General features: G+C 60.9%; 53 protein-coding genes (1 of these 53 cut by a window edge). 25 read left to right on the top strand and 28 right to left on the bottom strand.

The genetic code is table 11. From position 1 onward, the window contains the following. The 5 genes from BLX89_RS12065 to BLX89_RS12045 all read right to left on the bottom strand — a co-directional run. Positions 1-1,642 carry the 5' portion of a bifunctional sugar phosphate isomerase/epimerase/4-hydroxyphenylpyruvate dioxygenase family protein gene (locus BLX89_RS12065; protein WP_075291171.1) on the bottom strand. The gene continues 260 nt to the left of window position 1, outside the view, so only the first 1,642 of its 1,902 coding nucleotides appear in the window; it begins with the start codon at positions 1,640-1,642; the stop codon falls past the left edge of the window. Positions 1,643-1,663: 21 nt separating this feature from the next. Beyond that, positions 1,664-2,524 carry a shikimate dehydrogenase gene (locus tag BLX89_RS12060; RefSeq protein ID WP_075291170.1) on the bottom strand — a complete coding sequence of 287 codons (861 nt, stop codon included), beginning with the start codon at positions 2,522-2,524 and terminating at the stop codon, positions 1,664-1,666. Between the two features lie 62 nt (positions 2,525-2,586). Next, positions 2,587-3,603, bottom strand: coding sequence for a TRAP transporter substrate-binding protein (locus BLX89_RS12055; RefSeq protein WP_075291169.1), 1,017 nt, complete (start codon positions 3,601-3,603; stop codon positions 2,587-2,589). A gap of 75 nt (positions 3,604-3,678) precedes the next feature. Next, positions 3,679-4,959 (bottom strand): TRAP transporter large permease subunit, encoded by a 1,281-nt coding sequence (locus BLX89_RS12050; protein ID WP_075291168.1) that lies wholly within the window; start codon positions 4,957-4,959, stop codon positions 3,679-3,681. Positions 4,960-4,969: 10 nt separating this feature from the next. Further along, positions 4,970-5,527 carry a TRAP transporter small permease gene (locus BLX89_RS12045; RefSeq protein ID WP_075291167.1) on the bottom strand — a complete coding sequence of 186 codons (558 nt, stop codon included), beginning with the start codon at positions 5,525-5,527 and terminating at the stop codon, positions 4,970-4,972. A gap of 272 nt (positions 5,528-5,799) precedes the next feature. Between BLX89_RS12045 and BLX89_RS12040 the strand changes: the two genes are divergently transcribed. The 5 genes from BLX89_RS12040 to BLX89_RS12020 all read left to right on the top strand — a co-directional run bounded on the left by BLX89_RS12040 (position 5,800) and on the right by BLX89_RS12020 (position 11,874). Next, entirely contained in the window at positions 5,800-6,444 is a 645-nt protein-coding gene (locus BLX89_RS12040; RefSeq protein WP_075291166.1) for a TetR/AcrR family transcriptional regulator, read from the top strand. A 211-nt stretch (positions 6,445-6,655) separates the two neighbouring features. Next, positions 6,656-9,217: a GcvT family protein gene (locus tag BLX89_RS12035; RefSeq protein WP_075291165.1), complete on the top strand. Its 2,562-nt coding sequence runs from the start codon at positions 6,656-6,658 to the stop codon at positions 9,215-9,217. Positions 9,218-9,653: 436 nt separating this feature from the next. Continuing rightward, positions 9,654-9,863, top strand: a complete 210-nt coding sequence (locus BLX89_RS12030) for a hypothetical protein (protein WP_075291164.1) — start codon at positions 9,654-9,656, stop codon at positions 9,861-9,863. 230 nt (positions 9,864-10,093) lie between these two features. Next, positions 10,094-10,561 (top strand): hypothetical protein, encoded by a 468-nt coding sequence (locus BLX89_RS12025; protein ID WP_075291163.1) that lies wholly within the window; start codon positions 10,094-10,096, stop codon positions 10,559-10,561. Positions 10,562-10,749: 188 nt separating this feature from the next. Continuing rightward, positions 10,750-11,874, top strand: a complete 1,125-nt coding sequence (locus tag BLX89_RS12020) for an AI-2E family transporter (protein ID WP_075291519.1) — start codon at positions 10,750-10,752, stop codon at positions 11,872-11,874. Positions 11,875-11,961: 87 nt separating this feature from the next. Here the strand turns inward: BLX89_RS12020 and ppk2 are convergent, their stop codons facing one another. The 4 genes from ppk2 to BLX89_RS12000 form a co-directional block, all read right to left on the bottom strand. After that, a complete protein-coding gene (gene ppk2, locus BLX89_RS12015) occupies positions 11,962-12,780 on the bottom strand; it encodes a polyphosphate kinase 2 (protein ID WP_075291162.1) in 819 nt (272 codons plus the stop codon). 13 nt (positions 12,781-12,793) lie between these two features. Then, on the bottom strand, positions 12,794-14,509 hold the full coding sequence (locus BLX89_RS12010; RefSeq protein ID WP_075291161.1) for a SulP family inorganic anion transporter: 1,716 nt from the start codon (positions 14,507-14,509) through the stop codon (positions 12,794-12,796). An 80-nt stretch (positions 14,510-14,589) separates the two neighbouring features. Further along, a complete protein-coding gene (locus BLX89_RS12005) occupies positions 14,590-15,747 on the bottom strand; it encodes an HlyD family secretion protein (RefSeq protein WP_075291160.1) in 1,158 nt (385 codons plus the stop codon). Then, positions 15,747-16,094, bottom strand: coding sequence for a DUF3302 domain-containing protein (locus BLX89_RS12000; RefSeq protein ID WP_075291518.1), 348 nt, complete (start codon positions 16,092-16,094; stop codon positions 15,747-15,749). The genes BLX89_RS12005 and BLX89_RS12000 overlap by 1 nt, the downstream gene beginning before the upstream one ends. Before the next feature lie 298 nt (positions 16,095-16,392). Between BLX89_RS12000 and BLX89_RS11995 the strand changes: the two genes are divergently transcribed. Together BLX89_RS11995 and BLX89_RS11990 are read left to right on the top strand one after the other, a co-directional pair. Further along, complete coding sequence (locus tag BLX89_RS11995; protein ID WP_075291159.1) at positions 16,393-16,698, top strand: hypothetical protein; 306 nt, start codon at positions 16,393-16,395, stop codon at positions 16,696-16,698. Positions 16,699-16,867: 169 nt separating this feature from the next. Then, positions 16,868-17,308 (top strand): Fur family transcriptional regulator, encoded by a 441-nt coding sequence (locus BLX89_RS11990; protein WP_075291517.1) that lies wholly within the window; start codon positions 16,868-16,870, stop codon positions 17,306-17,308. Positions 17,309-17,324: 16 nt separating this feature from the next. On the opposite strand, the gene BLX89_RS11985 is transcribed toward BLX89_RS11990, so the two are convergent. From BLX89_RS11985 to BLX89_RS11970, 4 genes are all read right to left on the bottom strand, one after another. Next, on the bottom strand, positions 17,325-18,170 hold the full coding sequence (locus BLX89_RS11985) for a metal ABC transporter permease (RefSeq protein ID WP_075291158.1): 846 nt from the start codon (positions 18,168-18,170) through the stop codon (positions 17,325-17,327). Beyond that, positions 18,167-19,024: a metal ABC transporter permease gene (locus tag BLX89_RS11980; protein WP_075291157.1), complete on the bottom strand. Its 858-nt coding sequence runs from the start codon at positions 19,022-19,024 to the stop codon at positions 18,167-18,169. The genes BLX89_RS11985 and BLX89_RS11980 overlap by 4 nt, the downstream gene beginning before the upstream one ends. After that, positions 19,021-19,929 carry a manganese/iron ABC transporter ATP-binding protein gene (locus BLX89_RS11975; RefSeq protein ID WP_075291156.1) on the bottom strand — a complete coding sequence of 303 codons (909 nt, stop codon included), beginning with the start codon at positions 19,927-19,929 and terminating at the stop codon, positions 19,021-19,023. Before BLX89_RS11975 ends, BLX89_RS11980 begins: the two co-directional genes overlap by 4 nt. Before the next feature lie 70 nt (positions 19,930-19,999). Then, complete coding sequence (locus BLX89_RS11970; RefSeq protein ID WP_075291155.1) at positions 20,000-20,911, bottom strand: metal ABC transporter substrate-binding protein; 912 nt, start codon at positions 20,909-20,911, stop codon at positions 20,000-20,002. Positions 20,912-21,267: 356 nt separating this feature from the next. On the opposite strand from BLX89_RS11970, the gene BLX89_RS11965 reads away from it, so the two are divergent. The 12 genes from BLX89_RS11965 to BLX89_RS11915 all read left to right on the top strand — a co-directional run bounded on the left by BLX89_RS11965 (position 21,268) and on the right by BLX89_RS11915 (position 31,170). Continuing rightward, on the top strand, positions 21,268-21,666 hold the full coding sequence (locus BLX89_RS11965; RefSeq protein ID WP_075291154.1) for a hypothetical protein: 399 nt from the start codon (positions 21,268-21,270) through the stop codon (positions 21,664-21,666). Between the two features lie 167 nt (positions 21,667-21,833). Next, the gene (locus tag BLX89_RS24650) at positions 21,834-21,983 is read left to right on the top strand and encodes a hypothetical protein (RefSeq protein ID WP_158025954.1); all 150 of its coding nucleotides are present in this window, start codon (positions 21,834-21,836) and stop codon (positions 21,981-21,983) included. Next, positions 21,967-23,379: a PepSY-associated TM helix domain-containing protein gene (locus BLX89_RS11960; protein ID WP_075291153.1), complete on the top strand. Its 1,413-nt coding sequence runs from the start codon at positions 21,967-21,969 to the stop codon at positions 23,377-23,379. Before BLX89_RS24650 ends, BLX89_RS11960 begins: the two co-directional genes overlap by 17 nt. Before the next feature lie 40 nt (positions 23,380-23,419). Continuing rightward, positions 23,420-23,902 (top strand): copper chaperone PCu(A)C, encoded by a 483-nt coding sequence (locus BLX89_RS11955; protein WP_075291152.1) that lies wholly within the window; start codon positions 23,420-23,422, stop codon positions 23,900-23,902. Further along, positions 23,899-24,486 carry an SCO family protein gene (locus BLX89_RS11950; protein WP_075291151.1) on the top strand — a complete coding sequence of 196 codons (588 nt, stop codon included), beginning with the start codon at positions 23,899-23,901 and terminating at the stop codon, positions 24,484-24,486. Before BLX89_RS11955 ends, BLX89_RS11950 begins: the two co-directional genes overlap by 4 nt. Before the next feature lie 449 nt (positions 24,487-24,935). Beyond that, positions 24,936-25,139, top strand: a complete 204-nt coding sequence (locus BLX89_RS24260; RefSeq protein WP_143523598.1) for a hypothetical protein — start codon at positions 24,936-24,938, stop codon at positions 25,137-25,139. A gap of 17 nt (positions 25,140-25,156) precedes the next feature. Continuing rightward, positions 25,157-26,146: an ABC transporter substrate-binding protein gene (locus BLX89_RS11940; protein WP_075291149.1), complete on the top strand. Its 990-nt coding sequence runs from the start codon at positions 25,157-25,159 to the stop codon at positions 26,144-26,146. Between the two features lie 5 nt (positions 26,147-26,151). Continuing rightward, positions 26,152-26,925, top strand: a complete 774-nt coding sequence (locus BLX89_RS11935; RefSeq protein ID WP_075291148.1) for an ABC transporter ATP-binding protein — start codon at positions 26,152-26,154, stop codon at positions 26,923-26,925. After that, on the top strand, positions 26,915-27,724 hold the full coding sequence (locus BLX89_RS11930) for an ABC transporter permease (RefSeq protein ID WP_075291147.1): 810 nt from the start codon (positions 26,915-26,917) through the stop codon (positions 27,722-27,724). The genes BLX89_RS11935 and BLX89_RS11930 overlap by 11 nt, the downstream gene beginning before the upstream one ends. 91 nt (positions 27,725-27,815) lie before the next feature. After that, positions 27,816-28,811: an isopenicillin N synthase family dioxygenase gene (locus tag BLX89_RS11925; protein WP_075291146.1), complete on the top strand. Its 996-nt coding sequence runs from the start codon at positions 27,816-27,818 to the stop codon at positions 28,809-28,811. A gap of 2 nt (positions 28,812-28,813) precedes the next feature. Further along, positions 28,814-29,785, top strand: a complete 972-nt coding sequence (locus BLX89_RS11920) for a LysR family transcriptional regulator (protein ID WP_083637458.1) — start codon at positions 28,814-28,816, stop codon at positions 29,783-29,785. 32 nt (positions 29,786-29,817) lie between these two features. Next, a complete protein-coding gene (locus BLX89_RS11915; RefSeq protein ID WP_075291144.1) occupies positions 29,818-31,170 on the top strand; it encodes a cytosine deaminase in 1,353 nt (450 codons plus the stop codon). 70 nt (positions 31,171-31,240) lie between these two features. On the opposite strand, the gene BLX89_RS11910 is transcribed toward BLX89_RS11915, so the two are convergent. From BLX89_RS11910 to BLX89_RS11885, 6 genes are all read right to left on the bottom strand, one after another. Next, on the bottom strand, positions 31,241-31,984 hold the full coding sequence (locus tag BLX89_RS11910; RefSeq protein ID WP_075291143.1) for an ATP-binding cassette domain-containing protein: 744 nt from the start codon (positions 31,982-31,984) through the stop codon (positions 31,241-31,243). A 112-nt stretch (positions 31,985-32,096) separates the two neighbouring features. After that, the gene (locus tag BLX89_RS11905; protein ID WP_075291142.1) at positions 32,097-33,296 is read right to left on the bottom strand and encodes an alanine racemase; all 1,200 of its coding nucleotides are present in this window, start codon (positions 33,294-33,296) and stop codon (positions 32,097-32,099) included. A 10-nt stretch (positions 33,297-33,306) separates the two neighbouring features. Continuing rightward, the gene (locus tag BLX89_RS11900; RefSeq protein ID WP_075291141.1) at positions 33,307-34,305 is read right to left on the bottom strand and encodes an ABC transporter permease; all 999 of its coding nucleotides are present in this window, start codon (positions 34,303-34,305) and stop codon (positions 33,307-33,309) included. A 64-nt stretch (positions 34,306-34,369) separates the two neighbouring features. Further along, the gene (locus tag BLX89_RS11895; RefSeq protein WP_425348610.1) at positions 34,370-35,365 is read right to left on the bottom strand and encodes a substrate-binding domain-containing protein; all 996 of its coding nucleotides are present in this window, start codon (positions 35,363-35,365) and stop codon (positions 34,370-34,372) included. Between the two features lie 97 nt (positions 35,366-35,462). Beyond that, positions 35,463-36,719, bottom strand: coding sequence for a M20 family metallopeptidase (locus tag BLX89_RS11890; protein ID WP_075291139.1), 1,257 nt, complete (start codon positions 36,717-36,719; stop codon positions 35,463-35,465). Further along, on the bottom strand, positions 36,716-37,882 hold the full coding sequence (locus BLX89_RS11885) for an ROK family transcriptional regulator (protein WP_245292816.1): 1,167 nt from the start codon (positions 37,880-37,882) through the stop codon (positions 36,716-36,718). The genes BLX89_RS11890 and BLX89_RS11885 overlap by 4 nt, the downstream gene beginning before the upstream one ends. Before the next feature lie 458 nt (positions 37,883-38,340). Between BLX89_RS11885 and paoA the strand changes: the two genes are divergently transcribed. The 3 genes from paoA to paoC are packed head-to-tail and all read left to right on the top strand — an operon-like array spanning position 38,341 to position 42,129. Next, positions 38,341-38,979: an aldehyde dehydrogenase iron-sulfur subunit PaoA gene (paoA, locus tag BLX89_RS11880; RefSeq protein ID WP_075291137.1), complete on the top strand. Its 639-nt coding sequence runs from the start codon at positions 38,341-38,343 to the stop codon at positions 38,977-38,979. Beyond that, the gene (locus BLX89_RS11875; RefSeq protein ID WP_075291136.1) at positions 38,976-39,926 is read left to right on the top strand and encodes an FAD binding domain-containing protein; all 951 of its coding nucleotides are present in this window, start codon (positions 38,976-38,978) and stop codon (positions 39,924-39,926) included. Before paoA ends, BLX89_RS11875 begins: the two co-directional genes overlap by 4 nt. 4 nt (positions 39,927-39,930) lie before the next feature. Further along, complete coding sequence (gene paoC / locus BLX89_RS11870) at positions 39,931-42,129, top strand: aldehyde oxidoreductase molybdenum-binding subunit PaoC (protein ID WP_075291135.1); 2,199 nt, start codon at positions 39,931-39,933, stop codon at positions 42,127-42,129. Positions 42,130-42,292: 163 nt separating this feature from the next. Here the strand turns inward: paoC and BLX89_RS11865 are convergent, their stop codons facing one another. Genes BLX89_RS11865 through BLX89_RS11855 form a run of 3 tightly spaced genes read right to left on the bottom strand, consistent with a single transcriptional unit; the run spans position 42,293 to position 44,858 of the window. After that, positions 42,293-43,654, bottom strand: a complete 1,362-nt coding sequence (locus BLX89_RS11865; protein ID WP_083637456.1) for a sensor domain-containing phosphodiesterase — start codon at positions 43,652-43,654, stop codon at positions 42,293-42,295. 15 nt (positions 43,655-43,669) lie between these two features. Beyond that, positions 43,670-44,314, bottom strand: coding sequence for a response regulator transcription factor (locus tag BLX89_RS11860; RefSeq protein WP_075291133.1), 645 nt, complete (start codon positions 44,312-44,314; stop codon positions 43,670-43,672). 52 nt (positions 44,315-44,366) lie between these two features. After that, positions 44,367-44,858 carry a hypothetical protein gene (locus tag BLX89_RS11855; RefSeq protein WP_143523596.1) on the bottom strand — a complete coding sequence of 164 codons (492 nt, stop codon included), beginning with the start codon at positions 44,856-44,858 and terminating at the stop codon, positions 44,367-44,369. A gap of 207 nt (positions 44,859-45,065) precedes the next feature. Between BLX89_RS11855 and BLX89_RS11850 the strand changes: the two genes are divergently transcribed. Next, positions 45,066-47,876, top strand: a complete 2,811-nt coding sequence (locus tag BLX89_RS11850; protein ID WP_075291131.1) for a hybrid sensor histidine kinase/response regulator — start codon at positions 45,066-45,068, stop codon at positions 47,874-47,876. A 147-nt stretch (positions 47,877-48,023) separates the two neighbouring features. Here BLX89_RS11850 and BLX89_RS11845 read toward each other — a convergent pair whose 3' ends face one another. The 6 genes from BLX89_RS11845 to BLX89_RS11820 all read right to left on the bottom strand — a co-directional run bounded on the left by BLX89_RS11845 (position 48,024) and on the right by BLX89_RS11820 (position 54,072). After that, positions 48,024-48,311, bottom strand: a complete 288-nt coding sequence (locus tag BLX89_RS11845) for a putative quinol monooxygenase (protein ID WP_075291130.1) — start codon at positions 48,309-48,311, stop codon at positions 48,024-48,026. A gap of 4 nt (positions 48,312-48,315) precedes the next feature. Then, entirely contained in the window at positions 48,316-49,251 is a 936-nt protein-coding gene (locus BLX89_RS11840) for an ABC transporter permease (RefSeq protein WP_075291129.1), read from the bottom strand. Continuing rightward, positions 49,244-50,818: a sugar ABC transporter ATP-binding protein gene (locus BLX89_RS11835; RefSeq protein WP_075291128.1), complete on the bottom strand. Its 1,575-nt coding sequence runs from the start codon at positions 50,816-50,818 to the stop codon at positions 49,244-49,246. Before BLX89_RS11835 ends, BLX89_RS11840 begins: the two co-directional genes overlap by 8 nt. Then, positions 50,815-51,981: a levoglucosan dehydrogenase gene (locus BLX89_RS11830; protein WP_075291127.1), complete on the bottom strand. Its 1,167-nt coding sequence runs from the start codon at positions 51,979-51,981 to the stop codon at positions 50,815-50,817. Before BLX89_RS11830 ends, BLX89_RS11835 begins: the two co-directional genes overlap by 4 nt. A gap of 111 nt (positions 51,982-52,092) precedes the next feature. Then, positions 52,093-53,214 (bottom strand): substrate-binding domain-containing protein, encoded by a 1,122-nt coding sequence (locus BLX89_RS11825; protein WP_083637453.1) that lies wholly within the window; start codon positions 53,212-53,214, stop codon positions 52,093-52,095. A gap of 45 nt (positions 53,215-53,259) precedes the next feature. Beyond that, on the bottom strand, positions 53,260-54,072 hold the full coding sequence (locus BLX89_RS11820; protein ID WP_075291125.1) for a sugar phosphate isomerase/epimerase family protein: 813 nt from the start codon (positions 54,070-54,072) through the stop codon (positions 53,260-53,262). Positions 54,073-54,258: 186 nt separating this feature from the next. Here BLX89_RS11820 and BLX89_RS11815 point away from each other — a divergent pair, with 186 nt between their 5' ends. Together BLX89_RS11815 and BLX89_RS11810 are read left to right on the top strand one after the other, a co-directional pair. Further along, positions 54,259-55,611, top strand: a complete 1,353-nt coding sequence (locus tag BLX89_RS11815; RefSeq protein WP_075291124.1) for an ROK family protein — start codon at positions 54,259-54,261, stop codon at positions 55,609-55,611. A 10-nt stretch (positions 55,612-55,621) separates the two neighbouring features. Next, a complete protein-coding gene (locus tag BLX89_RS11810; protein WP_075291123.1) occupies positions 55,622-56,635 on the top strand; it encodes a substrate-binding domain-containing protein in 1,014 nt (337 codons plus the stop codon). Positions 56,636-57,031: the final 396 nt, after the last annotated feature.

The raw sequence follows: 57,031 nt of genomic DNA, 5'->3' as shown, positions 1-57,031 counted from the left end.
CGTAATAGTTCGGCGAGATCGCCAGCGGCACGAAGCCGCTTTGCGCCAGCTTCTCGGCAGTGGCAAAGATGTCGTCGGTCTTGAAGGCGATATGCTGGATGCCGGAACCGAAAGTTTCGGCGATAAAGTGGCCGGCGAGCGTGTTGCGGTTCTCCGCCCCGTTCATCGTGATGCGCAACGTACCCTCGGCATTTTCCACCACCTGACTGCGCACGATGCCGGAGGGATCGATGATATCGACCAGTGGCGTTTTATGGGCCGCGAAGATCGAGGTGTAGAACAAAAGCCAGGTCAGCAGTTCGTCATAGCGCATGGTCTGGGCGAGATGGTCGATCGCCGTCAGCCCGGCGTCCGACGGAATACCGTCTTCGATGGGATCGAACTCGATATCCCAGATCTTGCCGAGGGCACTCCTGCGATCGAGGAAATAGACAAGACCGCCGCCGACGCCGCGCACCGCCGGCATTTCGATTTCGCCCGGATCAAGTGGCTGCTCGAAGCGCTCCGCCCCAAGCGCCACGGCCCGCGCCAGCGCGGCCTCGGCATCGTTCACCATCAGCCCCATGGCATAAGCGGATGCGCCATGCACGAGATAGGATGCGTTGGCAAAACCGCCCTCGTCCATATTGACGACGAGATTGATCGCACCCTGGCGGAACACGACCACATTCTTGCTCTTGTGTTTTGCCGCCTTGCGAAAACCCAGCGTGCGGAACAGCGCTTCAAGCTGCGGTGCCTCTGCTTCGTCAATCGTGAACTCGACAAAGGAGACGCCTTCGACGGCACTGCGCGCCGGCATCTCCGGCACATCCATCGCCACATCCGGCAACGCGCGCTTCACCTGATCGCCGAGATAAAACAGCGATCGATGCCCGTCATTGGCGATTGCGCGGGGCAGCCCGCCACGAAACTGGTCGTTGAAGATTTCGAGCGAGAGATAGCCGTCGTAACCCGTCTCCGCTACAGCCTTCATGAACTCGAGCACCGGCAGGTCGCCCTCGCCCGGCATGTTGCGGAAGTGGCGGCTCCAGTAGAGCAGGTCCATGTCGAACAGCGGCGCATCGGCGAGCTGGATGATGAAGATCTTTTCCTTTGGAATGGAGCGGATCGAATTGACGTCGATCTTGCGCGACAGCGTGTGGAAGCTGTCGAGAATCAGGCCGATATTGGGATGATCGGCACGGCGCACGATTTCCCAGGCATCCCGGTGATCGTTGATATGCCGCCCCCAGGCCAGCGCCTCGTAGCCAACGCGCAACCCGCGTTTCGCTGCGCGTTCGCCAAGTTCTTGAAAATCCGCCGCCGCCCGATCGATGCCGCCAAGGGCCGCCGAAGAAACATTGGAGCAGACAAGCACGAGGTCCGTGCCCATCTCCTGCATGACATCGAACTTGCGCTCGGCCCGGTCAAAGGTGCGGCTGCGCAAAGGCTCCGGCATGCCCTCGAAATCGCGGAAGGGTTGGAAAAGCGTGATCTCCAGCCCATGATCGCGCACGATATTGCCCACCTGACGCGGGCTTTCGTCGAAAACCAGAAAATCGTTCTCGAAGATTTCGACGCCATCGAAACCCGCTTTGGCGATGGCTTCCAGCTTTTGCCTGAGATCGCCGCTCAGCGATACGGTCGCAATGGAGGTCTTCATCGGCGTCTCCTTGTTTCGAGATCAGGAGGTCAGGGATTTGAAGTGCGCCAGCATGCGGTCGACATCCGGATCGCGGCCGGTGAAAAGGCGAAACGCCCCAACCGCCTGGAAAACCGCCATGCCACCGCCATCGAGCGTGCGGCAACCAAGCTCGCGCGCAGCCTTCAGAAGTGCGGTTTCCAGCGGGAAATAAACGATCTCGGCCACCCAATGGCGTTGATCGAGCAGCTCTGCTGGCAAGGGCAGGCCAGGATGTTTTGCCATGCCGGTCGGCGTTGCGTGGATGAGGCCGGAGGCCGAGCGCATTGAAGCCGCAAGGTCTCTGCCGGTTGCGATGCTTGCATCCGGAAAGAGCGCAGAAAGCGCCTCGACGAGATCAACGGCCCGCTCCGGCTCACGGTCGAAGATTGCCAGTTTCCGCACGCCGAGCGACAGGATTGCATAGGCGGTGGCAGCACCGGCTCCACCGGCACCCAGTTGCACGACGGAATCCAACTCCGCATCCGGCAGTCCGCGGCGAAAGCTTTCGGCAAAACCCCACCAGTCGGTGTTGTGACCATAGCGGCGACCGTTCTTCAGAACGACCGTGTTGACGGCGCGCAGATCGCGCGCTTCTCCGGAAAGTTCGTCCAGAAACGGGATGATGGCCTGCTTACAGGGATGAGTGATGTTGAGACCGCTCAGGCCACGCGCTTCGGCATCCGCCAGAAGCTTCGGCAGATCGTCCGGTGTCGCGCCGAGCTGAGACAGGTCCAGCAACTCGTAATCGTAGGAGAACCCTTGTGCCGCGCCCTCGCGCATATGCATCGCGGGTGTGAGCGAGGCCTGGATACCGGAGCCGATCAATGCGGCCTTGATCGGCTTGAGGAGTGTCTCGGTCATATCGGCAGCTTTCGTTTCGAGGAAAAGCCGGCCCGCCCTCAGGCGGCGGGCCGGCGATTGTTTTACTGGCCGCGCGCGGCGTCGAGTTCCTTGAACAGCGCCGCAACGGTATCGGCACCGATCTCAGCAGAGAACTTGTCGATCAGCGGCTTCACCGCATCGCGCAGCTTCTGGGTTTCCTCCGGCGAAAGCTCGCTGACTTCCATGCCGGTCGCCTTGATGTCCTCGATCGCCTTGGCATCGAATTCGCGGGAAACCTGGCGCTGGTAGTCGCGTGCTTCGGTGGCGGCGGACTGGATGACAGCCTTCTCCTCGTCGTTCAGCGTATCCCAGAACTTCTTGCTGATGAGCACGATCTGCGGGTTGTACTGATGACGGGTGACCGTCATGTACTTCTGCACTTCGTAGAACTTGGCGTTCAGGATGTTGGCGGCGGGATTTTCCTGGCCGTCGACCGTGCCGGTTTCGAGCGCGGTGTAGAGTTCCGTGTAAGGCAGCGGCACGGCATTGGCGCCGAGGCTGTTGAACAGCTCGATCGGGATCGGCGACTGGATGGTGCGGATCTTCAGGCCCTTGATGTCTTCCAGCGTGGTCACCGGACGACGGTTGTTGGTGAGGTTGCGGAAGCCAAGCTCCCAATAGGCGAGACCAACAAGGCCGGTATCCGGCAAAAGATTGATAAGGCTGGTGCCAAAGGCGCCATCCATGATCTTGTCGGCTTCTGCCCCATCATTGAACAGGAACGGCAGATCGACCGCACCGAAAGCCTTGGCGTTGCTCGCCAGAATGCCGGCGTTCAGAACGGTCATTTCAATGACACCGCCCTGCAGCGCCGAAACGGTCTGGACGTCGCCGCCAAGCACGCCGCCCGGAAACAGCTTGATCTCGATCTTGCCGCCGCTCTTTTCCTTCACAAGCTCGGCAAACTTCTCCATGCCGGTGACCTGCGGATGGCCCTTGTTGTTGGCCGAGGCGAACTTGATCGTGTGTTCGTTGATTTCGGCAGCCGAAGGGCCTGCCATCAAAAGAGCGATCGGAAACGCAAGTCCGAGCGCAAGGCGTGTCATTTTGGTCAGCATGTTAGTCCTCCCGTTTTGGCCGGTTTCTCCCTCCGGCCGGTTGCAGATTGCCTTCTTGAAAAGGCGCTTTCAGGCTCAATGTCCGAACCATGCGACCGGCGCGGTCACCAGTTGCGGGAACAGGACGAGCAGGAAAAGAACGATGAGTTCGGCGATGAGGAAGGGCATGACACCCTTCATCAGGTCTTCCATCGATAGCTTGGATACGCCGCAGATCACGTTGAGCACGGTGCCGACAGGCGGCGTGATCAAGCCGATGGAATTGTTGATAATGAACAGCACCCCGAAATAGACGGGATCGATGCCGGCTTCTTTGATGATCGGCATCAGCACCGGCGTCATGATCAGGATGGTCGGGGTCATGTCCATGGCGGTCCCCACCACGACGACCAAGGCCATGATCGCAAGCAGGAGCAGCGTCTGGTTGCCCATCAGCGGCTCGATCATCCTGGCGAGATCGCCGGGAACATCGGCGACGGTGATCAGCCAGGCCGAGACCGAAGCGCAGGCAACCAGGAACATGACGATTGCGGTGATCTTGGCTGCTGCTACAAAGACATGGAACAGCTTCGACGGCGGCAGCTCGCGATACACCACCATAGCAACGAAGAGCGAATAGACGGCGGCAACGACGCCGGCCTCTGTCGGGGTGAACACGCCGAACTTCAAACCGACAATGATGATCAGCGGCAGCAGCAGTGCCCAGACGCTCTCACCAAGCGCCTTCCAGCGGACGGCAGCCGGCTGGCGGGGCGGAAGCTGGAACTGCTCCTTGCGCGCGACCAGAAGCCAGGTGATGCAGAGCGCTGCACCAATCATCAGGCCCGGGAAGATACCCGCCAGAAAGAGCTTGGTGATCGAAACACCACCAACCACACCATAAAGAATGAAACCGATCGACGGCGGAATGATCGGACCGATGATCGAAGCCGATGCGATGAGACCGCCGGCACGGGCCGGATTGTGGCCCGATTTCAGCATCATCGGCAGCAGCAGCGCGCCAAGCGCGGCAGCATCGGCAACCGCCGAACCGGAGAGGCTCGCCATGATGCAGGCGGCGAAGATCGCCACGAAGCCGAGACCGCCGCGGATATGCCCGACCATGACCATGGCAAGATTGATGATGCGCTTGGAAAGGCCGCCGACATTCATAACTTCGCCAGCCAGCATGAAAAACGGCACGGCCATCAGCGGAAAGCTGTCCGCGCCGTTCAGCACGTTCTGCGCGACGATCTGCGCATCGAACAGGTCCATATACATCATCAGCGCAACGCCGCTGATAATCAGGGCAAAGGCGATGGGAACGCCCAGCGCCATGGGGCCGAGAAGTGCACCGAGAAAGATGGTTACGGTCATCGTCGCGCCCTCAATGCTTTAGGATGGGGTTGGCAAGTGTGGCAGGCTCTTCCAGAGCCGCCTGCTCCTCGCTGTCACGAACGAATTCCGCGGTCTTCACATCGACGCGGCCTGTGGCGATCGAAAAGGTATCCCAGAGCAAAAGCAGCAATGCGGGAACACCGAAGGCGAGACCGGCGCCATAGAACCACGCCATGGAGATGCCGGTGGCCGGTGCCGAAACGTTGAGATTGATGATCGTCTGGGTCCAGCTGCCGCTGATCAGAAGCCACGTCGCCCAGATCATCAACGCATGACCGAGAAGAGCCGCAAATTTTGCGGCTGCTGGAGGAAGCCGGCGCAGCACCATGTCCATGCCGAGATGCCCGTGTTCGCGCATCGCAACCAAGGCGCCGAGGAAGGTGAGCCAGATGAAGAACATCCGCGACAGTTCCTCGGAATAAGTGATGCCGGTGTCAAACGCATAACGCAGCACGACATTGCCGAAGACCAGAACAACCATGCCTGCCAGCAGCAGGGCAATGGTGATCTTCACCAGCAGAAAACAGAAATCGATTGCCTTGGTCATGATGCCTCCCGGTTTTCGTTTGTTGAAACGGGGAGCATATCAGACCTCACGGCCGGCTCCTCCCAACGAACGGTCGCGGTCCCTCCTCCAAGTTCCCATCGACGCCTCCAAAATGTACTAACTAGTTCGGATGTCAAGTACTCTCTCTTGAAAGCACGCTCCAAGCTCACTAAGACTTATGAGGAAATGCGAGGAGAGGATTCGTCCCAGCGACGGTCAAGGCGAGAAATTCGTTTTGAAAAGCAAAGGGATGACGGGGGATGCCTGAGACGATGGCGAAGCGTGCCGAAAACGGCCGGAAAAATGATCCACAAAGGACACGGGACGATATTCTGGTCGTGGCGACCGAAGAATTTGCGACCCATGGCCTCGCCGGAGGCCGCGTCGATGCCATCGCCGAACGCACCCGCACCTCGAAGCGGATGATCTATTACTACTTCGAGAGCAAGGAAGGCCTCTACCTTGCCGTGCTCGAACGCTCCTACCGGAAAATCCGCACGCTGGAAGAAGACCTGAAGCTCTCCAGCATCGAGCCGGAGGCGGCCCTTCGCACGTTGATATCGACCACCTTTGAGCATGACGAAGCCAACCCCGATTTCGTCCGCCTCGTCAGCATCGAGAACATTCACCACGCCGCCCACATGCTGCGCTCCGAGGCCATCCGAGACCTCAACGTCTCGGTCATCGAAACCATCGCCGGCATTCTGGAACGCGGCTACTCGGCAGGCGTATTTCGCCGCAAGGCCGACCCGATCGACGTGCACATGCTGATCAGCGCCTTCTGCTTTTTTCGGGTTTCGAACCGCTACACCTTCGGCACCATCTTCCGCCGCGACCTTTCGGAGGCAGAGACCATGCAGCGTCACAAGGGCATGATTGCCGACGCCGTCGTCGCCTACCTGAAAGACCCTAACTGAGGACGAAACATCGGGTAAATGTGAATGACTGCAGCGGCATTCGCGGCCCCACCAATGACGCAGTCAGTCGTGCTATATGCGGTTTATGTCGTATACAGGCTCTGGTCACGGCGCGGCAAACTCTAAAATCCGGCAAGATTTCCGTTTGGCCACACACCCAACCGGGCCAAACTCCTAAATCAGGCCAAACTTCCAATCAGGATTGCACGCAATGGCAGAGTTCCCGCAAAAGGCAAAGGTTGTCATCATAGGTCTCGGAGGCATTGTCGGCGCCTCGATTGCCCATCACCTGATCGAGCGCGGCTGGGACGATATCGTCGGCATCGACAAGTCCGGCATCCCGACCGACATCGGCTCGACGGCCCACGCCTCCGACTTCTGCTACACGACCAGCCACGATTATCTTTCGGTCTGGACGACGCAATATTCGATCGATTTCTACGAGAAGATGGGCCACTACGCCCGCATCGGCGGCCTCGAAGTCGTGCGCACCGGCGACGACACGTGGATGGAAGAAGTCAAGCGCAAGCTCTCCTCCGCCAAGGCTTTCGGCACCCGCGCGCACTACGTCTCGCCGTCTGAGATCAAGCAGATGTTCCCGCTGATCGAGGAAGATCAGGTCATGGGCGGCATGTTCGATCCGGATGCCGGCTTGGTCATTCCGCGCTCGCAGACCGTCGCAGGCAAGCTGGTCGATGCTGCCGAAAAGTCCGGCAAGCTTCAGATCTTCGGCAACACACCGGCGAAATCGCTGATCGTTGAGGGTGGCCGCATCAAGGGCGTCGTCACTCATCGCGGCACGATCATGGCCGATCACGTCATCGTCTGCGCCGGTATCTGGGGCCGCCTGATCGCCGAAATGGTCGGCGAGGACCTGCCGGTCATGCCGGTCGATCATCCGCTGACCTTCTTCGGCCCGTACAACGAGTTCGAAGGAACCGGCAAGGAAATCGGCTATCCTCTGCTGCGCGACCAGGGCAACTCCGCCTATATGCGCGACACCGGCGACCCGAAAACCACCGAAGGCGGTCAGATCGAGTGGGGCTATTACGAAACCACAAATCCCCGCCTCTGCCACCCGCGCGACATTCTCGAAAAGCATGAGGCACGCCTGTCGCCGTCGCAGCGCGACCTCGATATGGAACAGATCCTTGAGCCGCTCGAGCGTGCCATGGAACTGACGCCGATCCTCGGCGAACTCGGCTACAACGAAAGCCATTCCTTCAACGGCCTCTTGCAGGTTTCCGCCGCCGGCGGCCCTTCCTGCGGCGAAAGCCAGAAGGTACGCGGCCTCTGGTACTGCGTCGCCATCTGGGTCAAGGACGGCCCCGGCTACGGCAAGCTGATCGCCGACTGGATGACCGACGGCCGCACCGAAATCGACCACAACTCGATCGACTACGCCCGCTTCTATCCGCACCAGCTGGAAGAGAAGTTCATCGAAGGTCGCACCTTCGAGGCAGCCCAGAAAATCTACTTCCCCGCTGTCCACACCCGCGAGCCCTATGCCACTGGCCGCGGCGTCAAGCGCTCGCCCTTCTACGAGCGCGAAGTCGAGCTTGGCGGTTACTTCATGGAGCTTGGCGGCTGGGAGCGCGCCCACGGCTATGCCGCCAACGAGCACCTGCTCGAAAAATACGGCGACCGCGTTCCGGTGCGTGAAAACGAATGGGACAGCCGCCATTTCTGGCGCGTGTCCAACGCCGAGCATCTGGCAATGAGCGAGGATTGCGGCATCGTCAACCTCTCGCATTTCCACATGGTCGATATCGAAGGGCCAGACCACGTCGAACTCTTGGAGTGGCTGTGCGCCGCCAAGATCGGTGGCGACGGCAATATCGGCAAGGGCATCTACACCCACTTCCTCGATGACGAGGGCATGGTGCGCGCCGACTTCACCGTCTTCCGCATGGCCGACCGCGGCCGCCTTGTGAACGGCGCCGATGCCGGCCCGCGCGACTTCCACTACATGAAGCGCGTGGCGGAAGATCGCGGCCTCGACGTCACCATCACCGATGTCTCGGAAAAGTTCATCACCATCGGCATATGGGGTCCGAACGCCCGCGAAAACCTGAAAAAGGTGGTCGCCGATCCGGCCGGCCTCGATATCGAGAACTTCGCCTTCGCCGCGATCAAACCGATCGAGATTGCCGGCAAGTCGGTCACCGCTTTCCGCATCTCCTATGTTGGCGAGCAGGGCTGGGAACTGCACATGAAGTATGAAGACGGCCTTGCCGTCTGGGATGCCGTGCGCGCCACCGGCGTCATGGCCTTCGGCGTCGAGACCTATGCCAACTCCCGCCGCATGGAAAAGAGCCTGCGCCTGCAGAACGCCGATCTCTTGACTCAGTACAACCTGATCGAAGCCGACCTTGCCCGCCCGAAGGTCAAGGAAGCCGATTTCCGCGGAAAGGCCAAGCATCTGGAATACAAGGCAAGGCCTCATCAGCCCGCCATGCTCTGCACGCTCGTCATGACAGAAAATACGGATAAGAACGGCGTGAAGCGCTACCCGGTCGGCACCCTGCCGGTCATGGACCCGGAGACCGGCGAGGTGCTGATCGACGAACTCGGCCGTCGCTCCTATACTACCTCCATCGCCTTCGGCCCGACCATCGGCAAGAACATCGCACTCGCTTACCTGCCGCATGCCTATGCCCAGGAAGGTCGCAAACTCAACGTCGAGTATTTCGCCGAAACCTATCCGGTCGAGGTCGTCGGCGTCGGCTACAAGCCGCTGTATGACCCGGAAAACCTCAAACCACGCAGCTGATCAGTTAAGAATTCTCTTGAGAAGCAAAAAAAACGGCGCCCCTCGACGGGCGCCGTTTTTGCTGGAGACGACCCATTTAAGGGGCGTCTGCTTTTCCTGCCAGCACACCGTCGTCAACTGCAGCAGCACGATCGGTGGCGGGTCAGAACCACCGTTATCCTCCCCACCACTGCTGGCTTCCCCACTCACACCACGTTCGACGGGGCTGCCGGCTCGTGAATGAAAGCCAGACCCCTAAAATTTTACCTTGAACACACCAAACAAGCGCAAGGTTTATCCCGTACGGTTCCATCCCGTAAAACGGCCGCAATGCCATGATCGAAGCAGCATCGCGGGATCGGGTATTCGGCCGTGTCGTATCGAGAGCATACAGGGGCATACCCTCCGCCAGATTCGACTATAGAAAACCGGCTGGAAGGCCGAAAGGATTGTAGGAATGCGTGTCGTGTTCGAGATCGCCGATGGCGACGAAGATGTGATCATCGTTGCCGATGTGGTGAAAATCGATTGCGAGAGCGTCTTTGCAGTTCATAACGGGCGCCAGCGGGTGTTCTCGCTTCTCGATGTGCTCGATGCGACGACCGTCACCGGGCGCCCTTTCTCACTTCGCCCTTTCGAGGCCGCCCCGCTTCAGTGTACCCATTAGAGCGCCTCATCGTCGCTGAAACACCGCATCCCTTGCCGAGATTTGAAAGTCACAGGATGCGGTTCCCACGAGGCTGGGTAGCAGCATCATGGCGACGGCAACGTTTGCGAAAACCACGCGTCCGCGTCATCCATATCGATTGCAACATACTACGGATGTTCCCGTATTTTACTTCAGACCCTGTAGCCTGCGGCCTAGTGTGAGCCATCCACGAAACCGGAGCAGCTGTCATGTCGCAGAACACCCTCGATCCAAACGCCCCCGTTCCAAGCGCGGATGACTTGCGCAGGCAGATTCTGGAGAAGCAGCTTGCGGAAATGGAACGTCAGGACAAGCTGCGCGACCGCAAGCGCGAAGAACTCGACAAGTTCGCCGATGATTTCTTCCACCACCATGTCGGCGAGCAGGAACGGGCCGTTATCCGCAACGTGGTTTCGCGTGCCGTAAAAGACGGAAAGATGGAGGCGCTGGTCTACAGCTTCCCGTCGGACTTCTGCACAGACAGCGGCCGCGCAATCAACAGTGCCGATCCGGATTGGCCTCAGACCCTGCAAGGCAAGGCCAAGGAACTTTACGATCGCTTCAAGGAAGTGGCCCAACCGCAAGGCTATCGCCTGAAAGCCATGGTGATCAACTTCCCCGGCGGGGTACCGGGCGACATCGGCTTTTACCTGAACTGGGAGCCGCCGGTTTCCTGATCGCACAGCGTCGACCCAGTCAGATACGGCGACTGCCGGCTCCCCTTCGCTTATCGGCGAGGGGCAAAGGTGTGCAGCGGTTTCCGAAAAGACATGCGCAAAAATAAAGACCTGAAGCGTACGAGCAAATCCGAAAGATCGCGGTACGTTTAAGACGTGTCATGCAACTGCCGCCGGATGAGGATGCCATGGATGACACGCCGCTCTCCACTGCCGAAACGGCCAATGGGCACCTGACGATCGAGACCCGCATCACCGATTTCGTACGCCTCGGCATCGTGGTCCTATTCGTCTATTGGTCCTACACGCTGGTGGCGCCTTTCATCCTCATCGTGATCTGGGCTGCTATTCTGACGGTAGCGCTCTATCCTTTCTACGAAAGGCTGACCGCCTTGCTGGGCGGTCGCCGGCGTCTCTCCGCCTTCATCATCACCCTTCTCGGGCTCGGCATCGTCATCGGGCCAATTACGGCGATCGCGCTCAACTTTGTCGAAGCAACGCAGTGGCTGATCTCAAAACTCTCCAGCGATGCGCTGCACTTTCCCGCACCGTCCGAAACCGTTCGCCAGTGGCCTTTGGTCGGAGAACGCATCTATTCGGCCTGGAACCTTGCCGCGACCAATCTTGCGGAAACCCTTGAACACCTTCAGCCGACGCTCCTTCAGGCAGGGCGGTACATTCTCGGGAAAAGCGCGATGGTCGGGCTCGGTCTGCTCGGCTTCATCACCTCGATCGTCATTGCAGGCTTCCTGTTCGCGCATGGTCCAAGGCTTGCGAAAGGCGTGAACCGTTTCGCCGAACGGGTCGCCGGTGAAAGGGGTATCGGTTTCGTACGCCTTTCCGGGGCAACGGTGCGCAACGTCGCCACCGGCGTCATCGGCGTCGCGCTCATTCAGACGCTTCTTGCGGGTCTGGTTCTGCATGGCTTTGCCATCCCCGCTTCAGGTGGCCTGACCTTTGTCATCCTGATCCTTTGCATCATCCAGATCGGCCCTGCGCTGGTGCTGCTTCCCGTGGTGATCTGGGCCTGGGCGACACAGGATTTCAGTTTCGCCCTTCCGCTGACACTGCTGCTCGTACCCGTTGCGATCATCGACAACATCATGAAGCCGGTCCTCGTTTCCCGCGGGTTGTCGACGCCCATGCTGGTTATTTTCATGGGCGTTATCGGCGGTACCATCGCCTATGGGCTGATCGGCCTCTTTCTCGGGCCGATCGTCCTCAGCGTTTTTTACGATCTGCTGGTGGCCTGGGTCCGGGTACCCGTCAACGCATCCAGCCTGCCGGCTGCCCGCACGGAAAGTCCGCTCTGACACACCCGGATATTCTCCCGGATTTGAAATGCATGTGGATGACGGAACCGCACAGCGCGACCGCGATGCACGGTTTTTCCGTTTCTATCAGGCGATATCCGGAACGGTCCGGCGCGGACTTGTGTCCTCAACGTAATCGCTCGGGCGTTTCTGCCGTTTGCCGAGGTCCGGCGGGTCGAACTTCACCCGTTCGTAGGGAATGGATTGCAGGAGGTGCGAGATGCAGTTGATGCGCGCCCGCTTCTTGTCGTCGGACGGCACGATCCACCAGGGAGCATGCTCGCTGTCGGTCATGCGCAGCATTTCGTCATAGGCGTGAGAATAATCCCACCACTTCTGATAGGATTCGACATCCATCGGGCTCAGTTTCCACTGGCGGACCGGATCATCGATGCGACGGCGGAAGCGGCGCTCCTGCTCCTCCTCGCTCACCGTCAGGAAATATTTCAGCAGGATGGTTCCGCTCTCGACGATAGCGGCCTCGAAACGTGGCGCGAGTTCCAGGAACCTGCGGGCCTTTTTCTCGCTGCAGAAGCCCATGACGCGATCGACACCGGCCCGGTTGTACCAGCTGCGATCGAAGATCACGATCTCCCCGCCGGCCGGCAGATGCGCGATATAGCGCTGCATGTACATCTGGCTCTTCTCGCGATCGCTCGGCGCCGGCAGGGCCGCCACGCGGAAAACCCGGGGGCTGACCCGCTCGGTGATCCGCTTGATGATGCCGCCCTTGCCAGCTGCGTCACGCCCCTCGAAAATGATGACGATGCGGGCGCCGCTCTTCTTCACCCATGCCTGCAGATGCGCAAGTTCAACCGTGAGCTTCTCCATCTGCTTGTCGTAGTCACGCAGTTTACCCTTCTCCTCCGGAACGGAAGCCTCGGCCTTTTCACTCTTCTTGCTCATGCTGGGTCCCTCCTCAATGTGAATTCTGCGACTGCCCCTCGGCGATGGAACCGGCGCGAAACGCCTCAAGCGCATCGTCGAGATCTTCGAAAATGTGCGAAAGGCCGATCCGCTCGATCAGCCCGGCCCTCTCGAGCAACGCCCTGGCGTCGGCGTGCACCTCGGCGAAGCAGAGCTGGACACCGCGATTTTCCAGTTCCACGCGGATATCCTCGATCACACCGGCGGCAGTGCTGTCGATCTGGGTAATGGCGCTCGCATCGATCACGAACCAGCGGGTTCCGGCGGGCAGGCCTGCCACGATCGTCTTTAGCCGAGCCTGAACATAATCGGCGTTGAAGAACAGCAGGCTGCCCTGAAGAACCCACACGACGTGGCCGGGTATCGCCCGCGCCTCGGCAAAGCGGTGCATCTTGTAAAAGCCGTCTCGCCCTTCCAGCCGCCCGAGGAATGCATCGCGCGGGAACATCATGCCATGCAGCAGATAAACGAGCGTGGCGGCAATCGCCACGATCACGCCGTTCAGCACGCCGAAGCTGATCGCGCCCCACATAGCGATCAGAGCAAAGGCGAATTCGATCGGGTTGATGCGCCATATCGTGCGAAGCTCGCTGATATCGATCAGGCTCAGCGCCGCGGAAACCAGGATCGCGGCGAGCGCGGCAACGGGGAGAATGCGCAGGGCATCGTTGAGAAAAAGCAACGTCGCCATCAGTGCGGCGGCGGACACGACGCTTGCGAACTGGGACCGGCCACCGACGGAGAGGTTGATCGCGGTGCGCGAATCCGAAAAGCCGATCGGGAACGACCCGAACAGCCCGGCCGCGATCTGTGCGCTGCCAAGACCGAGAAGCTCACGGTTCGCATCGACGGGATCGCCGGTACGCGCTCCGAAACTGCGCGCCGTGACGATTCCGGAACCGAAACTGACGAGAAAAATCGCAGCCGACCCGAAAAACAGGTGTTCGAGCGATACGCCGCTCAGGGACGGCAGACGGAAGACGGGAAGCCCGCGCGGGATTTCACCGACGACAGCGATGCCCATAGCCTGAAAATCCAGGAGTGCAGACAGCACCACGGCCGAAACCACGACGATCACCGGTCCCGGCACAGGCGAACGGAAAGTCCTGGAGAGAACAAGGATCGCAAACATGCAAGCCGTCAGCAGCAAGGTCGGCATGTGCAGCGAGCCAAGCTTGCTGGCAAGCTCGACCAATGGCGCAAAAAGCCCGTCGGCCTCGATTTTTATCCCGGTCATCCGCCCCAATTGGCCGATCAGGATCGAGACCGAAATTCCCGCGAAGAACCCGACGAGAATCGGCCGAGACAGGAAATTGGCGAGCACCCCAAGCCGCAGGAGACTGGCACAGATGCAGATGACGCCAACTCCGACCGCCAGCAGCGCCGCGATCGCCACTCGGTCGGAAGCGGTGCCCGCCGGCATCGCCGCAGCGATCGTGGTGATGGCCGCGGCAATCACCGTCATCGTCGCGGCATCAGGCCCAACGGTAAGCCGGTGGGACACGCCGAAGACGGCATAGGCAAGCGCGGCAACGATACTCGCGTAAATTCCTGTTTCCGGCGGCAGCCCGGCAATGGCGGGATAGGCGATCGCGCTTGGAAGACCGACCGCCGCAATCGAAAGCCCTGCCGACAGATCAGTCCGCACCCAGTCGGGCCGGTAGCCCGACCATCCTGCGAAAAGTGGCAGAGGTATACCGTTGCGCATGTCAGCAGCCGATCAAGACGGCGATGGCGGCCTCGCCATCGCGGCAGCGCAATCCGCGGGCGGATTGTCGGCTTTTCATATCAGTGCTCCAGGAACACGAAATTCATCCAGGCACTCATGCGCAAAAGGATCCGGCGCATCACCGCGACGTGGTGCCAGTGATGCGTATAGACCGCGACATCCGCCACAACGCCGCCCGGAAGCTGATAGGCGCTCGTATCCTCCAGAATTTCGATGCGTGCGAGGGTCTGGCCAGGCTGCGAGCGTTCCGGCGCTTGAGGGTCGATCAAGGCGCCGGTCGGCTGCAGCTGGCCCTGGGCCATGACATCGATGATGCTGGCCACCTTGGCCTTGAAGATTTTTCCCGGCACCGCCTTGAAGGAAACTTCCGCCTCATCCCCGACGGTGACGCGCTGAAGCGAATTCTGGATGAACGCCGCAGCCAGCATGCGGTCTTCGCTGTTGATGAACACCATGACGGGGCGCAGCGGCAACGGATTTGCCATCATGCCCGGCCGCAGGAAGACCTGGGTGACGTAGCCGTCGGTCGGCGCACGAACCATCGTCTGGTCAAGATCGAACTCGGCACTGCGCAATTCTGCCTGGAGGCGGGCAACGGCGGGGTTTACGCCGTTGATCTGCGATTCATAGGCAAGGCGGGCCTGTCTCGCTTGAGCTTCCGCCGTCGCCGCCGTGGCAACCGCCGTCAGGTAGAGACCGCGCCGGTTTTCGACTTCGAGCTCCGAGACCGCCGTCCCTATACCTTTCGCCTGCGAATTTTCAAAGATTTCCGCATAACGCTCATAGCTTTGCCGGGAACGATCACGGCTGGCTATTGCGCCTTCTGCGGCAGCCTCTGCAGCATCAAGGACCGCCTTGAGCTGAAGGACGCTCTGCTCGGCTTCCGCCAGTTGTGCCTTCTTCTGATCGACGGAATACTGGTAGGGCCGTGGATCGATCCGGAAAAGGACTTCACCCTTCTTCAGCGGCACGTTCGGTTCGACCGGCACCTCGACCACAAGACCGCCAACAGCCGGAATAACCGGAGCCGATGTGAAATAGATACGCCCGTCGCTCGAATACGGGTGGTTGTAGCTCATCAGCAGCAACAGCGTCGCGATCAGGAAGACGCCGCCAAGCGCCGCCGTGGAGACGGTCCACTGGTTCACTGGAATGCGGAATATCTTGAAGATGGCGATACACAGGGCCGCATAGGTGAGGATAAGAAGCAGGTCCATCAGGCGGTCTCCCCTGCGCGCAGTTTCAGTTGCTCTTCGAGTTCAAGGACCCTTGCCTGCAGAACTGCCACCTCGGCGTTGGCTTCCGCTTCGGATTGCAATTTTCCGTCCTGCCGGATGCCCCAGCCGCGATCCTCGCGATAGAGCGTCGCCCAGATGAACAGGAACGGCCAGATCGCGTGCAGGGTGAACAGGCTCACCCACCCGGCAATGTGAATGGCGTCCTGATGGGGATGATTGCGCGATTTGGCGATGAGGTGCGGGATGTCGTGGATCGCGATAACGCCATAGAAAAGCGTGATCACCACGAAGAACAGGACACCCAGGGCAAAATAGTCCAGAAACACGATCAACCCTCCGCTAAAGGAAGCCGATTTCCATTCGGTTCGGCCTTCCTCGACGCATTGACTGGGCTTGATGTTAGCGTGTTTCGGGCAGCCGAACCTGTAGCATCGCGTAGCCTCTATCGAACCGGACAGGCGAATGTGTCGGTCTGAAACACAGGATCGGCGGGACTGTAACACGGCTATCGCGCCAAAGCCCGCTGCACGCGCGTAGTCTCAAGTATGTTACGTCAAGCGAAGCGCGATACCCGGTAGTCTTCTATCGGTTATCAATGGATGTGCCGTCCAAGCGGAGGTGGCCATGCGCGACGGGAGCGGCTTCGATCAGCGGGATGAAGGCCTGGCGGTGGCGCTTCGCCGATTTCCGACCCACGCGGCTCAGATACGCACCTTGATAGAGCGAAACGAAAACTTTCGAACGATGTGCGACGACCTCGCCTGCGTCGAGCAGGCCCTGCTTTCCGTCGATCAGTTTCCTGTCGAAATCCGCAACGACCGTCGCCGCGAATTCACCGAACTTGTGGATGGGCTCGCAGTCGAGATCGAGCGCGTATTGAGTCAGGTCAAGGTTCTGCCGTTCATCAACAAGCCCGGCAGGCTGCAGTAGGATCGGCGCAGGCGCCAACTATCTCCGGGCGCCAACTAACTCCGGGCCTGTCGTCAACGCGACGTCATATCGCTCCCCGCTGCATTTTGCCATCGCCTCCCACCAAGCGAGATGCTACGAGCGAGATCGGGCTCCATCGAAGCGCCCGTTGCTGACCGAGACTGAACTGATGCAATCCAACCACGACCTCGCCGAACTCTGCCGCAAGCATGGCCTTAGAATGACCGGCCCCCGGCGCATCATCCTCGATGTGCTTTCGGAGGCGACCGATCATCCGGATGCGGTAGAGCTGCATCGGCGCGTGACCGCGATCAACCCAGGCATCGCCATCGCGACCGTTTACAGGACGCTCAGCCTGTTGCGGGACAAGGGCATATTGCAGAAGCATGTCTTCAGCGACGGCCGCGCACGCTTCGAAAGCGCCGAGCAGGAGCATCACGACCATCTCATCAATGTCGATACCGGCGACGTGATCGAATTCCGCTCGGATGAAATCGAACGGCTGCAGGAAGAAATCGCTCGTACATACGGCTTCGAAATCGTCAGCCACAGGCTGGAAATCTACGTCCGCCCGCTAAAACGCGGCGCCAGACGCAAGCGAGGCGCATAGCGCCGCGATCGATGCTTCAAGCGGTATCGTTCGCCTCCACCTTCGCCGCCTTGCGCGTGGTGTAGGCAAAGGCCAGCACGAAGATGATCGACAGCAGCAGGACGATGGTTGGCGCCGGCGCGCTGTCGATGAAGAAAGACAGATAGACGCCGAAGAACGAGCCGCCGACGGCGATAATGAGGGAAAGCATCAGCATAGAACTGAACTTGCGACTGAGCAGGAAGGCAATCGCCCCCGGCGCGATCAGCATGGCAATCGCCAGAATGAGGCCGACCGCCTGAAGCGCACCGACGATCGTCAGCGAGATCAGCCCAAGAAGACCGTAATGCAGCAATCCCACCCGGAGGCCGACGACCTGCGCCTGAACGGGATCAAACGCATGCAGGAGAAAATCCTTCCATTTGAGCGAAATGACGAGTGCCGTCAGCGCCGCAATCGCGCCTGCCTGGGCGATATCCCAGGAGGTGACGCCCAGCATGTCGCCGAACAGGATGTGATCGAGATGCACGTCCGACTGGATCTTGACATAGAGGACCAGCCCGAGGCCGAACATGCCCGAAAAAACCACGCCCATGACGGTATCCTGCTTGATGCGGCTGTTATCCTTCACGAAGCCGGTTGCGACGGCGCAGAACATGCCGGCGACGAAGGCGCCGATGGCGTAGGGAAAACCGACGATATAGGCGATCACCACGCCCGGGAACACCGCGTGGCTGATGGCGTCGCCCATCAGAGACCAGCCCTTCAGCACCATGAAGCAGGAGAGCAGTGCCATGGGAATGGCGACCGCGACCGAGATCACGAGCGCGTTGACCATGAACTCGAACTGGAAGGGCGTGAGGAGAACCTCGACAATGGTCATTGGCCGGCCTCCAGTGCCTGTGCCGCGCGCTTGTGGGCAGCCAGCATTCCGTGTTTCGGCGCAAAGACGAACGCGGCGAGAAACACCGAAGTCTGCAGAACCACGATGATGCCGCCCGTGGCGCCATCCAGAAAATAACTCGCATATGCCCCGACAAAGCTTGTGACGGAGCCGATAAGAGTGGCGATGACGAGCAGACGGGGAAAACGATCCGTCAGAAGATAGGCCGTGGCACCCGGCGTCACAACCATGCAGATGACGAGAAAGGCGCCTACCGTCTGGAGGGCTGCGACCGTCGAGGCCGACAGCAGGGTGAAGAACATGATCTTGAGCGCTGTCGGATTAAGCCCGACGGAGCGGGCATGGCTCTCGTCGAAAAACACGACCATCAGATCCTTCCACTTGGCGAGCAGGATCGCCAGCGACACGAAGCCGATGATGGCAAGCTGCAACGTATCGCCGGGCGTGATCGCCAGGATATTTCCCAGCACGATGGTCTGGATATTGACCGAGGTCGGCGAGATCGAGACCATGAACAGCCCGAGTCCGAAGAATGCCGAGAAGATCAGGCCGATGATTGCGTCTTCCTTCAGCTTGGTCCGCTGGTTGAGAAACAGCATGGCGATCGCCGCGAGCCCGCCGGAAAAAAACGCCCCGATGGAAAACGGCAGGCCAAGCATATAGGCGCCTGCAACGCCCGGCACGATCGAGTGGGAGAGCGCATCTCCAATCAGCGACCAGCCCTTCAGCATGAGGTAACAGGAAAGAAACGCGCAGACGCCGCCGACGAGAGCCGACACCCACATGGCGTTCAGCATGTAATTGTAGGCGAAAGGCTCCAGAAGAACACTCATCGCTCCGCCCCTTCCTCCACATCGTCCGCATGGCGGATGGCCACTTTGCCGCCCTGGAAGACCAGCGGCCGCTCGTCATCCGTGATGACGCCGAAAGAGCTCGACTTGCCGGGTTGCGGTTCGTTCAGGACGAAATGGCGCAGGACGCCGCCAAAGGCCCGTTCCAGATTGAGCTGCGTAAAGGTCTCTTCCGTCGGGCCGTAAGCCAGCACCGTTCCCTTGACCAGGATCGTGCGATCGCAGAACTCCGGCACGGAACCCAGATTGTGGGTGGAGACCAGCATGACGCGCCCTTCCTGACGCAGTTCGCGCAGGAGCCTGATGATCTGGTCTTCGGTTTTCACATCGACGCCCGTAAACGGCTCGTCGAGCAGGATCACCTTGCTGTCCTGGGCAAGGGCGCGGGCCAGAAAGACACGCTTCTTCTGGCCGCCGGAAAGCTCGCCGATCTGCCGCGTGCGGAATTCACTCATATCGACCCGGGCAAGGGCTGCGGACACCGCTTCCCTGTCTGCGGCTCTCGGCAGGCGCAGCATGCCCATATGGCCATAGCGGCCCATCATCACCACGTCCTCGACCAGAACGGGAAAGTTCCAGTCCACCTCTTCAGCTTGAGGCACATAGGCAACGAGGTTCTTCCGCAGGGCTTCCCGGACGGGCAGGCCGAGGACACGGATCTCACCCTTTGCGAGGTGCACAAAACCCATGATCGCCTTGAACAGCGTGGATTTTCCCGAGCCGTTGACGCCGACGAGGGCGGCGATCGTGCCTTTCGGGATCTGAAAACTCGCGTCCTTGAGCGCCGTCAGGCCATTGCGATAGGTGACGGTTGCCCCGTCCACGAAAATTCCAGCGCCTTCGGAACCGGAAACGGCCTCTATCCGCGGGCCGGGCTGCACAGTCATGCGATATCCTTTTTCAACGTTTTCAGGGCCAACCGGGGCAAGACGGAGCCTTGCTTTTGCGCATGCCCCATCATGACGGCGCAGCAAGGCCCTTGGCGATCGTCTCGGAGGTCACCCGAAGCAAGTCGATATAGGTCGGCACCGGACCATCCGCCTCGCTGAGCGAATCGACATAGAGAACCCCGCCGTAACGCGCCCCGGTCTCGCGGGCGACCTGCTCTGCCGGCGCAGACGAAATCGTGCTTTCGGAAAAGACGACGCCGATTGCGTTCTCACGCACCGCATCGATAACCTTGCGTATCTGCCGGGGGCTGCCCTGCTGATCGGCGTTGATCGGCCACAGATAAAGCTCCTTCAGTCCGAAATCGCGGGCAAGATAGGAGAACGCTCCCTCGCTCGATACCAGCCAGCGCCGGTTTTCCGGCACAGTTGCAAGCTCTGCCTTGATCGGCTCGATGACCGCTGTGATCTTTTGCTTATAGGCCTCGGCATTGGCCTTGTAGGTTTCCGCATTGGCCGGATCGTATTTGACGAAGGCATCGCGGATGTTGTCGACATACATGAGGGCCGCCGTCGGGGACATCCAGGCATGGGGATTGGGCTTGCCCTCGTAGGGGCCCTCGCCGATGCTCATCGGCTCGACACCGGCCGAAACGACCACGCTGGGCACGTCACGGAGATTGTGGAAGAATTTTTCGAACCACAACTCTAGATTGAGCCCGTTCCACAGAACGATTTGGGCACCCTGTGCCCGCTGGATATCGCCCGGGGTAGGCTGGTAATTGTGGATTTCCGCCCCCGGCTTGGTGATCGATTCCACGACGGCCGCCTCTCCGGCAACGTTCCGGGCGATATCGGCGATCACCGTGAAGGTCGTCACCGCCTTGAACTTCTCCGCAGCGGCGGCCGGGGCAACCGCGACAAGAGCCGCCAGCGCTGCGATCCATCCGGCCAGAACTGACACCCTCACCCTACCCATCATACGGCTCTCCATCCTGTTATTCGACCGAGTTGCATGTCGATCAGCAGATCACTTCAGCATCGTCTGCCCGCCAAGACGGTCGGACGATGCACATACTATTTTGCAATTAAGAATGATTTGCAACAAGGATTTGCATGAAACCCGGAAAACAACGGTTTTCAGGTGAAAGCGCCTTCAAGAAGGCGAGCTTCACTCACCACAGGCAACGGGTTTCTGGCGACAGAAAAAAGGGTGCCGCAGTCGGAAGCCACGGTTAGTCAGCACAGCTTTCGACACTCTCGGCCACATTGCCGCATTGAGCGCAACTCGATCTTCCATTATGGTCCGCGCGTCTCACCGGAGACATGAGGGGTTTGATGATCAAGCGGTTGGGTCTTGCCGAGCAATGGGCGGTGCGCATTCTGTGCGTGCTGGCGCTGTTGTTTGTCGGCCTGGCGCACAAGCCGCCCGCTGTCGCAGGCCCTATCCCCGCCGCCGAACTGGCGCAATACATCCTGCCGGATGGCAGCATGGCGACGCTCTGCCTTCCTTCCGAAGACGGCAAGACCCACCATGGCAGCCATGATCAGGGGTCGGGGTGCGAAGCCTGCCGCCTTTCCGCGTCGGTGCTGCTTCCCGTACCCGCCGATATCGGCGGCGAGCCGGTCCTCCACGACATCGATCGCGTCGTTCTGCCGCGCAGCGAAGCCTTTTATCGCCAGCTTTTCCCGCCGAACACCGCTCCGCGTGGCCCCCCTTCCAGCCTGACAGCCTGAGCCGCCGCCGCATCTTTGCGACGGCATTTTTCAGTCGCGCCGGCCGCATGAGCGGACCTGCGCCGTGCCGGATCGTATGTCATGCCTACAGAACCGTTTCGGGTGCCGTGTCACCCGCCCCTGCCGTCGATAACCTTGTGAAAATGCGTTTCTCGTAGGCGCAGTCGATGGCCTTCGACCGTCCCGACATCATCACCAACCTTCGCAAACGGCCGGCAACCGAAATGCCTGCCGCCGAAACCGCACCAATTTGGGCGCCTCAAGAAGGCCGCCACTTCTATCCATCTCAAGGGGATACCAATGACAATCACCGCTGAAATGCCGTCAGCGCCAAGCGACAAACCCATGTCGCGCGCCTTCTACATCACCGCCTGGCGCTGGCATTTCTATGCCGGACTCTATGTCGCACCGTTCCTGATCATGCTCGCCATCACCGGGCTTATGATGCTGTGGTCGTCGGCGATCGTGGGTCGCGACGGTGAAAAATACTACGCCGTCAAACCGGCAAGCCAGACGATCGCGGTTTCCAGGCTGGCGGATGCGGCGCTCGCGACCGTGCCCAGCGGCTCGCTCGTCCAGTACATCGCTCCGCGCACCCCGCAGCAACCCGCGGTGTTCAGCATCAAGACCGGCGAGCAATCGACCATGGTCGCCGTCGATCCTTACCGGGGCACCGTTCTCGGTTCTTGGGAACGCCAGAACGCGCTGTACGATCTCGCCAACGATATCCACGGTACGCTGCTGATCGGCACAGTCGGCGACCGGTTGATCGAAATCGCCGCCGGCTTCGCCGTCATGCTCATCGTCACCGGTGTCTATCTCTGGTGGCCACGCGATGGCCGCGGCCTCGTACGCTCGCTCGTTCCGCAGCTTTCGGGCCGCGGGCGTCAGGTCTGGAAATCGCTGCACCAGACCGTCGGCATTTATTCCGCCATTATCCTGCTGGCCTTCCTGATCTCGGGCCTCACCTGGGCCGGTATCTGGGGTGAGCGCATGACACAGGCCTGGAGCACATTCCCGGCAGCCAAATGGGACAACGTTCCCCTCTCGGATGCCACCCATGCCAGCATGAACCATGATGGCGTCAAACAGGTGCCATGGACGCTCGAGCAGACGCCGATGCCCGCCTCCGGTTCCCATGCCGGCCATCACGGCGTGATGGAAGGCGAAGCGGTTACCGTGGACAGCATCGTCGCGCTTGCCCGTTCCATCGGCTTCGACGGCCGCTTTCAGCTCTCCTACCCGAACGGGGCGGATGGTGTCTGGACTATCGCCCGCGACACGATGAGCAATGACAGCGACAACCCGATGTCCGACCGCACGGTTCATATCGATCAGTATACCGGAAAGGTTCTTGTCGATGTCGGCTTTGGCGACTACGGCCCCGCCGGGAAGGCTATGGCCGTCGGCATCGCGTTCCATGAGGGCGATATCGGCCTGTGGAACCTCGTGCTCAACACCGGTTTCTGCCTGTCCATCGTGTTCCTGTCGGCAAGCGGCTTTGTGATGTGGTGGAAGCGGCGTCCGTCGGGCGCCAACCGCCTCGTCGCTCCGGCCTTGCCGGAAAAGATGGGCCTCTGGAAAACCGCGGCCTTCATCATGCTCGCCGTGGCGCTGTTGTTCCCGCTGACCGGCATCGTGCTTGTTGCGGTGCTCGCGCTCGATATGCTCGTCATTCGGCATGTGAAGCCGCTCAAGCGCGCCTTGAGCTAGAACTGCTTACGCCTTCACCGAAATGAAACTGGAAAAACCCATGAAACACAGTCTTCTGAAGATCGCTCTTGTTCTCCTTAGCCTCATTCTGCCGAACCTCGCCGTGGCGCACGAGTTCAAGATCGGCGAGATTGAAATCGGTCATCCCTATGCCCGCGCCATGTTGCCGGGCGCTAAGGTGGGGGGAGGTTACCTCAAGCTCACCAACAATGGGGCGGATGATCGCCTCATCGGCGTTACCACGGATCGCGCCGGCACCGTCCAGCTTCACGAAATGAAGATGGACGGCGGCATCATGGTGATGCGCGAACTGAAGCAAGGCGTCGACCTGCCCGCCAACACGACCGTCGAACTGAAACCCGGCGGCTTCCACCTGATGTTCATGAACGTCTCGCGGCCCTTCAAGGAAGGCGAGACGATCAAGGCCACGCTCACTTTCGAGAAGGCAGGCTCTGTCGACGTCGAACTTGCGGTTGGCCCTCCCGCCGGCGCTGCAGCAACCCATACGGACCACGCGCAATGATCCTGCGCAATCCCTTCGCCCTGGCGGCGGCCGGACTGACGGCCGCCTTCATCGTGATCCTTTCCGGCGTGCTCGCCTGGGTCTCGGCCGATTCCCGTCGGCCGGGACGATTCGATACGGCCTTCTCCCTTGTCAATGACCGGGGAGAGCCCGTCGATCAGTCGCTCTTCAATGGTCGTCCCTCGCTGGTCTATTTCGGCTATACCCATTGCCCGGAAGTCTGCCCGACGACGCTCTTCGAGGTCGCCGGTTACCTGAAGGCCCTGGGCGCGGATGGCGCATCGTTGAAGACCTATTTCTTCACCATCGATCCCGAACGCGACACCCCGGAGGTGATGCACGGCTACGTCACGGCCTTCACCGACCGGATCACCGGCGTCACCGGCAACCCGGAAGAGATGAAGAAAGTTATCGACGGCTGGATGATCCACGCGGCAAAACTGCCGAGCGAGGATGGCGACTATCATATGAGCCACACCACCTCGCTGCTTCTCGTCGGAGCTGACGGACGACTGAAGGGCCTGCTGCCTTACGGCGCGACCCAGGAAGAAGCCCTCGAAAAAATACGCAGCACGCTTCTTTAGACATTGTCAGGGGACAGGGAGAGCCGTCCCCTGCCGCCCAAATTTCCGTATCTTCACGTTCGTCGCTGCAGCGCCACCACACATGCCGGATGCGGGCGGTGGCAGGTCGACCGCAACAAAATTGCGCCGAACACCACTGATGAACGCTGAAGCCGTGACAAGAAAATTACGAGCCGAGCGTCCTAAATATTAGAACGATTATTTCTTCACCCGCTCTCCACCAGACCAAGGGGAAATTTCCTCTTTGATTTCAAAGCCCGTTTAAAGGCTCCGCACGGCTTCGGCTTCAGCCGTGATGATTTCGCCCATTTTTTCAGCACAAGGCTGGAAGCGTTAAAATTCTTGCAGAATGCCGGATGTTCGTGACACAAATGACCTGCGAGTAGAAGCGGTCTGAGCCACGGTTCTGGACATTGCTCGACGGGTAAATCTGTCGAGGAGATGCACAGATGCAGGGAAGAACCGGTTATTTCGCCCCGAAATCCGCCGAGAACGACGCAGGCGTTGATCAACTTAGCGCGCATCGTTGCTTTGCATGCCTGGGCAGCAAGCGACCTGAAAAGCGTGACTGCGCAATTGCCAGGCTCATCACCGATGGCTTCGACCCGAAGCGAGTCACCGATCTCTATCCGTCCTCAAAAACCGAACACTAATTGCGAAAGGTCGATCCATGTCCCGCAACAAGCTTGCCCTCTATGCTTTCGCCGCCACCCTTTCCGCCGGCGCCGCCTCCGCAGCCGACAAGGTGATCTTTCAGCTCGACTGGCTGCCGGGCGGCGACAAGGCGCCGATCTATGTCTGCATCCAGGAAGGTTTCTGTTCGCAGGCCGGGCTTGAAGTGGAGATCGCTTCCGGTCGCGGCTCGACGGACGCCATCTCGCGCCTTGCCGCAGCATCCTCCGACGTCGGTGTTTCCGATATCGGCGCCCTGATGGCCGCCCGCGCCAATGAAGGCGTGAAGGTGACCGCGGTGATGTCGTTGTTTAACAAGGGACCGCACGCCTTCTACGTCGCCAAGGGCGGTTCAATCACAAGTGTAGCCGACGTCAAGGGCAAGACGATCGCAACGTCGCCTTTCACATCGTCAAACGTCTATCTGCCGCTGGTGCTCAAGGATGCCGGCATCGACATGGCGGATATCAAGCTCATCAAGGCCGATCCGGGCGCGCTCGGCCCGATGCTGATGACCGGCAATGCCGACGGCATCATCGCCTGGATGACGGACCTGACGCGCTACAGCAATCAGGGCAAGGAAGCCGGCAAGGAGATCGTCGCCCTGCCCTGGTCCGCAGCCGGGCTAGAGCTCTATTCCGCCTCTCTGATTGCCAGCGACAAGTTTCTTGCCGAACGTCCCCAGGTCGCCGCCCGCTTCGTCGCGGCTTACAGAAAATCCGTCGAGTTTGCGAAGGAAAATCCGCAGAAGGCCGCCGCGGCCGTCACCGCCACCGTGCCGGAACTCGGCTCTGAAGATGTCGAAGGGTCGCTCAAGGATACGCTGCCGCTGATCTTCAACGAGGTCACGGAGAAGGACGGACTCGGCGTCTTCGAAGCCGCCCGCCTCGCCGAAACATGGCGCCGTGTTTCCGAGGCACAGGATATCGATCCGGCCAAGCTCGATCCTGAAACCATCGTCAACCGCACGTTCGCCGCAACGGAGTAACCGCCATGGCGATGCCCGCACTCCGCTTCGACAGGCTAGGGCAGGTTTTCGAGACCCGGTCCGGGCGCACGGAAGCCCTGCGCGACGTCAGTTTCGATGTTGCCCGGCACGAGTTCGTCTCGATCCTCGGCCCTTCGGGCTGCGGAAAATCGACCCTGCTGCGCATGATCGCCGGCCTTTTGACGCCGACGTCCGGTTCGGTGGAGGTTTTCGGCCTGCCGGTGACGGCCCCGCGGGATGACATCGGCATCGTCTTCCAGAAGCCGACGCTGCTTCCCTGGGCGACCGTCGAAGACAATGTCGTGTTTCCCGCCCGCCACAAGACCGGCCGGGTGACGGCGGAAGAACGCCAGCGGGCGGGCGAACTCCTTGATATGGTCGGGCTTTCCGGATTCGAAAAACGCCTGCCGGACGAACTGTCCGGCGGCATGCAGCAGCGCGTCGGCATCGCCCGTGCACTGCTGATGGACCCGGATATCCTGCTGATGGACGAACCGTTTTCCGCGCTGGATGCCCTGACGCGCGAAGTCATGGGTTTCGATCTCCTGCGGATCTTTTCAGAGCGCCCGAAGACCGTCGTCTTCATCACCCATTCCGTCAGCGAAGCAGCGCTTCTGTCAGACCGCGTGCTGGTGATGACGGGCCGGCCCGGCTCCATTCTGACCGAAGTCAACGTTCCCGTTACGCGTCCGCGTGGCCCCGAAACTGCAAAGGACAAGGCGATCCATGAGCTCTCAGACCATCTCCGCGATCTCCTCCTCAACCGTCATGCCGCGTGAAAGCGAAGCGTCCCGCACGCAGCCTGCCCTGCTGAAAAGGGTAACTGCCTGGCCGGGCGTCACCACTGCGATAGCCTTGATCGGCACCGTGCTGTTATGGGAAGCCGCGGCGCGACTTCTCTCGATCCCCACCTATCTGCTGCCGCCGCCCAGCGCGATCCTCGGTTCCTTCTCATCCATCGGCTTCGAGCGTTGGGCAGGACATATCGGCGCGACGTTGCGGGTTGCGCTGTTCGGTTACGCGCTGTCGATCGTCATTGCCATTCCGCTCGCCGTCGTGATGATGCGTTCGCCTTTGCTATCGCGGACGCTTTATCCGTTGCTCGTCGTCGTCCAGTCGACGCCGGTCGTGGCGATCGCTCCGATCATCATCGTGGTGCTGGGTGCCGGCGATGCGCCGCGTGTCGTCATTACCTGCCTCATCACGTTCTTTCCGCTTGTGGTCTCGACGGCCACCGGGCTTGCGGCAACGCCACCGGAGTTGATCGAGTTGTCACGAAGCCTGCGTGCTTCCGGCTTGCGTGAAATCACCCAGATCCGCCTGCCGTTCGCCGTGCCCTACATCTTCTCGGCCCTGAAAATCTCCATCACGCTCGCCGTTATCGGCGCCGTGGTTGCGGAGTTCTGTGCCTCGGAGGCAGGCGTCGGTTACTTCATCCAGTTGTCGACCTCGCTGTTTAAGCTGCCCCAGGCCTGGGCCGGGCTTTTTGTGCTCGCGGCGATGTCCCTCCTCCTCTTCCAGATTGTGGTTTGGGCGCAGAAGCTCCTGTTCCCGTGGAGCCTGCCGAAAAACCACTGATCCCCTCCGGAGTAGAAGCAGTCGGGCTCTTTCTTTCCCGGACATTGCTCCTCAACCGCCGGCCCGCCGGCCATTACCAAGGAGAATGCCTATGAACATGCAACCAGACAATCTTGCTGAACTCGCCAAGGAGGCGACGATCGGCGGCATGGGAACGACCGTGGATCGGGAAATCCCGGTTATCGACCTCTCCGATTTCGACAACCGCAAGCAAGAAATCGCAGATGCGCTTTGGCAGGCTTCGGTCGATATCGGCTTCTTCCAGGTTTACAACCACGGCATCTCCCAGGAAGACATCGATGCAGCCTTCGATACGGCCTGGACCTTTTTCGAACTGCCGGCCGACGTGAAGGCGAAGACCCCCATGCCCAAGGGCATCAATGCCGGCTGGGAATTCAAGGCGCAGGTTCGCCCCTCCACCGGCACGCCGGATAACAAGGAAAGCTTCCAGCTTACACGGCCGGACATGATCCGCCTCAATCTTTGGCCAAGCGAAGAGGATCTTCCGGGCTTCCGCGAAAAGATGCTCCGCTTCGAGCGTCAGAACTGGGAACTGGGCATGCGCATCCTGTCCTGCTTCGCGCTGAAGATGGGTTTTGCCGAGGATTTCTTCACGAAGGCCCACGATCCTTCATCGGAAGAATACCAGTCGACATTGCGGCTGATCCACTACATGTCCATGGAAGACGCCAAGCCGGAAGATTTCCAGTCCTGGCGAGCCGGTGCGCATTCGGACTTCGATTGCCTGACCATCCTTCACCAGAAGGAAGGCGAAGGCGGGCTTCAGGTTTGCCCAGGCAAGGATGCGGAACTGAAGCAATGGACCGACGTTCCGCCACGCAAGGGTTACATCACCTGCAACATCGGCGACATGCTGATGCGCTGGTCGGACGACCAGCTGCAATCGACCCTGCACCGCGTGCGCATGCCGCGCGAGGGCGAATACATGGGTCGCCGCCTGTCCCTACCCTTCTTCTGCCAGGCAAACCGCGATGCCGTCATGCAGGGTCCGCTTGGCAAATATGAAGCCATCACCGCCGGCGAATACCTGACGCGGCGCATCAACGCCAATTTCGCCAAGAAGTGACGTTGAAGATGGTCCGTTGCAATGACATCGTGGAACAATCAATCCGACTCCCGTCAGGCAACGGACCAATCATGCTTCATGGACGCGCGCTGCGCTACATCGACGAGGTGGCCCGGCAGGGCTCCATCCGCAAGGCGGCAAAGACATTGCATGTCGCCGCCTCTGCGGTAAACCGCTACATACTGGAGCTGGAAGAGGAGCTGCAGGCGCCTATTTTCGAGCGCCTGCCGCGCGGATTGAAACTGACCAGTTCCGGCGAAATCCTGATCCAGCACATTCGCGAAACCCTGCAGGCGCACCAGCGCATGCGTGCGCAGATACAGTCGCTCAAGGGGCTCAATCGCGGCGAGGTGGTGATTGCGACCATGGCGACGCTTGCCGCCGGCCGACTCGCCGAGATTGTCGCCGCCTACCGCGAAAAACACCCGCAGGTGAGCCTGCGGATCATGGTCGGCGACCGGACCACTGTTGCGGAGATGGTGGCGCTCGGCCAGGCCGATCTCGCCATCGCCTACAATCTGCCGGACGATACCCGCCTGCAGCGCGCCGCCGAATTTCGCCACGCGCTGGGAGCGGTCGTTGCTCCCGGACATCCGCTGGCGACCCGCAAGACCGTGCGCATGTCGGATTGCCTGCTCTATCCGCTGGTTCTGGCGGACCGGTCGCTGTCTCTGCGCGAGGTCGTGGAGGCGACAGCCCCGGCGCGCGCCACCCTCGTCCCGGTTGTCGAAACCAACTCGATGGAGCTGATGAAGCGTCTCGCCCGGACCACCCCGCACATAACCTTCCTCAACCGGCTCGATGTCGACCGAGAAATGGCGTCCGGTGAGCTGGTCTTTATCCCGTTGACCGGAACCGGCTCGTTGCAACGGCTGAATATCCTCCACCGCGCCCGCGGCTCGCTTTCGCCCGCCGGCAGCCATTTCCTGCATTTCGCGCAGGAGCGTCTGCTTGCTTCGCTCGACGAGAGCTGAGCGCCCGGCAAACCATCCGATAGAGACCCAGCATGAACGATCTTTCTCCGTTTCCCCGCCTTGCCGCCCGTCTGACGAGACCCGGGCGCATTCGTCTTGCCAAGGCGTGCGTGCCGGTTGCCTTGCTTACCGATGACGTGCCCGATGATGCGAGGGTGGACCGGAACGGTTCGGCCCTTGTCGATATCCTGATCGAGGACGGCAGGATCGCGACGATCACCGCCGCGCTCGCCGATGGCGGTGACGATACAGTCGCGCTCGACGGCCGCCACGTCTGGCCGCTGCTGATCGATGCGCACGCCCACCTCGACAAGGGCCACACGATGGGACGGGCGCCCGATTCCGGCGGCACGCATCCGGGGGCACGCGCTGCAACGACCGCAGATCGTCTTGCCCACTGGAATGCGGAGGACCTTCTGCGGCGGATGGAATTCGGCCTTGCGACGGCCGACGCCCATGGTGTGGCGGCTATCCGCACCCATCTCGACAGCCATGAGGGACAGGCGGAAATCACCTGGAACGCTTTTGCCAAGGTGCGCGAACGCTGGAAAGGCCGCATCGTCTTGCAGGCCGCCGGCCTCGTGCCGCTCGATGCCTATAGCGGCGATTATGGCGCGCGTCTTGCTGATATCGTCGCCGGCCACGGCGGCCTGCTGGGCGGCGTTACCCGCGCTTCCGGGGGAACGCATGGGTCAGGCCTCGACGATATCGACCTGCTGCTCGACCAATTGTTCGTTCTGGCGAAAGAGCGGGAACTGGAGGTCGACCTGCATGTGGACGAGGCCGCTCAGGCCGATGCGTTGCCGCATGTGGCGCGCGCCGCCATCCGCCATGGCTACGAGGGGCGCGTCACCTGCGGCCACTGCTGTTCGCTGGCCCTTCTGGGCGAGCGGGAACTGCGAGATACGATCGCGCTGATCGCCGATGCCGGCCTTTCGCTCATCACGCTGCCAACCGTCAATATGTATCTTCAGGATCGTGAAGCAGGCCGCACGCCGCGCTGGCGTGGGGTGACACCGGTTCAGGAGTTGCGAGCGGCCGGTATTCCGGTGGCTTCGGCCGGAGACAATTGCCGCGACCCGTTCTTTGCCTATGGCGATCACGACATGCTGGACACCTGGCGGCAGGCGGTGCGCATCCTGCATCTCGACCACCCTTACGCGGATGCGCCAGCGCTTGCCGGTCCGGCACCGGCCGGCATCATGGGTATCGACGCCGGCACGATCGGCGTCGGTCGTCCGGCAGACCTGATGATCCTGGAGGCGTGGAGCCTCGATCAGGTCATCTCCCGCCCACACGCCGATCGCGTCATTCTCCGCAAGGGTATGCTCGCCAACAGGGCATTGCCCTCCTACAGCACGCTTGCGGATTTCCTGACGGCCTGAACAGTCGCGCACAAAACGAAAGGGGACCGGCGAGCTCCGCGGGTCTCCTTGTAGGTCCTTTACTCCAAGGTCAATTAACGCCAGTGATCATCGAGACGATCTCGTTCTTGTCGGTTTCGGCAGTCTTGCGGATGCCGATCTGCTTGCCGCGACGCAGCACGCAGATACGATCCGAAAGCTTGAAGACCTGATCGAGGCTATGGCTGATGATCAGCACGCCGATATTGCGCGATTTCAGCGACTGGACGATCGTTTCCACCTTGGCGGTCTCTGCAACGCCGAGAGCTGCCGTCGGCTCGTCCAGCAGGATAAGCTTTTTCGCCCAGCGCGTGGCGCGAGCGATCGCGACGCCCTGGCGCTGCCCGCCGGAAAGATCGCGGATGGTCGCATGGGCAGACGGGATGCGAACATCCAGTTCCTTCACCAGCTTTTCCGTCTCGGAGATCATCAGGCGTCGGTCGAGCAGCCCGAAGCGGTTGAGCGGCTCGCGGCCGAGAAACATGTTCATGTAGACGGTCTGCTGGTCGGCAAGCGCCAGATCCTGATAGACAACCTCGATGCCATGGGCGCGCGCCATGCTGGCGCTTGCCATCGAGACCGTCTCCCCCTCGATGGTGATCGAGCCGGAACTCGGAGCATAGACCCCGGAGATGATCTTGATCAGCGTCGATTTGCCGGCGCCGTTGTCGCCGACGAGAGCAACGATCTCGCCGGGATGGATCTCGAGCGAAAAATTCTCGATTGCGGTCACCGCATCGAAGGTCTTGCGGATATCCTTGAGGACGAGAACCGGCTCTGATGTCTGTGCATTCATCGTGTCTCTCCTAAAGCATGTCTCGCAAAAGTGCGCCGCGGTTTTGCGAAAAGACATGCGTAAAAACAAAAACCTAAAGCGGACGAGCTAATCTGAAAGATCGCGACACGCTTTAGACCGGCCAAGCCGCCGCGTCGCCAAAGCCATTCTCTATGCTCTCGACCTTGGGATTTCCGGAAGAAATGCCGGAGACGCCGACCACATAGGCTCGGGTGACAAATGCCTGTCCGCGGAAGGCGAAGACGGCTGTGTCGCCGGGCTTCGGTGCGGCCGCGCCGCTGGCGTCGATCATCGCGTAGTAGTCGATCGCAGATGGCGGCGGCACCTCGACGCTGCGCAGGGCGCTTGCGGCAGTGGTGGGTTCGGGCCCGACAATGGCCTTCACATCGTATTCCGGGAAGATCGGGTCGATGTAGAAACCGCCACCGAAGCAATAGGCCTTGCCGCCGGAAAGATGCGAAACTTCCGTCAGATAGAGCACGGCCGGCAGCTCCGGCAGGTCTTCCATCACATGCAGGGCGGTGGTGCCATGCAGGCCGTTGCCCGGCTCGCACTGGGTGGCGCCAGCCTCGGCAAGGGCCTCGAGCAGAACCGATGACGTCGTGCCGGGCGCATTCACCTCGATATCCTTGCGGCCAACTTTCGCCAGCGCCTCGGCGGCTCTGGAGAGCGTCGAGAGATTGGGTGTGGGCAGGACCTTGCGTGTTGCATGGTCGAACAGCAAGGCCGGGAACGTGGTGATGCCGGCAAAACGACCGCCGTCGATCGCATCGAGACGATCGGCAACCTCGGCGATCTCATCCGATGCAAATCCGCCTTCATGCCCGCGGTAGAAGGTATCGCCCTCGGCATGAATGCGGGCAAGCAGGTTCTGAATATAACCGGCAGCCTTTGCGCCCGCACCGGCCTCTGCCGCTTTCTCGTCGTTGAAGACGGTCCAGTAGTCCGGCTGGAAACGGGCTGCCGCGGCGGCAGCCTCATGACGGGCGACCTGCTGGAGATGACCGAGATGGCCGACTTTCAGACCGGCATTGTGGGTTGCTCGCGCGCAGGCCATGTCGACGGCCACGGCCTTGTCGATCCCGCCGCGCTTGACTGCGGCGCAGAATGAACTGGCGCGGCCAACCTGCTTGGTCATGGCGAAAATTTTCAGTCCATGCCGATCGGCCTCGGACTTCAACACGCGCGCATTGGCCTCGACGGCATCGAGATCGAGCACATAGGCATTCGCCGGGATCAGCCCTTTCTGGTGAAGCGCCATCGCGGCTTCGATAAAGGCCGGGTTGCGCCGGCGCAGAACGTCGAGAAACATGGATACCTCCTCAGCGGACTTTTTCGCGCAGCGACACGGCGACCGCGGCAAGGATGATGAGACCGCGAACGATCATCTGGTCGGAAACGGAAAGGCCCATCAGGATCAGGCCATTGTTGAGCATGCCCATCATCAGCGAGCCGACGAGCGCGCCGACAATCGAGCCCTTGCCGCCGTTCAGCAGCGTTCCGCCGACAATCACGGCGGCAATGACCGTCATCAAGTCGCTCTCGCCGAGCGTGTATTTCGCGGCCTGCAGGCGGCCGGCATAGAGGAGTCCGGCGAGGGCCGCGAGGCCGCCGCTCGTCATGAGCACCGCAAGCCGGATACGCGGTACGCTTATCCCCGAGACGCTTGCCGCGCGTCCGTTGTCGCCGGTCGCCAGCACATGGGCGCCAAACCGGGTTTCGCGGTAGACGATATGACCGATAATGACCGCCGCGACCGTCCACCAGACGAGCGAGGGAATGCCGAGAAGGGAACCCGACCCGAAAAAGCCGGTGAAAGCCGCATCGGTGACGGGAATGGAACGCAGGTCTGTCAGCGAGCGGGCGACGCCGGCAAAAAGCCCCATCGTCGCAAGCGTCACCAGAAAGGACGGCAGCCGGACATAGGCGACCAGCACGCCGTTGATAAAGCCGATCAGGAGCCCTGCCCCAAGCCCGACGACCACACCCGCAACGAGGCCATAGGCGTTCAACGTCACCGCTGCAGCAAGCGCCGACACGGCCACGATGGAGCCGATGGAAAGATCGATTTCGCCGGCCGACAGGACGAAGACGAGCCCGATCGCCATGATCGTCGCCGGGGCCGTCTGTAGGACGATGTTGGAAAGGTTGCGCACCGTCAGGAAGCCGCTGTCCTTGAGCACGATGGCAAAGAACAGGAAGATCGCCAGGAAGCCGAGATAGACGACGTATTGCTGGAGATGGATGCGTTTCAATAGCGGCACAGTCGGCTGCGGCAGCAGCGAGGCCGTCTGCTTGGCCGTTTGCTTGGATTGGGACATGGCACTTATCCTGAAAGGAACCGGGGTTCCGGGCGCAAGGCCAAACCTCGCGCCCGGCTCAACCTCACTTCAGCGCGTCGAGAATGCTCTGCGGCGCATCGCGATTAAGCGACTGCTTCCAGCCGTCCGCCACGTTATCCTTCGTCACCGTCAGGGCCGGGGCAACGATGAAGGGCGGCGTCTGCTGGCCGAGCAGGGATTTGAGGCCCGTTGCCGCCATCGCGCGGCCGAGTTCATAGGCCTTGTCGGCCACGAGTGCCACGACGGCGCCGTCCTTGACCATGTCGAGACCGACAGGTTCGGCAAGATCGAGCGTGACGATCTTCGTCTTGGTGTTGCCGGAGGCGCGCAGCGCTGCCAGCACCCCATCGGCCGGCTCCGCCCAGGTGACGTAGATGCCGTCGAGATCCGGATTCTGCAACAGCATGGCGCTTGCCAGTTCCTCGGCGCGGGCCGGATCGGTAATGCCCTGCTCGGCGACGATCTTGATGTCCGGATAGTCCTTCTCGATGGTCGTCTTGAAGGCGTTGTCGCGCTGGTTCGTCACGTAGTAGGTCGCATCATGGAAAATCCAGCCGACCTTGCCCTTGCCGCCGATGGACTTGGCCAGCGCATCCGCCGCCTGCTTACCCATCTGGAAGAGGTCGTCGGTGACGATGGCGGCGTAATCCGTGCCGTGCTTGTAGTCGGCGGGAAGGTTCGAAAGGAAGACCAGCTTCGCGCCATCCGAAACCGCCTGGCGGAAGGCTTCCGCAGACGTCACCGGATCGAGCGGCAGCGCGAGAATGACGTTCGGCTTGGCGGCCAGCGCCGTTTCGATGTCGGAGCGCTGACGGGCGGCGTCGAAGCCTGCATCCGTCTGCACCACGACCTCGACACCGGCGCGGGCAAACTCATCCTTGGCGCCGGCCGAAACGGCATTCACGAAGTCCGACGACGTGTGCCAGAGCAAGGCCGCCTTGTAACCCTTGTCCTTCAACGCGGCCAGATCGGCATCGGACAGGGCGATATCGGCGCTCGGCGTGGCGGTCTCGCCTGCCGGTCCAACCGTTTGTGCCATTGCCGGCGCTCCCGAGAGAAGCAGACCGGCAAGAACAGTGGCATTCAGAAATTTCCTCATAAACATTGTTTCGTTTCCCTCTTTTTTGATTTTTCACTCAGTCGATCACGCCGCAGTAGCGGGCCATGAAGCTTGCAAAAGCGACGATGCCGGCGAGATACTCCTCGACATCGACATGCTCCTCGAATGTGTGGCAGTTGCGGATGTCGCCCGGCGCGCAATAGACGGCGGGAATGCCCAGCCGGTTGACGAAAAACGGCGATTCCGACCAGAACGGCGCACCCTCGATGGCGCCTCGCCCCGTCATTGCCTCGCGGACGGCGTGGGAGAGAAGGGTCACCTCAGGAAGGTCGCTGGCGATTTCCGCAGCCGTTCCGCCCAGCGCATGATCACGTCCGGCCGGATAGGATATATCGACAAGGATCTCGGGATCGTCGATCGCGCCACGGATCACCGCCTCCATTTCAGCCGCCGCCGTATCGAGGGCCTCCCCCGGCAGGAGCTTGCGGATCAGCGACAGCTTGCAGGTTTCCGGCACGGCGATGAAGCCGCCGCCCGTCAGGCCGGTAATCAGCAGAAACGAACGGCCGATCAGTGGATGCTCGGCCCGGGCGGAAATCTCTTCCGAATGTCGCCAAAGGGCGGACATCACGGCATGGCTTGCCTTCAGTGCGTCCTTGCCAAGCTCCGGCACGCCGAAATAGGCGGACCGGCCGGTGATGGTGATATCGGCGATGAAAAAGCCGATCTGCGCGGGATAGACCGAGAGCCGGGTCGGCTCGACATAAACCGCGAAATCCGGCCGGGCGATGTCCCCGCTTTCGATGCGGGAGACGTAATCCTTGACGCCGGCGGAGACGCCCGTGCCCGGCTCCCCGCTCTCCTCGTCGCCGACGAAGGCGAAGGCGAGATCGCCGCCAAGTCGGATGCCGGCTCTATCGAGCAGCGAAAGGGCGGCAAGCGATGTACAGATACCCGCCTTGAGGTCGCCTGCGCCACGCCCCCAGATCGCGCCATCGATCATAGGGGCGGCAAACGGATCTTCGCGCTCGGTGCCCGCCCAGTGCTCGCGCCATCCCTCCACATGCACGGTATCGGTATGGCCGATGAAGAGCAGTCGACGATCGCTCGTCGTCCCCTTGCGCTCACCCCAGACATTGGGCCTGCCCGGAAGAAAATCGGCAACCGAGACCGCTTCAATGCCACGGGTCTGCATCTCCCGCTCGAGATAAACCGCGATATTGGCCTCGTTTCCCGTCACGCTGTTGTGCCCGATGGCGCCGCGCAGAAGCGCGATCGCATCCTCCCGGTCAAGATGGCTTCGAAGACGGTCGATCAGGGCGTCCGTGGTCATCGCGCAACCTCCCGCAAGGTGACCGTGTTTGCCGGCGGCAGCGAGATGCGGCTGTCAGGCGTGTCGGCCCCGAAGAGTGTGTTGTGCAGATGGCCGAGACCAATCGCGGCCGCTCCGATGATCGCCGCGCGCGCGCCAAGCTGGCTCGCTTCCACATCGATCGCATACGGGAAACATTGAGGCAGGAAAGTCTTTACCCGCTCGAGAATCTCCGGGCGCAGGCCGATGGAGCCGCCGAGGATGACTTTTTGCGGATTGGCGACTACGGCGATCGCGCCGATGCCGCGGGCAAGAAGACGGGCAGTATCGTCAAGCACGGTGAGGGCAGAAGCGTCACCTTCCGATGCGAGATCGAAGATCGCCGGTACACCCAGCGTCTTGCCGGTTGCAGCGCGGAAACGCTCGATGATGCCGCCCGAGGCGACGGCCCGCTCGAACGCGCCCGACCGCAACGATTCAGGCTCGAACGGATCGGACCCGAAGGGCAGAAATCCAAGCTCGCCCGCCGCATGGCTTGCGCCGCGCACGAGATTTCCACCAACCATCAGCCCGCCGCCGATACCCGTACCGAGCGCAATATAGGCAAGATTATCGATGCCCTGCCCCTGCCCCAGCCAGTTCTCCCCCAGAACGGCGAGATTGACGTCGTTCTCAAGCATGACGTCGAAACCGAAGCCTTTCTCAAGGGCGGCCGCAACATTCATCGTGTCGAGACCGGCGATGTTCGGGGCAAGCAGAATACGACCTGTCCGGTCGTCAGGGGCCCCCGGCGCGCCGATAACGGCAAGCCGGATGCGGTCTCGCGCAATATTCTGCGTCTTGGCGGCCGCAAAACACATGGAAACGATCTGATCGACCACAGCCGGCCCGCCGCGCGGATCGGTCGGCGCGACATCTTCGGCAAACACCTGGCAGGTCAGATCGACGATCGCGACACGAACCTTGGTGCCCCCGAGATCGACCGCCGCAATATAAGCCGCATCGGGCACAAGCTCGTAGGTCACGGCAGTGCGGCCGATATGGCCGCTTGTCCGTCCCGTTTCGCGAACCCAGCCATCGATCTCAAGCTGGCGAACGATTTCCGAAATCGTCTGCTTGGAAAGCCCGGTCTGCTTGGAAATGGACGCACGCGAGACCGGCCCGCCCTGCACAATGGCTTCCATAACCGCTCTTTGGGAAAACTTCCGGGATATCCGCAGTGTCTCGCTCACATCCGCCTCTTTAATTCGTTCTGTTACCGAACTAAATAACAGATCGCGGGCATCGTCAAGTCGGAAATGCGGGAACTTCTGGCCATTTTCAGAGGGCACCTTTCAATCAAGCGATTTCCATACTCCAATATTCGTTTATTTTCAGAGTTTTATCGAGGAGACACTTCTAACTGCCACCGTGACCGAGGATCGGACTGGAAGGTTTCGCAGAAGACTGCAAGCTTCTTTGGAACAAGCTTGCCACCTCCCGCTTTTAAGAAGCTGGGTACGAACGCCACCGGTATTCATGAACTCAGTCTATAACCGTACGGGTTTTCCGGCGCACTCGATCCCAGTCCCTGCCCAAGCTTGAAGGGCCAAATCGGCTTATCGCGGCTCCTCGTGGAAAAGCCTTTATTCCGGAGGTCGTGATGCCGACACCATTCAATTTGGAACTTTCCCGACGCGAATTGCTTGTGTCGTCGGCGGCAACTGTTGCGCTTGCAGGGGCCGCCGGCGGAGCGCGCGCGGCAGACAGAGGGGAAGAAAGCTTGAATAGGTCTACGGAAGTCTCTTTTGAGGTCAATGGTGAAGCGAAACGTCTCGATTTGGATAACCGCACCACATTGCTCGATGCCCTGCGCGAGCATCTGCATCTGACGGGAACGAAGAAGGGATGTGATCATGGCCAGTGTGGCGCCTGCACGGTTCTGGTCGACGGGCGGCGCATCAACTCCTGCCTGACCTTGGCGGTGATGCATGAAGGTGACAAGATCACGACAATCGAGGGCCTTGGACAGCCGGGCAGCCTCCACCCGATGCAGGCAGCCTTCGTGAAATACGATGGCTTCCAGTGCGGTTACTGTACCCCCGGGCAGATATGCTCGTCGGTGGCCGTTCTTGAAGAGATACGGGCAGACATCCCGAGCCACGTTACCCAAGACCTCAACACACCCGCCGCCATCACCTCGGCCGAAATCCGTGAACGTATGAGCGGCAACATCTGTCGGTGCGGCGCTTACTCAAACATTCTTGATGCCATAACCGAGGTTGCGGGAGTTCCGGCATGAGAGCGTTTTCTTACGAGCGGGCCACCTCCGTCGAGGCCGCGGCAAAGGCAGCTGCCCGAAATCCTGAAGCAAAATTCATTGCGGGCGGCACCAATATCCTCGACCTCATGAAGCTGGAGATCGAGCAGCCGTCGCATTTGATTGACGTCAATGGACTTGGCCTGGATACGATCGAGAAGACGTCAGACGGCGGTCTTCGGATCGGCGCATTTGTTCGAAACACCGACCTTGCTGCCAATGAAACTGTTCGACGCGATTACGCGCTTCTGTCCCGCGCGCTCGTTGCCGGGGCGTCCGGGCAGTTGCGCAACAAGGCGACGACGGCCGGCAATCTTCTTCAACGGACACGCTGTCCCTATTTCTACGATCCCAACCAGCCGTGCAACAAGCGACAGCCGGGAAGCGGCTGTTCGGCAATCGGCGGCTTTACCCGCCAGCTCGGTGTCGTGGGGGTCAGCGATGCATGCATAGCCACGCATCCCAGTGACATGGCCGTCGCGATGCGTGCTTTGGACGCGGTCGTCGAAACGACCGGCGCCACGGGCGAAAAACGGGCGATACCCATTGCCGATCTCCATCGCCTTCCAGGCGATACACCGCACATCGAGACCGTGCTGGAGCGGGGAGAACTCATCACCGGCGTCGTGCTGCCAAAGCCCGCCGGAGGAAAGCACATCTACCGGAAGGTTCGCGACCGCGCATCCTATGCTTTCGCGCTGGTATCGGTCGGGGCGGTGGTGCATCCGGACGGTACCGGCAGCATCGCCATCGGTGGCATCGCTCCCAAACCCTGGCGTATTGAGGCCGCGGAATCCGAACTGCCGAAGGGTGCAAGAACCGCATCGGCGATCCTGCTGGCGGATGCCCGTCCGACAGAGCACAACAGATTCAAAGTCGATCTCGTCGAGCGCACGCTCGGCGCAGTTCTGGCAGAGGCGAGAGGATAGAACCGTGGAGTTCGACAAACCAGCAACGACCAATCCGATCGATCAGCTCAAAGTCGTCGGCAAGCCGGTTCACCGTATCGATGGAGAATCCAAAACCACCGGTCGGGCCATCTATGCGTATGAATGGCACGACCCGAAAGTTGCCTATGCCTACGGGTATCCGGTCGGCTCCTCCATCGCCAAGGGACGGGTGCTCTCGATTGACAGCGCCGCGGTTCGCAAGGCACCGGGCGTTCTCGGCGTCGTTACAACGCTCGACGTGGGTGATCTTGAAAAAGGCAAATACAACACTGCAAAACTGTTCGGCGGTAGCGAAGTCCAGCATTACCATCAGGCCGTGGCGGTCGTGATCGCTGAAACCTTCGAACAGGCACGAGCAGCAGCAGCATTGATCAGGATCGACTATGCAGCCGAAAAGGGGCGGTTCGACTTAAAGGCTGAGAAGACCAGCGCGAAGACACCCGAACCTTCGACGGAACCGGAAAGCGCGGCCGGCGACTTTCAAGCTGCCTTTTCTGCCGCTCCCATCACGCTTGATGCGGAATACACGACACCCGACCAGTCCCACGCGATGATGGAGCCGCATGCGTCGATTGCCGCATGGAACGGCGACGAAATCACCCTGTGGACATCGAGCCAGATGATCGACTGGTGGCGCACCGATCTCGCGACAACGCTGGGCATCGAGAAGGAGAAAGTCCATCTGATGTCGCCGTTCATCGGTGGTGGCTTTGGGGGCAAGCTCTTCCTGCGGGCAGATGCAGTCCTTGCAGCCTTGGCTGCAAAAAAGATCGGGCGCCCGGTCAAGGTCGCGCTCCCCCGGCCGATGATACCCAACAATACGACGCACCGCCCGGCAACGATACAGCGCATCCGCATTGGTGCCGAGCGTAGCGGCAAGATCACGGCTATCGCTCATGAGAGCTGGTCGGGAGATTTGCCGGGAGGCGGGCCGGAACCGGCCGTCATGCAAACCCGCCTGCTCTATGCGGGTGAAAACCGGATAACAGCAATGAAGCTCGCAACGCTCGATCTTCCGGAAGGTAATGCCATGCGCGCGCCCGGCGAGGCGCCCGGGCTGATGGCTCTCGAAATTGCCATGGACGAAATGGCGGAAAAACTCGGAATGGATCCGATCGAGTTTCGTATTCTGAACGATACGCAGGTCGATCCGGAAAATCCGGAACGCCCGTTTTCCTATCGCGATCTGGTCGGGTGCCTGAAGCTCGGTGCGCAGAAATTCGGCTGGGACAAGCGGCCCCGGACCGGCACGAAGCGTGAGGGCAACTGGATGGTCGGCATGGGCGTCGCTGCGGCTTTCCGCAACAACCTGGTCATGCCATCGGGCGCACGGGTCAAGCTTGACGCAGAAGGCACTGTGACCGTGGAAACCGATATGACGGACATCGGTACGGGCAGTTATACGATTATCGCGCAGACGGCCGCTGAAATGATGGGCGTGACGGTCGACAAGGTCGCTGTTCAGCTTGGCGATTCCCGCTTTCCCGTATCGGCTGGCTCCGGCGGGCAGTTCGGCGCAAACTCCGCCACGTCAGGCGTCTATGCCGCCTGCGTCAAACTCCGCGAAGCGATAACCGCGAAGCTCGGCATCAACTCGACAGACGTCGTCTTCGAAGACGGTCAGGTAAAATCTGGGAGCCGGGTCGTCTCGCTGGCTGAAGCGGCAGGGCCGGATGGTCTTGTCGGTGAAGACACGATGGAATGGGGTGACCTGACCAAGACGCATCAACAATCGACCTTCGGCGGGCATTTTGTCGAAGTCGGCGTGGATGTCGCAACTGGCGAGACCCGTATTCGCCGGATGTTGGCAGTCTGTGCGGCAGGCCGAATCCTCAATCCGATCACCGCCCGCAGTCAAGTCATTGGCGCTATGACAATGGGTGCCGGCGGGGCTCTAATGGAGGAACTCTCGGTTGACACGCGCCATGGCTTCTTCGTCAACCACGATCTGGCCGGCTACGAGGTCCCGGTGCATGCTGATATTCCGCATCAGGAGGTGATTTTCCTGGATGAGACAGACCCATACTCGTCGCCGATGAAGGCGAAGGGTGTTGGCGAGCTTGGCCTGTGCGGCGTATCGGCAGCCATTGCGAACGCCATCTACAATGCGACCGGCGTGCGCGTACGAGATTATCCGATCACGCTCGACAAACTCCTGGAAAAGCTGCCGGATGTCGCGTGATGGGCTGGGTTGGCGTGCGCGCGATGTAGACGCCGGGCGGATTTGAAGCAAGTGGTTACAACTGCGAGTGACCTCGCACTATCAAGCACTGTAGGTAGTCCGCACCTCCACAAGATGGAAAACCCGCCCGCCTGAAATTCGTGGCGGGGCATCCGTGTTGCTTTCAGCAACCGGGAGAGAAAGCTATATCGGATGCACCGGCGGGTCGGCCGAAGAGGAACCCTTGGGCATAATGGCAGCCTAACGTTTGCAATGCATGGCGTTCCTCCGTGGTTTCCACACCTTCGGCGACGACGTGTTTTCCCATCGCCCTTGCCATATCGATGATGGCTTTTACGATGGCATGATCGGCACGCGAGCCTGTCATCGCCCGCACGAAGGAGCCGTCGATCTTGATCTGGTCATAGGCAAGCCCCTTCAGGTGCACGAGGGACGCAAAGCCGGTGCCAAAATCGTCAAACGCAACGATGATGCCCGCAGCGCGAAGCGCCTCAAGTTGCGCGCCGATATCGCCGCCCTGCTCCGACAGCATGACCCCCTCCGTAACCTCGATCTGAATATGCTTTGGCGAAAGTCCCGCCGACCGCGTCGCCTCCTGGATTTCATCGACAAGCGACAGACCGTCCGGAAATGTGATAAATTGGGACGACGAGACGTTAATGGCGATGTGCCCGAAATCGTCGAAGCCGGCGTCCTTCCATGCCTTGGCCTGCGCGACGGCGCTCTTCAGGACATGACTGCCAATGCGCTTGGAAAGTGCGGGCTCAACAAGAGCCGCTGCAAATGCTGCGGGACCGAGTATCGTGCCATCTGGCTTCTTGAGCCGCAGGAGGGCTTCGAAGCCTATACGACGACCTGTATCGAGTGCAATCTTCGGCTGATAATGAAGCAGGAAAAGACCTTGGCTGAGCGCCTCCTGCGCCAGCACCAGCTCAGCCTTGTCCGCTTTCGCACGATCGAGCCGGCCGGAGTCGATCCGGGACAAGAGATATCGGTCTTCGGACTGCAGGATACGTTCCACCGCGCAACGTGCCAGCCCAGCCAACAGGCCCCGCACATCCGCTCCCAGCCGCCTCGGCATACGGTCGAGGACGCAGAGAGAGCCAAGCCGTAACCCCGGCTCGACCTCCAGCGGCACACCGGCATAAAAGCGAATCTTGTCCCTTCCCGTTACGAAGGGGTTATCGGCAAAGCGGACATCGCGAACGGCGTCCGGCACGACAAACGGCGTCGACGACCGGATTGTATAGTCGCAGAAGGCGTCCGCCCGGCGGGAACCTTCCCCGTCGATCCCGCGCTTCGACTTGAACCATTGACGCTCACCGTCCAGCAACGTGATGAGCCCGATAGGCGTGCCGGCCGCAAGGCAGGCGGCATCGACGAGAGCGTCGAGCACCGGGTCCGGGCCGGTCGAGACGATGGACAACTCTTTCAGCCGCTTCAGGCGAACTTTTTCCTCCGGTGAAAAACTTTGGGCTTCGGCAGCCTGGGCGGAATGCAAGTAACGCTCAACTAACTCATGCATATCGCGCTTCTACTCTCAGTGTTGTTGGAGATCGCTCAGGCGATATCCCACGCCGCGGATTGTCTTGATGGCTTCGCCGCTCGCTGCATCGAGTTCCGCGAGCTTGCCGCGCAGTCGGTTGATGTAGACGTCGATGGTCTTGTCGCGGGGGTCGTATTCGCGAAAGAGGGCTTGGCGTGCGATGCACGACTTCGGGCAATCCTCGCCGATACTGGCGTGCAGAACCTGGAGTATACGTCCTTCGAGGGCCGTCAGCGCCTGACTGGCGCCCTCGAAATCCATGGACAGGCGACCGATGTCGCAATCGATATTGCCGATCCTGAAGGAGGGGCTTTGCCGTGGAGCGCTGCGCCCAACACGCGCCTCGTGAAGCCGATGAACGCGGGCGCGCAGTTCCTTCACGCTGAAGGGTTTCATCACATAGTCGTCTGCGCCGACACTGATGGCGTCGGCCCGGCTGTCGGCATCGCCGGCGCCCGAGATCATGACAATGGGAATGTCGGAGCGAGTGCGCGCATCGCGAAGCAGTTCCAATCCGCACCCGTCGGTCAGGTTGATATCGATGAGCATGCAGTCATAGGCAGCGAGTTCATTGGAATGAATAAAGCGGCCTGCCTCGCGGTCGCAAGGGAGTCGAGCCGATCCCGCGAATCCGACCAATTCAGCCGCAACATTTCAACGACATCGCGTTGATCTTCGATGATCATAATATTCATGGTCTTTTCGAATGCCTGGCGGGTTGGGCCAAGCCTCCGTTCCCGTCGCCATAGGATGGAGGAGGCCTTGGAGGCAGCTTTGGCTGCACGTTCTCGCTCCCTGAGATGGTGATCGGGCTAAGGCTTTCCAAGGTCGCGAACGGGGAGCTGATGCGTGACAACCGATTGACGAAGTCGGGTCTCAATTGCTTGATGAAGCAAAGATGCAGATGGCCGGGATCGCGCTGAACAACGACGCTGCCAACCACGATGTCAAATCTGCCGAAAACAAGGTAGACGAAGTCCGGAATCTCCGATTTTCCGATGCGCACGGTCGCGCCGCCCTCGCTGATTTCGAGAACGAGGCAACGAATGGTCTGCGCCTTCCGCATCCATTTTCCCGCGTACAGCAGAGTGCAGAAGAGCGTGACGCTTCGGCGATACCATTTGCGGGTGAAGTAATCGGATTGGACGCGACTGAGATAGGTCTTTCTTTTGTTGGACTTCACAGCTTGACCTCAATGCTTGCCTAGACACCTCCAATGTCGGGAGGCAGGACCGAGGCAGTTGAATGCATCGATTAGACAGATCCGCCCTTAAGCGACAGTCGCGCCAAATTTAAAAAAGGTTAAAGGGCCTCAGTTTCCCATGGATTACAGCGCCTTGGGATATTATCGAGTGTGTGAATTTCATGACGATTGGGGGAAACACAGACCATGCAGAGGGGGTACGCAATCGCCGGCAATGTCTTTCGCTCTTTTGTGACCAGTGTCAGGCAGTGGAGAGCGGACCGGTTTTCCACCGGACTGCTTGCAGGAGGCGTCTCGGCTCTCGTTCTCGCATGGTCGCCAGTGCCGGCCTGGCTCTGGCTCGTCGGCGCCGCTCTCTTCATTGCCTGGCGACTTCGTCGAGATGGGGCATGGGAGAGGCCCGATCTCCATGAAAATAAGGCACTTCTGGAGATTGCCGGCAAGGTCGCAAAACTCGGCGGATGGGTGGTGCACCTGCCGGACAGGCAAATAGAATGGTCGGATGAAACCTGGGCGATCCACCAGATACTAAAGGGCAGGACCGTCACCATTGATGAAGGGATCGGCTATTTCGCTCCGGAATGGCGAGACACGATCACGCGACATTTCGAATCCTGCGTCGCGACCGGCCTGCCCTACGATATCGAGGTCGAGATCATCGATGCAACCGGACGGCGCAAATGGGTTCGCGCGATCGGCGTGGCGATCCGCGATGACATGGGCCGGATCTGCCGGGTTCAGGGTGCCCTCCAGGACATCGACGAACGCAAGCGGCTGGAAAAAACGGCCAGGGATCTCGAGCAGCGTTTCGCCGAGTCGATGGAAAACATCAGCGATGCGTTTTTCCAGCTCGATACCGAGTGGCGCTTCACCTACCTCAACCGCCAGGCCGAGCGTCTGCTTGAGCGCCCACGTTCGGCGCTTCTCGGCCAGCTGATCTGGGAGGAGTTTCCGGAGGCATCCTCTGGAACCATCCGGCAGCACTACGAGCGTGCGGTCCGCGAGAACAGGACGGCCGATTTCGAAGTGTTTTACCAGTCCCTTGACGCATGGTTCTCCGTCACCGCCTACCCTGGACCGGCGGGCCTGACCGTCTATTTCCGGGATGTAACGGAGCGGCATAAGGCCGATGAACATCTGCGCCTTCTCGAACTGGCGATCTCGAGAATCGATGACTTCGTGATCATCACGAAAGGCGAATCTCAGCCGGCAGGCAGGCAAGCGATCGTCTACGTCAACGACGCCTTCGTCAGGATCACCGGTTATTCGCCGGACGATGCGCTTCACCGTTCTCCCGGCTTCCTCCAGGGTCCGCAAACCGACGCAGCGAGCATCCAAAGGATCGACAAAGCGATTGCGCGGTCAAAAGCGATCCGCGCCGAAATTCTCAATTACACAAAAGACGACCGCGAACACTGGATAGACATGAGCATCGCACCCATCGTTGGTTCCGATGGACGCGCGACCCATTTCGTCGCGACCGGGCGTGACATCACCGAAAAAAGACGTGCGGAGGAACGCCTGGCCGAAAGTGAGGAACGGTTCGCGATCGTCGCCATGATGACGACGGATGCGATCTGGGACTGGGACATTGCAACCGGCCGGGTGGAATGGAACAGCAATATCGCATCCGTCTTCGGGCATGAGGATGTGCCGGTCGAGGATGGATTTCGGGAGTGGGAAGCCAAAATCCATTCCGATGATCGCACCCGGGTCGTATCGAGTGTACTTGCAGCGATCGAGGGAAAGGCCGTCACCTGGCTGGAGGAATACCGCTTCCGACGTGGGACGGGCACATATGCCGAGGTCCTCGACCAGGGCCACATCATCCGCAATGCCGCAGGCAAGGCCACCCGGATGGTAGGCGGCGTCCGCGACGTTACCGAGACGCGACTGAACGAGGCAAAACGGCTGCAGGCGCAGCGGCTCGAAGCCATAGGCCAGCTGACGGGCGGCGTCGCCCATGATTTCAACAACCTTTTGACCGTCATTATCGGGACGGCGGAGACACTGGCCGACGAAATCGCCGATCCGAGACTTTCAGCGATAGCGCGGCTCAACCACAAAGCCTCCCAGCAAGGCGCCGCCCTCACGCGCCAGCTTCTCACCTTCGCGGGCCGGCAACCCCTCGAACCGGCGGCCTTGCACATCAACAGTTCCATTCGGGCAATGGAGGGCCTGCTCTCGACGGCACTTGGCGAAACGATCGTCCTCAATCTTGAGCTCGATCCGGCAGCAGGCCAATTGAGAGCGGATGCGGCGCAGCTGGAAGCATCGCTCATGAACCTCTGCATCAACGCCCGCGATGCGATGCCCAATGGCGGCAAAGTCACGATATCGACGGCGCAAAACGGCGTCGACATCGTGATACGGGTATCAGACACAGGCTTCGGGATGGACCCGGAGACGCGCGCAAAGGCTTTCGAACCTTTCTTCACGACGAAACCGTTCGGCAAGGGAAGCGGCCTGGGCCTGAGCACGGTGTACGGTTTCATGCGGCAATCGGGCGGGCGGATCGAAATTGCCTCGGAGCCGGGCAAGGGAACAACCGTCTCCCTCTACTTTCCGCGGCTGACGTCCACCGAGACGGCTGTCGAGGCTATACAAAACGGGCTGTTGCACGGCGGCAGTGAGCGCATTCTCGTCGTCGAAGACGATCCTATGGTGCGTGAATTTGCCGCCGCGACGCTTATGTCCCTTGGTTATTTCGTGACAAGCGCGGCCGATGCAACGGAAGCATTGCGGATACTGGAAACGGATAGTCCGTTCGATCTGGTTTTCTCGGATGTAGTCATGCCGGGACCGCTTGATGGCCACGCCATGGCGGCCGAGATCGCGACACTGTATCCCAGCCTCCCGGTCGTTCTGGCATCGGGTTACGCGGATATCGAACGTATCGGTGCCACGTCGCGATTCCGGCCGCTTGCAAAGCCTTACACGCGACGGCAGCTTTCCGAAGCGTTGCGGGAGGCCATCGACGCTTCGCAGGACAAGTGATGAGCGCCCCTTTTCTGAAAGCCGGAAGGTGACGATCGAGGCGGACACGCGCAGCAGAGCCAGAAGTGGAGGCGCTCAGTTCCGCACGCATCATCAGCAGCTTCGTCGCTTTGGTCAGTCGCGGTGCGACCGCCCGGTCCCCGTGGGTTATGCCGGCAACAGCCGCCATATGTCGATCGGTTTGGCGAGCAGGCGGTCGATCTGGCTTAGCAGCGGCTTGAGATGGTTCATATCCATGTGCGCGTCCAGATCCGCCTGCGTCTTCCAGTTCTCGTAGAACACGAAGACGCAGGGATCGGCCGCATCGATATGAAGGTTGTAGTCTATGCAGCCGTGTTCGGCCCTGGTCGGTCCAACTTGATCGACGAGAAGGCGGAAAAGCTCTTCCCGCGTTTCCGGTCGGGCTGTCAGCGTTACGATGAGCGAAACGATCATCGCATCAGCTCCGCTTCTGGCTGAGCGCGACGGCGAGAATGATGATGCCGCCACGGGCGATCAGCTGCTGGCTGAATTCGAGACCCATCAGGATAAGCCCGTTGTTGATGAGGCCGATCATCAGCGCGCCGACGATGGTCCCAATGACGGTTCCCTTGCCGCCGAACAGGCTCGTGCCGCCGAGCACTGCCGCCGCGATGACCGAGAGTTCGTCGCCCTCGCCCAGTTGGAAGCGGCCGGATTGCAGGCGGCCCGCATAGAGCATTCCGGCAAGCGCTGCTGCGAGCGAGGAGAGCACCAGCACCTTGAACTTGATGGCCTTCGTGTCGATGCCGGAATAGCGCGCCGCCGTTTCGCCGCCGCCGGTGGCCAGAACCCGCCGGCCAAAACTCGAACGGCGCAGCACGATATGGCCGATGCCACCGAGAACCGCCATCCAGAGCAGCAGCACCGGCACCGGACCGAGATTGCCGCCACCGAAGAGCCAGGAATAACCCGGCGACAGGATCGGCACGGCGGCGGTCCCCGATATCCACATGGCGACCCCCTTGGCGATACCCATCATGGCGAGCGTGGTGAGGAATGACGGAATGCCAATGCGCGTGGTGAGCCAGCCGTTGAACATGCCGACCGCAAGTCCCGTGGCAATACCCGCGCCAACACCGACGATCGGCCCGCCCGCGGCAATCGCCATCGCGACGGTGACGGTCGAAAGGCCCGCGACCGCGCCGACCGAAAGGTCAATCTCGCCGGCCGAGAGCACGAAGGTCATGGCAATCGCCATGACGGCAATCATTGCCGTCTGCCGCACGATGTTGAGCAGGTTGTTGGGGTTGAGGAACCCCTTGTCGGCCAGCGTCACCGCGAAGACGATGAAAATGACGACGAAGCCGATATAGATGATGTTCTGGCGCCAGTTGGCGAAGAAGGCGTTAGCCATGGGATATCTCCTGAACCGCAAGAGCCTTCTGGATTTCGATCTGGAGCCGCTGTTCGGCGGCCTGAAGACGGTGAGCGAGGTCGTCGGCGGGCACGGACGGATCTTCCAGCGCCTCGCGCGGAAGATCCTGGTGCACGCGCCCCTCGGACATGACGAGAATGCGGTCGCAGGCGGTCAATAGCTCGGAGAGTTCCGACGAGATCATGATGATGCCCTTGCCGGCAGCTGCGAGTTCGCGGACGAGACGGATAATCTCGGACTTCGAACCGATATCGATGCCTGCGGTCGGCTCGTCGAGGATGAGGATGTCGGGATTGGTGGCGAGCCATTTGCCGATGACCACCTTCTGCTGGTTGCCGCCCGAAAGCGTCGACACCGCATGGTCGCGGCTTGCCGTCTTCACCCGCAGGCGTTCGATCTGCGCGTCGGTCAACTCGTTTGCCGCTTTGTTATCGACGAGGCCGCCTGCGGAAAGCCGGTCGATGACGGCGAGGATCATGTTGGAGGCCACCGAATGGGCGGGGATGATGCCCTGGGTGGCCCGGGCTTCCGGCACCAGCGCCACACCCTGAGCAATCGCATCGCCCGGCTTGCGGATGGCCACAGCGCGGTCCTTGATGCGGATTTCACCCTTGGTTACCGGGTCGATGCCGGCGATCACCCGCGCCAGCGACGAGCGGCCGGAACCGAGAAGGCCGGCGAGCCCCAGCACCTCGCCGCGATGCAGTTTCAGGGAAACGTTTTCCGGCTTGTGGCGGCCGCTGACATTCTTCAGTTCCAGCAGGACTTCGCCCCGCACGGCCGCGCCGCGTTCGACGTCCGACAGCCCCTTCGAGCGCCGACCGACGATATGCTCGATCATCGTATCGATCGGCAATTCGCTGAGCGGCGCGGTAATGACGTGGCGCCCGTCGCGCAGGATCGTTGCGCGGTCGGCGATGCGGGCGATCTCGTCCATGCGGTGGCTGACATAGATTATCGCCACCCCCTTTGCCTTCAGCTTGCGCAGGAAGACGAAGAGCCGCTCGACATCGGAAACGGCAAGCGCCGTCGATGGTTCGTCCAGCACCAGAACCTTGGCATCCTGCGAGATTGCCTTGGCGATTTCCGTCAACTGTTTCTGGCCGGCGCCGAGATCGCCGACCACCGCCTTCGGATCGACGAAGACATCAAGCAGCGCGAAAAGGTCCGCCGCGCGCCGCTCGGCCTCCCGGTCGTCGATAAGCCCCGTGCCGACACGGTATTCGCGCGTCAGGAAGATGTTCTGGGCAACCGTTAGGGTCGGAACAAGGCTCATTTCCTGGTAATTCATGGCGATGCCGGCGGCGCGTGACGCCTCCGGCGTGTGCGTCGTAAGAGGCACGCCACCGACCTCGATGGCGCCGTTGTCGGGGCGATGCACCCCGTTCAGCACTTTCAGGATCGTTGACTTGCCGGCGCCGTTGCCGCCCAGCAGCGCGTGCACCTCGCCGGGCTGGACCTCGAGGGAAACGTCGTCCAGCGCACGCACCCCTCCAAAGGTCTTGGATATGCCGGTCATGCGGACGGCAGCGGCGCTCGCACTCATCCGACCTTCTCCCACAGACCGGTTTCGCCGGACCGGATGAGGGCGTCGGCGACCAGTTCCGTCTTGAGACCGTCCTCGAAGTTCGGGCTGGGCTGCCGGTTCTTCGCGATGGCCGAGAAGAAATCATAGCACTCGACGATCTTTGTTTCCGAATAGCCGATACCAAGACCGGGGATAGGCCAGAGGCCGTTGCCATAGGGATGGGCCGGGCCGGTATAGACGGTGCGGAAGCCGCGGGCATCCGCCGGGTCGTCGGCAAACATCACCTGAAGCTCGTCGCGTCGCTCGTAGTTGAAGTGGATCGAGCCCTTGGTGCCGTGTATTTCCAGCGTGATGAAGTTGTTGCGGCCATAGGCGTTGCGGGTCGCTTCGAGACTGCCGATGGCGCCGCCCTCGAACCTCAGCATCGAGATGACTTCGTCGTCGACATCCACCTCGCCACGTTCGGCATCCGTGGCCTTCTCTGCCGCACCGAGCTTGTCGATGCCGCCCTGCTGCAGCGGCCGCGTCTTGTTGTAGGTGGTGGTGATGGCATTCACCTCGGCGATCGGGCCGACGAGATAATGAGCGAGATCGACGACATGGGTGGCGATATCGCCGACCGTGCCGGAGCCGGCGATCTTCTTCTGGAACCGCCAGGAAAGGGGCGAATCCGGGTCTGCGGACCAGTCCTGCAGATAGGTGCCGCGGAAATTGAGGATGCGGCCGATCCGGCCCTCCTCAATGTATTTCTTCGCAAGCGCCACGGCCGGGGTCCGGCGATAATTGAAAGCGACCATGTGGATGACGCCGGCAGCCTTCACCGCATCATGCATCGCCCTCGCCTCCTCGACGGTGCGGGCCAAGGGCTTTTCGCAGATGATATGCTTGCCGGCTTTGGCGGCCTCAATAGCGATCTCGGCATGCACGTTGTTCGGCGTGCATATATCGACCACGTCGATGTCCGGCCGATTGACGACCGCGCGCCAGTCCGAGGACGCTTCTTCGAAGCCGTAGCGCAGGCGTGCCTCCTCCGCCATGCCGTCGGTCACGTCGACGACGACCTTGCGGTGGGGAATGGCCGGTGCGGGCCAGAAGAACATCGGCATGGAGGCGTAGGCCATAGCATGCGCCTTGCCCATGAAGCCGCCGCCAATCATGGCGACGTTCATCACTTTGGTCATCGGTTTTCTCCTGAAAAGGGGTCGGCTGTCGCGAGCCGTGTTCCATCTGCCGGCCAAAGCCGGCTCATGTCATGAGGCGCGGGGCACGCTGGTTGCCCCGCGCCTTATCGTTCACTGTCCGAGACTTGACTTGATGTTGTCGGTGGCCTCGGACGAATAAACAGCCTTCCAGCCGTCGAGCAGGGTTTCGCGCGTCACCGGCAGGGCCGGCAGCGCCACGAAGGCGGGCGCCTGCTTTCCAAGCAGCGCATAGCCCGCAAGCTTTGCTTCGACCACACCGGCGTCATAAGGCCGCTGGGCACCGAGCCCCTTGACGAAACCGCCCTGGGCCATGGAGATCGCAACGTTTTCACCGAGATCGATCGTGGTAATGACGAGATCGTCGCGGCCGGCAACGCGCGCCGCCGAGATCACACCTTCGGCCGGTACGTCCCAGACCGCCCAGATACCCTTGACGTTGGGGTTCGAGGTCAGGATGGCAGATGCTGCCTTCTCCGCGTCACCCGAGAAGTCCGGGCCGCCGATACCCTGCTCGGCCACGATCTTGATGTTCGGATAGTCCGACGCGATCGTCGCCTTGAAGCCATCGTAGCGCTGCTTGGTGACGAAGAAGTCTGCGGCATGAAAGACCAGTCCGATATCGCCTTCGCCGTTCAGCGCCTTTGCCATCAGATGAGCTGCGGCAACGCCGTTGCCGTAGTTGTCGGCCGACACCACGGAGACGTAGTCCTTGCCCGCGACGAAACCGGCCGGAACGTTATCCATGAAAACAAGCTTGGTGCCTGCGTCGGCAGCCGCCTTGTAGGCCGTGGCGGTCGCCGTCGGGTCGGTCGGGATCGAGACGATGATGCTCGGCTTCTGCGCCATGATGGTCTCGATGTCGGAGACCTGCTTCTCCGGCTTGAAGCCGGCGTCGGTCACCGCGAGAACCTTGATGCCCATGGCGGCGAACTGTGTCTGCAGGCCGTTGATCTGAGCGCGCGACCAGTCGTTGCCGCCGTAGTGCATGACAATGGCGGCCGTCGCGTTCATGGCCTTGATCTTGGCCAGTTCCTCATCGGTCAGGCTGACGTCCGACGCCGGGGATGGGGATTCGCCTGAAGGTCCTTTGGAGAGAACTGTCTTCTGAAGCTCCGCCAGCGCGGTATCCGGATCGGCAGAGGCCGGTGCAGCATATGAAAGAGCAAGCGCCACCATAGCAGCTGTGCCCAACAGGAATCGTCTCGTTATCATCACTTTCTCCTCCCGAAAGTGGGGCTCCCGCCCCGGTCGCGGCCGTCAGGCCGATTTGAGATAGGCCATGCTCGCTTTCGCTCCCTCAAGCGGATCAGGCCATGAATCGAGTTCCGTACAAACCCAGCCGGCAAAGCCGGTCTCCCGAAGAGCCGTGATAATCCCGTCCGTCGGGATGTCGCCACGGTCGATGGGCGTGAAGGCAAAGGGCTCCTTCTGGAAGCCCTTGAGATGCACGTAGGAAATGCGCGCCGCATGCTCGCGAATGAGTGCGGCGGGATCGCCGCCGGCCGCCGCGAGATGGGCGGTATCCGGGCAGAAGTCGATGCCGGTGAGCGCGAAGATCTTGCGCACTTCCGCCGGCCCTTCGACGATCGTCGAAAGATGCGGGTGGTAATGGGCGGTAAGGCCGCGTGCCTCGGCGATCTCCTTCACCCGGTCGAGTGCCGCCGCTAGCTTATGATAGTCGGCTTCGCGGATCCCGTCGAAGCGCTTGGCGCCGCCACCGACGACCAGATGCGGCGCGCCGAGTTCCGCAGCGCGATCCGCCGCGCGGACGATGCGGGCCAGCTCCTCTGGAAGAATGTCGTCGAAGATGAGGTTGCCGCCGGCATAGGTGGCAACAAGGGTGAGCCCGTTTTCGGCGAGCAGTGCACGCATCTCCTCGGCGCTGAAATCGAGGAGGTTGCCGTCGAAGAGTTCGACACCCTCGTAGCCTGCTGCAGCGATATCGGCGAAGGCGCGGCGCATGTCGCCGAAGGTCCGATAAGCGAGATTGGTGATCGAGGTCACGCCGGCGGCATCCCCGCCGAGATTGCCCCAGCAGTTCGCATGATAAGCGAGCTTGAACTCTGACATCGGCGCCTCCTCCCAGTGACCGTCATGATGTGGCCGTTGTCTTACGTCCACAAAAAGCGTATGTCAATTATTTAAATGCATAACACTGCAAACTTTTGCTGATTTAATACAAAAGTTGGTTGTTGCCAGTCGAAACGGGCCGCTTTATCAAGGGAGAGAGGGCGAAGTCGCTGGAAAGGACGAACCATGCCGATAACGGCAACCAAGGACGTTGATGGACCTTCCCGCCGCAAAGGCCGTCCGCGTGTGTCCGAAACCGCTGCCCCGAGCCTCGTCGATATCCTCAACCTCGTGCGCACCGAGCAAGCCACCACCCGACAGGAGATCGAGCGGCACAGCGAGCTTGGACGCGCCATCGTCGCCGACCGTCTCGGAACGCTTGGCGAGCTCGGCCTCATCGACGAAAGCGAGCTCGGCACGGCCACCGGCGGCCGCGCGCCGCGTCTCGTGCGCTTTTCGGCCGATCGGGGCCGTATTCTCGTCGCCACCCTCGACCAGACGGCGATAGGCGTCGGCATCGCCGATCTTGCCGGTTCCCTGCTGATGGAACATCACGAAGCCACTGAACTTACGCAGCCGGTCTCGGCCCTCGCCGAACGTCTGGTGACGCTCTTTCGATGGATTCTCGAACGGCATTCACATCCGCAGCTCTATGGCATTTCCATTTCCGTTCCCGGCGCGGTGTCAGATGGCGGCGAAGCGCTTTTCCAGCGTGCCACGCCGGGTGTGCTGCCCGGATGGGAGAGCTTCCCACTGGTCGAGACGCTGGTCGATGCCTTCGATGCTCCGGTCTGGCTTCGCTCCAGCGTCGAAACGATGACGATGGGCGAACTCCACGCCGGCGCCGGACGAAACAAAGGCACGATGCTGTTGGTCAAGGTCGGTAAACGCATCGGCGCTGGGCTTACAAGTGACGGTGTGCTGTTTCGCGGCGCCCAGGGTACAGTCGGCCTTATAGGCTCCGTACCGGTAACGGTGGGCGACAGGACCGGTACCCTCGAAGCCATGGTAGGAGCAGATCATATCGCCCAGGATGGCAGGCTTGCCGCGGAAAGCGGGGCGAGCCCTGTCCTCTCGGAGCTTGCGCGGCGCGGCGGCGACATCACCGCACTGGAAGTTGCCCAGGCCGCCCAGATGGGCGATACGGCGGCAATCGAGATTTTGTCCCAGAGCGGCCGGCTGATCGGCCAGGTTGTCGCGACGCTCGCCAACATGCTGAACCCGGATCTGATCGTGTTGTCCGGCTCGATCGCGCAAACCAACGACATTCTTCTCGCCTCCGCGCGGGAGGCAATTTACGGCGCCTGTCATCCGCTCGTCAGCCGCGATCTGCAGATCATCCGCTCCCAGATGGGCAGTTCGTCGGGACTTGTCGGCGCAGCAATCGTCGCGACGGAAGGGTTGTTTGCAGCACCCATGCTGCGAGAGTGGATCATGGCGGGACAGCCGCAGGCGCATCCGCTTTTCCAGCACATGAAAAACGAGATTGCCCGGCGGAAGGTCAGTGGGGGAGACATCGTCCGACCGCCGGACGTGTGAGGAGGATGGAATGACGATTGCTGGTCTTGGCCCTCACGGTGAGCGGGCATCGGCGCCCGAACGTGTGCTGCTTCTGCCGGAAGACATGACGCGCGCACGGGCAAGCGGCTTCCGCGTCGCGATCGTGCTGCACACGCTTGAGAGCGACTGGGCCAAGCAGCAGCTCTCCGGCATCGTCGGCATGCTCGGCCAATGCGGGGTGGCGGTTATCGACGTGGTCGATTGCGCTTTCACGCCGGAGGTTCAGATAAAGGCGCTGGATCGGCTGATCGGCGAGGCCCCGGACGCCATCATATCGCTGCCCGTCGCCAATTCCAAAGTGGCGGCAGCGCATGCGCGGGTGGCGGCGGCCGGCATAAATCTTGTCCTGCTCGACAACGTTCCGACCGGCCTTCTTCCCGGCAAGGACTATATCTCGCTCGTTTCGGCGGACAACTTTGGGCTCGGCAAGATCGCAGCGGAAGGTTTGTCGCCGTATCTGCCGGAAGGCGCTGACGTCGGCGTCCTCGGTTATGACGCCGATTTCTTTGCAACCAACGAACGCGAAATCGCCTTCGTGAAATGGATGCAGATTAACCGTGCGGACGTGACGCTGCGTGTGCGGCGGTTCCCCGCCCTGTCGGACGTCGCCAAAACCACGCGAAGTCTCGCCGAAGCCCATCCCGGACTTGCCGGCCTCTTTGTCGTCTGGGACACGCCGGCGATGACCGCCGCCCAGGTTCTCGAAACGATGGGCCGCAGGATTTCCATGGCGACAGTGGATCTCGGCCACGAGGCTGCCATCGGCCTTGCCGCCAGCGAACCGCTGGTTGCCATCGCCGCCCAGCAACCCTTCCGCCAGGGCGAAACCGCAGCCTCCATCGTCGTGACCGCCCTGCTTGGCCGGCTGGCCCCCGCCTGGGTCGCGCTGCCTGGTCTGGCCGTCACGGCGCGCAATGTGGTCGAATGTTTCCAGACCGTCTGGCGCATGCCCGCACCGCGCGAAGTGCTGCGAAAGCTCAGCCTCGTCGGTCCGGCAAAGTAGAGAAGCTCTTGAACGGAGCCAACGATCTGACAACCGCATCGTATTTGCCGAAAGCCATTTCGTTTAAGTTATGCGGCCATGGCCGTGGCCTCCGTAGGCTGTATGCTGCCGACGGGCTGGAGAATTTGGAAAACAAAGCTACCGATGACAATTGATGGCAAGGATGCACAAAAGCATTCCCAGAAAGGGCGGACGGTGCATATCCGGGGATTTTTCCGGGTAAATATGCTCCGCATGAGCACAAGCTGAAAATGCAAGTCTCTCCCGAAAACTGGTGAAAAGCGGGGCTCAGCTCATTGTTTCTATGTTTTATCACGTCGAAAGCCCGCGTCCATTTCTGGCTGCGGGCTTTTTGATGTGTTTGTTGGTTGCGGGGGCAGGATTTGAACCTGCGGC

This window comes from Pararhizobium arenae (assembly GCF_001931685.1).
GTDB lineage: Bacteria > Pseudomonadota > Alphaproteobacteria > Rhizobiales > Rhizobiaceae > Pararhizobium > Pararhizobium arenae.
The sequence above is the reverse complement of the archived record's forward strand: the minus strand, read 5'-3'. Positions and strand labels throughout refer to the sequence as shown.

Bases quoted from the DNA above. Each gene is read 5' to 3' on its own strand.
- BLX89_RS11975 (WP_075291156.1), bottom strand. From the start codon at position 19,929: ATGACTGTGCAGCCCGGCCCGCGGATAGAGGCCGTTTCCGGTTCCGAA.
- BLX89_RS11885 (WP_245292816.1), bottom strand. From the start codon at position 37,882: ATGGAAGCCATTGTGCAGGGCGGGCCGGTCTCGCGTGCGTCCATTTCC.
- BLX89_RS11980 (WP_075291157.1), bottom strand. From the start codon at position 19,024: ATGAGTGTTCTTCTGGAGCCTTTCGCCTACAATTACATGCTGAACGCC.
- BLX89_RS11940 (WP_075291149.1), top strand. From the start codon at position 25,157: ATGTCCCGCAACAAGCTTGCCCTCTATGCTTTCGCCGCCACCCTTTCC.
- BLX89_RS11950 (WP_075291151.1), top strand. From the start codon at position 23,899: ATGATCCTGCGCAATCCCTTCGCCCTGGCGGCGGCCGGACTGACGGCC.
- BLX89_RS11830 (WP_075291127.1), bottom strand. From the start codon at position 51,981: ATGACCAAAGTGATGAACGTCGCCATGATTGGCGGCGGCTTCATGGGC.
- BLX89_RS11815 (WP_075291124.1), top strand. From the start codon at position 54,259: ATGCCGATAACGGCAACCAAGGACGTTGATGGACCTTCCCGCCGCAAA.
- BLX89_RS11850 (WP_075291131.1), top strand. From the start codon at position 45,066: ATGCAGAGGGGGTACGCAATCGCCGGCAATGTCTTTCGCTCTTTTGTG.
- BLX89_RS11875 (WP_075291136.1), top strand. From the start codon at position 38,976: ATGAGAGCGTTTTCTTACGAGCGGGCCACCTCCGTCGAGGCCGCGGCA.
- BLX89_RS11925 (WP_075291146.1), top strand. From the start codon at position 27,816: ATGAACATGCAACCAGACAATCTTGCTGAACTCGCCAAGGAGGCGACG.
- BLX89_RS11845 (WP_075291130.1), bottom strand. From the start codon at position 48,311: ATGATCGTTTCGCTCATCGTAACGCTGACAGCCCGACCGGAAACGCGG.
- BLX89_RS11915 (WP_075291144.1), top strand. From the start codon at position 29,818: ATGAACGATCTTTCTCCGTTTCCCCGCCTTGCCGCCCGTCTGACGAGA.
- BLX89_RS12045 (WP_075291167.1), bottom strand. From the start codon at position 5,527: ATGACCAAGGCAATCGATTTCTGTTTTCTGCTGGTGAAGATCACCATT.
- BLX89_RS11900 (WP_075291141.1), bottom strand. From the start codon at position 34,305: ATGTCCCAATCCAAGCAAACGGCCAAGCAGACGGCCTCGCTGCTGCCG.
- BLX89_RS11910 (WP_075291143.1), bottom strand. From the start codon at position 31,984: ATGAATGCACAGACATCAGAGCCGGTTCTCGTCCTCAAGGATATCCGC.
- BLX89_RS11895 (WP_425348610.1), bottom strand. From the start codon at position 35,365: ATGGCACAAACGGTTGGACCGGCAGGCGAGACCGCCACGCCGAGCGCC.
- BLX89_RS12035 (WP_075291165.1), top strand. From the start codon at position 6,656: ATGGCAGAGTTCCCGCAAAAGGCAAAGGTTGTCATCATAGGTCTCGGA.
- BLX89_RS11965 (WP_075291154.1), top strand. From the start codon at position 21,268: ATGATCAAGCGGTTGGGTCTTGCCGAGCAATGGGCGGTGCGCATTCTG.
- BLX89_RS11835 (WP_075291128.1), bottom strand. From the start codon at position 50,818: ATGAGTGCGAGCGCCGCTGCCGTCCGCATGACCGGCATATCCAAGACC.
- BLX89_RS12055 (WP_075291169.1), bottom strand. From the start codon at position 3,603: ATGCTGACCAAAATGACACGCCTTGCGCTCGGACTTGCGTTTCCGATC.
- BLX89_RS12020 (WP_075291519.1), top strand. From the start codon at position 10,750: ATGGATGACACGCCGCTCTCCACTGCCGAAACGGCCAATGGGCACCTG.
- BLX89_RS11995 (WP_075291159.1), top strand. From the start codon at position 16,393: ATGCGCGACGGGAGCGGCTTCGATCAGCGGGATGAAGGCCTGGCGGTG.
- BLX89_RS24260 (WP_143523598.1), top strand. From the start codon at position 24,936: ATGCAGGGAAGAACCGGTTATTTCGCCCCGAAATCCGCCGAGAACGAC.
- BLX89_RS11905 (WP_075291142.1), bottom strand. From the start codon at position 33,296: ATGTTTCTCGACGTTCTGCGCCGGCGCAACCCGGCCTTTATCGAAGCC.
- BLX89_RS11935 (WP_075291148.1), top strand. From the start codon at position 26,152: ATGGCGATGCCCGCACTCCGCTTCGACAGGCTAGGGCAGGTTTTCGAG.
- BLX89_RS11955 (WP_075291152.1), top strand. From the start codon at position 23,420: ATGAAACACAGTCTTCTGAAGATCGCTCTTGTTCTCCTTAGCCTCATT.
- BLX89_RS11990 (WP_075291517.1), top strand. From the start codon at position 16,868: ATGCAATCCAACCACGACCTCGCCGAACTCTGCCGCAAGCATGGCCTT.
- BLX89_RS11930 (WP_075291147.1), top strand. From the start codon at position 26,915: ATGCCGCGTGAAAGCGAAGCGTCCCGCACGCAGCCTGCCCTGCTGAAA.
- BLX89_RS11865 (WP_083637456.1), bottom strand. From the start codon at position 43,654: ATGCATGAGTTAGTTGAGCGTTACTTGCATTCCGCCCAGGCTGCCGAA.
- BLX89_RS11810 (WP_075291123.1), top strand. From the start codon at position 55,622: ATGACGATTGCTGGTCTTGGCCCTCACGGTGAGCGGGCATCGGCGCCC.
- BLX89_RS11970 (WP_075291155.1), bottom strand. From the start codon at position 20,911: ATGATGGGTAGGGTGAGGGTGTCAGTTCTGGCCGGATGGATCGCAGCG.
- BLX89_RS12010 (WP_075291161.1), bottom strand. From the start codon at position 14,509: ATGCGCAACGGTATACCTCTGCCACTTTTCGCAGGATGGTCGGGCTAC.
- BLX89_RS12040 (WP_075291166.1), top strand. From the start codon at position 5,800: ATGGCGAAGCGTGCCGAAAACGGCCGGAAAAATGATCCACAAAGGACA.
- BLX89_RS12030 (WP_075291164.1), top strand. From the start codon at position 9,654: ATGCGTGTCGTGTTCGAGATCGCCGATGGCGACGAAGATGTGATCATC.
- BLX89_RS12025 (WP_075291163.1), top strand. From the start codon at position 10,094: ATGTCGCAGAACACCCTCGATCCAAACGCCCCCGTTCCAAGCGCGGAT.
- BLX89_RS12060 (WP_075291170.1), bottom strand. From the start codon at position 2,524: ATGACCGAGACACTCCTCAAGCCGATCAAGGCCGCATTGATCGGCTCC.
- paoA (WP_075291137.1), top strand. From the start codon at position 38,341: ATGCCGACACCATTCAATTTGGAACTTTCCCGACGCGAATTGCTTGTG.
- BLX89_RS12005 (WP_075291160.1), bottom strand. From the start codon at position 15,747: ATGGACCTGCTTCTTATCCTCACCTATGCGGCCCTGTGTATCGCCATC.
- BLX89_RS11960 (WP_075291153.1), top strand. From the start codon at position 21,967: ATGACAATCACCGCTGAAATGCCGTCAGCGCCAAGCGACAAACCCATG.
- BLX89_RS11985 (WP_075291158.1), bottom strand. From the start codon at position 18,170: ATGACCATTGTCGAGGTTCTCCTCACGCCCTTCCAGTTCGAGTTCATG.
- BLX89_RS24650 (WP_158025954.1), top strand. From the start codon at position 21,834: ATGGCCTTCGACCGTCCCGACATCATCACCAACCTTCGCAAACGGCCG.
- BLX89_RS11820 (WP_075291125.1), bottom strand. From the start codon at position 54,072: ATGTCAGAGTTCAAGCTCGCTTATCATGCGAACTGCTGGGGCAATCTC.
- BLX89_RS11840 (WP_075291129.1), bottom strand. From the start codon at position 49,251: ATGGCTAACGCCTTCTTCGCCAACTGGCGCCAGAACATCATCTATATC.
- BLX89_RS12050 (WP_075291168.1), bottom strand. From the start codon at position 4,959: ATGACCGTAACCATCTTTCTCGGTGCACTTCTCGGCCCCATGGCGCTG.
- BLX89_RS11825 (WP_083637453.1), bottom strand. From the start codon at position 53,214: ATGATAACGAGACGATTCCTGTTGGGCACAGCTGCTATGGTGGCGCTT.
- ppk2 (WP_075291162.1), bottom strand. From the start codon at position 12,780: ATGAGCAAGAAGAGTGAAAAGGCCGAGGCTTCCGTTCCGGAGGAGAAG.
- BLX89_RS11890 (WP_075291139.1), bottom strand. From the start codon at position 36,719: ATGACCACGGACGCCCTGATCGACCGTCTTCGAAGCCATCTTGACCGG.